Below are 45621 nucleotides of genomic sequence, written 5' to 3' on the forward strand. Positions count from 1 at the left end.
TCTTGAACTTACAACACCGGTGGCTCGCGCCTCCTTCGTCGTAAGTCGCCTCAGAATTCCGCTCGGGTTCCCCCGGTGGCTCCTTGGCGCCGCGCGCTCGCCTCTCGGCTCCCGCGCAGTCCAAAACCATAACACCCCTCTCCCCGATCTGGCAAACGGGTCGGGGTCAGGAGGGCAGATCACCCGCCACCAGGGCCTCGGCCCAGGGCAGGAAGGTGGTCAGGGTCTCGTCGTTGCGAGCAGCCAGCACGGGGTAGTCGGCCCGGGCCAGGTCTTCGCCGGGCACCAGCTGGGCCGGATCCTGCAGTAGCCAGCGCAGCGGACACCGCAACTCCGTGAGCACCAGCCAGGCCGCCGCCAGATCCCAGATCTTGGGGGTGGCCTCCAAAGCTGCAACGGTCTGGCCCATGGCCACACTCACCAGGTTCAGGCTGGCCACCCCAAACAGGCGGATCTTGCCGGGAAAGCGCCGGTTGGGCAGTTTCTGCAGCACGCCGATCGAACGGCTGCAGAGCGAGGCGCAGCCGGCCACCTGGGTCCGGGCCGAGGGGGGAGCCAGCCGTTTGTGGTTGCGCCAGGCCCCCCCGCCGCGAACCGCCACGATGCGCTGACGCAACGGCGGCACATCCAACACCGCCAGCACCGGCACGCCCGCCTCAAAGCGGGCGATCGAGATGGCCCAGTAGGGGATGCCGGCCGCGAAATTGGTGGTGCCATCGAGGGGATCCACCACCCAGAAGGCGGAACTGCGGGGCACCGACTGGCTGCCCTCCTCGCTCAGCACCCCCTCGCCAGGGAACAGCTCGGCCAGACCAGCCACCAGGGTGGCATCACTCCAGCGGTCACAGGCGGTGATCAGGCTGCCGTCGGGCTTGGCCTCTGAATCCAGCTGACCGAAATCCTGGCGCTGGCGCTCGGCCACCCGATCCAGCAGGGCTTCGAAGGCCGCCAGTTCAGTGGGAAAGGCAGGGGAGGAGACCGTCATCCGAGTTCCGCGACAAGGACGCGCTGCAGGATCTGGCCCGTATCGGCCCGGAACTGACGCAGGTTGATCCGCTCCAGCAGCACCAGGGCGGCCAGGGCAATGGCCACCTCGATCAGCAGGACAGCGGCAAAGGGCAGGAACACGCCATCCCCAGGCTGGATCCAACGGGCCAGATCAAGCAGGCCGCCCCCCAGCAACTTGCCCAGGGCCCGCGAGATGGCCTGGGCCAGGCCCCACACACCCACGAAGGTGCCGGCGGCCTCGGGCAAGGTGAGATCGAGCATCAGACACAGGGTGCTGTTGGTGCCGATCCCAGACGCGATGCCGAACAGCAGCATCACCAGCTGGAGGAGCGGCACCCGGGCCGTGAGGCCCACCAACACCAGCAGCAGCAGGCTGACCATGATCAGCTGGCAGCCGAGCCGGGCACTGGCGAACTTGCCGAGCCGGGGCACGATCCAGAACCCCGCCAGCAGCAACCCGGCCAGGGTGCCGATGCCCCAGGTGGCGCTGAGGGAGGCCGTGGCCGCGATCGGCATCCCGAACACGTCGGCCCCGTAGCTCTCCAGGATCGGATCCTGCAGGAACAGGGCCAGGGTGAACAGCAGCAGGAAGGCGAAGAACACGAGCACCTGCCGGCTGGAGGTGATCAGGCGCCAGGCCTGGGGCAGGGTGAGGGCGTCGTCCCGATCGGCGCTGCTGCTGCGGTCACCGGATGCGGCCGGCGCTTCCATGCCATGGGTGGCCACCACGCTGAGCAGGAACACCACCGCAGCCACCTTGGCCATGAAGCCGAGCAGCACCGGCTGCAGCAGGGCCGGATCGGTGACGCCATCGATGCCCTTGAGGCTGAGGGCAGTGGCGATCGCCCCCGCCACGATGCCGACCGTGAGCATGCACCAGATCAGACCAACGGCCCGGGGACGTTCCTGCTCATCGGTGAGGTCGATCACCAGGGCCAGGTAGGGGGTGCTGGCCAGGGAAATCGCCAGGCCATAGAGGGCAAACAGACCGCAGAGGGCCACAACTCCCGCGGCAATGGCGCTGGAGCTGCCGCTGGCCAAGGCCCCATGCAGCGAAAAGATCAACGGGATCGACGCCACCGCCAGAGCCGAGAACAGGGCGGATCCCAGGCGGATATAGGGGACGCGATGGCGCCCGGCGAAGGGATGGGCATCGGAGATCTGCCCGAACAGCACCCGGGATGGGGCCATGAACTGCTCAAAGGCCAGGGCCCCGCCCACCAGCAGGCCGGGGAACTGCAGCTCGCTGAGCATCACCCGGTTGAGCATGCCCGCGAAGATCACGGCCAGGCAACCCAGACAGCCCTGGAACAGGCCGAGGCGCAGCAGGCGGGGGAGGGGGAGAGTCAGCTGGCCACCTTCAGCTGGGAGTGGAGGTTAGGACGAAAGCGGAGCTTGTCAGCAACACGCGGCGGCTGGCTCAGCTGCCGGCAGGGGCCGGGGCGCGGCGGAGGGTGGCCTGGCATGCGGGCTGCAGGGGCTCGGGCGGCACGGGCACGTCGATGCCGGTGCTGGGCTTGACGGCACCGAGGTTGGGGGGCTTGCAGACGGCCACCGTGTCGAGGCCGGTGCGGCGACGCAGCTCGGCCAGGCTGCTGTTGTACTGGGCAAGGGCCTGGGAATAGCGCACCTCGGCGTTCGTGAGGTCACGCTGGGTGTCGACCACCTCCCGCTGGGTGCTCACGCCGGCCTGGAAGCGCAGACGGGCCAGGCGCAGGGATTCGCGGGTGGAGATCACCTCGCGGGAGGTGGTCTGGATGTCGCGGTTGTTCTTGCCCAGTTCGGCGAAGCTGCGTTCGACCTCGAAACGCACCGTGTCGCGCTGATCGGCGAAGCGGAAGGCATTCTCCTGGGCCCGCTGCTTGAACTGGCGCGACTCAGCCGCAGCCCGGCCGCCGTCAAATAGGCGCCAGCTGAGGTTGAGGCCCACGGCGTTGCTCACCTGATACTGGTATTCGCTCCAGCTGATGGTGTTGGAGCCGACACTGGAGCCACCGGCGAAGCGCTCGGCCGAGAAGTTGTTGAAGATGTTCAGGAAGGGCTGAACGGCTCCCAGGGCAGCGTTGGCCTGGCTGTTCGACACCGAGATGTCGAGGATGGCGTTGCTGAGCTCCTCGCGGAAGGCGTAGGCCGCGATGATGCTCTCCTGCAGCGACGGCGTCCAGACGCCCAGGGCCCGCAGGGGTTCCTTGGCGGTGGGGGTGATGTTCTGGGGCAGATTCAAGATCCGGGCCAGGTCGCGGCGGGCGACGGTCTGGTCCGCGATCGAGTTGGTCAGCAACTGCTGGTCGCGGGCCAGCTGGGTCTCGGCCTCGAGCACCTCCAGCTTGGTGGCCACCCCGGCCTGGAAGCGGGCCCGGGCGTCGCGCAAGCTCACCAGCGAGGCCCGCACCGACTCCTGGCCGATCCGCACCCGGTCATCGGCGAGCTGGAGCTGGAAGTAGGCCTGGGCCGCCAGCAGCCGCAGCTCCCGCAGACCGATCAGGTACTGGTTCTTGGCCTTTTCGAACTGATCGCGGGCTGCGGCGATCTGGGGAACCCGCTGGGGGTTGATCAGGGCCCAGTTGATGCCCAGGGTGGCCTGGGCGCCCCCGAGCTTGGTATACGAGAGTCCGTCTTGGGCAAAGGAGCCATCCGGCAGGGCGTTGTAAGACTCGGCCTGGAACAGGCCCGGAGCGTTCTGGGCGTTGAGGGTAACCGTGGGGTACCAGGCCGCAATCTGGGCTCGCAGGTTGGACTTGGCCTGCTCCACCTGGCTGGCGATGGCCTTGAGGTTGGGGTTGTTCACCTCCGCCAGGTTTTCGACCTCCCGCAGATCCAGGGGCCGCAGCTCGCGGATCATCACCTGCTGGACCGTGGTGGGCAGGGCCAGGGTGGCCGGAGCCGCCAGGCGCTGCAGGGCCGGATCCAGCTTCGTGGCGGCGGGAGTCAGCACCTTGGGGTTGGATTTGGGCCGGGAGCCCTTGACGCTCGGGGCCAGCGGCAGGATCTGCTGCTGGGGATCGAGGTTGGGGAAGGAATTGACGGGCGGGGGGGGAGCGGCGGGCGCCTGGACGGGACTTGCCGTGGTGCCACGGGTGGACTGGGCCACCTCGGCCTGAGCCGCCGCTGGACTCGCCTGGCCAGCAGCCGGGGCCACGACCTCGGCCCGCACGGGGGTGACCGACACGGGAGCAAGACAGGCCCCCGTGAGTGCAAGCCATGCCTTCCAGGAACGTCCCACCGCCTACTGACCCGGATTACTCGTTGGGCAGAGCTTAGTGAGTGGATCCCCAATCAGCCAGGCATCCGGCCACGACGTCATCTGCCCCATGCACCAACCGGATCGGCACCGGCAGCTGCGCCGCCACGGCCTCCAGGGTCTGGTCGTCGAGGAACACCGGCTCGCCCTGGCGCAGGGTGACCGCCGGCAGCAGCAGCTCCTCCCCCAGGTCGCGGCCGGCCAGACCCTCCAGCAGATCGGCCCCGGTGAGCAGGCCCGTCACCACCTGGTCCTGGCCCCAGTAGGGGCTTGGGAGCCCATACAGCAGCACCTCCAGACCCGCCACGGCATTGAGCCGATCGACGGCCGGCTGCAGGGCCTCGGCCACCAGCTTGCCCACGACCCAGCTCACCCGCCGCGGGGCGGGCAGAGAAGCCGGCAGCTCAGCGGTGGCCTCCTCCATCGCCTCCAGGAAGGCGCGGATACTGCCGACGCCATTGCCCTCCTGGGGCAGGTCCTCGTAGGCATCCCGCGGGGGCAGCGGCAGGCCCGCCATCAGATACCACTCATCGGAAAGCCAGGCGAAGCGGCTGCCGAACCGGTCGCGGAAGTGCTGCTGCAGTGGCTCCACCTGGGCGATCACGCGCCGGGCGCAGGCCCAGTCCACCGGCTCCAGGCCATCGCCCTCGGGGCGGAAGCGGGTGAGACCCACCGGCACCACCGCAGCCGAGAGCACGGCGGGCCAGTCGCCAGCGGCGAAGCCCGCCAGATCCAGCAGGGTGCGCTCCAGGGCCGGGCCGTCGTTGAGGCCGGGGCACACCACCACCTGGGCGTGGATCTGCAGCTGCCGCTCGGCGAACCAGGCGAGCTGCTCCATCAGGAGGGCCGCCCGCGGGTTCACCAGCAGGCGCGAGCGCAGCTCGGGATCCGTGGCGTGGACCGACACGAACAGGGGTGAGAGGCGCTGTTCCTCGATCCGCCGCCAGTCGGCGGCGGTGAGGTTGGTGAGGGTCAGGTAGGAGCCGTAGAGGAAGCTGAGGCGGTAGTCGTCATCCTTGAGGTAGAGGCTGCGGCGGTGGCCCGGCGGCTGCTGGTCGATGAAGCAGAAGGCGCAGGCGTTGTTGCACTGCTTGAGGCCGTCGAACAGGGCCTCGCTGAAGCCGAGCCCCAGGCCCTCGTCCGCGTCCTTCTCCAGCTCCACCACGTGGACGGTGCCATCAGGGTCCTGCACCTCCAGGGTGAGGTCCTCGGCCCCCACCAGGAACTGGAAGTCGATCAGGTCGCGCGGGCGAACCCCATTGACGCTCAGCAGCCTGTCGCCGGGCTGGAAGCCCAGCTCCTCGGCGATGGAACCCGGCTCCACCAGCTCCACCAGCGCCGGCTGGGGCAGGCGCTGGTGATCGCCCAGATCCGCCAGGGCGATGCCGGCCGAGGGTTCATTCCACACAGGCGGCCTGGCTCTGCTCGTTGGCCTCAGTCTGCGACGCCGCTGAACCGGCCGGCCCAGAGCAGCAGCGACAGGCCGAACAGCAGGCGATAGCCCACGAACCACCAGGTGCTGTGCTGCTGCAGGAAGCGCAGCAGCCAAGCGATGGCCAGCCACGACACCACCGCGGCCGTGACGATGCCCACCAGAAGGGGGATCGCCCCTCCGGCGACGGGCTTGGCCAGCGCCTCCTTCAGCTCGATCAGGCCGGCCAGGGTGATGGCGGGAATCCCCAGCAGGAACGAGAAACGGGCGGCATCGGCCCGGCGCCAGCCGTCAAACAGCGAGGCCGTGAGGGTGCTGCCGGAACGGGACACCCCAGGTACCACGGCCAGGGCCTGGGCCAGGCCCACCACCAGACCGTCCCGGACCCGCACCTCCGCCAGCAGGCGGCGACGGCGGCCCAGCCGCTCGGCCAGGGCCAGCAGCAGGGCCATCGCAATCGACACCCAGCCGATCACCGGCAGGCTGCGCAGCAGGGAGTGGTCGTAGTCGGGGATGTAGCGCTTGATCGCCAGGCCCGCCACCAGGATCGGCACGGTGCCCAGCAGGATCGCCAGGCCCAGGCGGGCCTCGGGCTCCTGCCAGTCGCCCTGGCGGCTCGCCCGCAGCATGCCGCCCCCCACGTCCGCCAGGTCGCGGCGGAAGTAGGCGAGCACCGCAACGATGCTGCCCAGCTGGATCACTGCCGTGACGGCGACGCCAGGATCGCCCCAGCCCAGCAGCAGGGGCACCACCTTGAGATGGGCGGTGCTGCTGATCGGCAGAAATTCGGTGAGGCCCTGCACCACCCCCAGGACAACGTAGCGCCAGGTGGCCTCCCACACCCCGATGTCCTGCGGCGAGGCGATCGGAAGCATGGGCGCGGGTTCAGGAGCTTGGCGCCGACCCTATGGCGGCGCCGCTTCCTTGACCAGCACGGGGAACACGCCCGGGCCATCCCGCCGGAACCAGGGTGTGGGCCGCCGGATCCACGGGGCCCCTGAACCGCATCGCCCCTGAACCGGTGCGTCCCTTAAGGTTGATCACCTTTCTTCACAACCAGGTGCTCGGGGTCCGGCCCAACCTTGCCACCAGAACGCCGGCCCAGTCGCTGCCTGCACCCCAGGTTCTGGCCCTGACGGCCGCTGAGCTAGGGCGCTGGCAACTGCAGCACCGTGACGGCCTGGCCACCGCGGCGGCCCTGCTGGTGGCCCTGCCCGTGTTTCTGCAGGCCCCCTGGGTGCGGATTCATCCCTTCAGCGCCGCCCTGGCCACCCTGCCGCTGCTGCTGCTGGGCCTGGCCCTTGAGCGCCTGGCGCAGCAGCGCCCCCGCAGCATCGGCTGGTCCGACGCGGGCCCGCTGCTGGTGGGGTTCAGCGGCAGCTGGCTGGGGGGCTGCCTGTTCTGGGGCTGGTTCCGCCTGCACCCCCTCTGGCACCTGCCGATCGAAGCGTTTGCCCTGCCCCTGGCCCTGGGGGGCCTGTGGACCAGGCGCTGGCGCATGGCCGCCAGCTTCTACCTGGCCTCGCTGCTGGGCACGGCCTGCACCGATGGCGTCATGGCCCTCACCGGGGTGATGGGCCACTGGATCGCTGTGCTCGAGGCGGCGCCGGCGGATGCCGCGCTGCGGCTGCAGCAGGCGGCCCAGGGAGTGCTCGAGCCCCTGCCCCTGGCCGTCGTGAGCCTGGCGGGCACGGCCTTGGCAGCCCTGTGCCGGCGCTACTGGTCCCACCCTGATCCAGCCTGGCGGCTCGCCGCCTCGGCCCTGGCCACCACCCTCGCGGTGGACGGCCTGTTTCTGGCCGCCGCCCTTTGGGCGCCGCACCTGAGCGGCCTGATCTGACGGGCTGCCCGAAGGGCCTGATCTGAAGAACTGCAAAAGCCTTCAGGGCCGGGGCCGGAGCCGAGGCGGCCCACCTGTAGGTTTGCAGCACAGACTGCCCCGCAGTCGCTCAGATCCCCGTTCAGACGGAGTTTTCGATGAAACGGCTGGTTTCCTGGCTCATGGGCGGCGTGCTGCTGGCCGGCCTGCTGCTCGGCCTGGTGATGCCTCCCAGCGCTCAGGCCGCCGAGCGCCGCAATGTGGCGGACCAGAAGCTCGCCGAGCGCGGCGACAAGGTGGACCTCAACAATTCGTCGGTGCGGCGCTTCAAGCAGTACCCCGGCTTCTATCCCACCCTGGCCGGCAAGATCGTGCTGGGTGGCCCCTACGAGAACGTCGACGACGTGCTCAAGCTCGACCTGACCGAGCGCCAGAAGGAACTGTTCGAGAAGTACAAGTCCAACTTCACGGTCACCGCCCCCTCGATCGCCCTCAATGAAGGCTTCGACCGGATCAACGACGGGCAATACCGCTGAGGGGCGATCAGATCCTGCGGTTCGTTGACCCCAATCCCGGTCCCCAAACCTCAGCTCTCGTATCCTTTGTTCAGTGGTGAACGCCGTCGGGCCCTCCCGGCGGCTTTTTTTTGGCTTCACGGCTGTTCCAGGCCGGCAGTGGTGAACGCGGAATGGGCGAGCTGGTGGACGTGGTGGTGGTGGGCGGCGGGGCCGCCGGCCTGATGGCCTGCCTGGAGCTGCCCGCGGGCCTGCGGGTGCTGCTGCTGAGCAAGGAGCGGGCCCCACGCTCCGCCAGCCGCTGGGCCCAGGGCGGCATCGCCGCCGTGACCCGCCCGGAGGACAGCTTCGCCAGCCACATCGCCGACACCCTCAAGGCCGGCGCTGACCTCTGCGATCGCGCCGCTGTGGAGCTGCTGGTGCGCCAGGCCCCAGCCTGCGTGGAGCGGCTGCTGCAGCTGGGCATGGACTTCGACCGCCAGGACGGGGGCCTCAGCACCACCCTGGAGGCGGCCCACAGCCACCGGCGCGTCCTGCACGCCCAGGACCGCACCGGCGGCGCCCTGGTGGATGCCCTGGAACGGGAGGTGCTGCGCCGCCCGGGGCTGGAGCGGCGCCTCGATGCGGTGGCCCTGCAGCTCTGGATGGAGGCAGGCCGCTGCTGCGGCCTGCAGGTGCTGGAGCAGGGACGCGTGCACTGGATCGGCGCCCGGGCGGTGGTGCTGGCCAGCGGCGGCGGTGGCCACCTGTTCGCCAACACCACCAATCCGGCCCAGGCCAGCGGCGACGGGGTGGCGATGGCCTGGCGCGCCGGCGCCGCCATCCGCGACCTGGAGTTCGTGCAGTTCCACCCCACGGCGCTGATGCTGCCGGGGGCCCCCCACTTCCTGATCTCCGAAGCGGTGCGCGGCGAGGGGGCGCGGCTGGTGGAGCCGGATGGGAGCAGCCCGGTGGCCCAGCTGGCCGGGGGTGATCTGGCTCCCCGGGACGCCGTGAGTCGGGCCCTGGTGCGGCGCATGCGCGAACTGCGTCTCAGCCATGTGGGCCTGGACCTGCGGCCGGTGGGCCGGGCGCGGCTGGAGCAGCAGTTCCCCACGATCCTGGGTCGCTGCCGCGAGCTGGGCCTGGAACCGCTGGAGGGGCCGATCCCCGTGGCGCCGGCAGCCCACTACTGGATGGGCGGCATCCGCACCGACCTGGCCGCGGCCACCAGCCTGAGCGGGCTCTACGCCGTGGGGGAGGTGGCCAGCACTGGCGTACACGGCGCCAACCGCCTGGCGAGCAACTCGCTGATGGAGTGCCTGGTGTTCGCCCGCCAGCTGCGGCAGATCGAACTGGGCGCACCGCCCAGGAGCGTCTCGCCGCAGCCCCGGACAGAGCCCGACGGCGCCAACCCAGCGGCGGTTCTGACCAGCTCCGATCCCGAGGAGCTGCAACGGCGCATCCAGCAGCTGCGCCAGCGCTGCTGGCAGGTGGCAGGGGTGGAGCGACATGCCGCTCCCCTCGCCGATGGACTGCAGCGGATCCGACGCGAGCGCTGCGCGATGGAGGCCACCCCGGCGCTGCAGCGCATCCTGGCCAGCCCCCCAGAGGTGGAACTGAGCCTCAACAAGGCCTCCCAGCGCTGGCTGAGTGCCGCCCAGGAGTTGAGCCAGCGCCTGGCCGTGGCGGAACTGCTGCTGGAGTCAGCCCTGTTCCGGCAGGAAAGCCGGGGCGGCCACTACCGCGTGGATGCCCCGGCGGCCCAACCGTTCTGGCAGCGCCACAGCCTGCAGCAGCGGGGGCGGCGGATCAGCACCGAGCCGATCGGGGCGGGCTGATCCACCGGAGCCGGTAAATCAGCGCCACCAGAGCGAGGTTCAGAAACCGCTGGGCCCCTTGTAGCCACTCAGGTCTGCCAGCTTCGCGAGCGGCTTGACGCCGGAATCCAGCTGACCGTTGATCTCCCAGGTGGGGAAGCCCTCGATCTTCTTGGCGTCGCAGAGGGCCTTCTGGCTGTTGCGACCGTCGGGGGCGCACTCGATCACCGTGAGCTTGGCGGTGGCCTGCTTGCCGAACAGCTCTTTCTGCTCATGGCAGTGGGGGCACCAGTAGGCCGTGTACATGCGGGCGCCACTGGCGCTGAGGTGCTCGGCCAGGGCCAGCTTGGCGGGGCTGCTCTCAGCCACAACGGCCGGAGGCACCCCCTGGCCGAGGGAGCCGTCCGGCCGGTTGGCCGAGGCGGCCCAGCCCAGGCTCACCACCCCCACCAGCAGGGCCGTGATCACGCCCCGGAACAGCAGCTGGCCCCGGTCCTCCCAGTCGCCACCCACCAGGCTGAGCACGAACAGCGACAGGCTCAGCAGGGCCGAGAGGATGCAGAAGGGGCAGCAGTCGCGGATGCCGAAGGCCATCACCCCCACCAGCACCGCGCTGAACACCGCCATGGCGGTGCTGAGCAGGAACAGCCCCCAGAGACTCGGCTGGGACAGCCGGGCCCGGACCTCCCCCTGCAGCACCAGCGGCACCACCGCCAGCAACAGGACGGCGCTGTAGGCCAGGAAGCCGAACAGGGAGAGGGGCTGGCCGAACAGGCTGCCCCAGGCGCTCGCCAGCACCTTCTCGCAGCCGTTGCAGCCGAAGAACGCCTCTTTCGGGCAGGTGAGAGCCCCGATCAGGCCCCATTTCTTGAGGGTGACCGAGCCGGTGTCGATGGCGCCGATCGTGGCCAGCACCGCAATCGCCACCCGCACCCACTTGCGGCCGGGATCGCTGCGGCGCCGGCTGCTGCCGAGGCGCTCGCTCAGGCGGGAGGAGGTCACGGGGCCATCTCGATCTGGGGCGATTGTGGCAGCAGTCCCGGCAGCTGCAGCCTCAGGGCCCGCACCCGCTGCCCATCCACCGGACTGGCCAGCTGGCCGCCGCGCTTGAGGGCGGACCCCACGATCAGGCCATCACAGCGGCTCGCCAGGGCGGCAGCCGTCTCCAGCGTGGCGCCGCTGCCCACCAGCACGGGGGCCCCTGGCACCACCTGGGCCGCGGCACTCCGGGCCTGCTCCAGATCGCCCAGGGCCGTGGGCTGACCCGTGCCGCTGCCCGACACGATCACGGCATCGGCGCCGCCGCGCTCCAGGGTGTCGCGCACGGCCTCCTGCAAGGACAGCGGCGCCAGGGGCGCCCCGTGCTTCACCAGCACATCCGCCAGGATCGCGATGCCGTCAGCCCCGCCGGATCCGGCGCCGCGGCCATCGGCCCCCAACAACCGCCGTCGTCGCAGCAGCTCGGCCGCCGGCCCCTCAATCAGTCCCTGGTCCGTGACCGTGGCGCCGGTGAGCACGTTCACCCGGATGAAGCGGGCGCCGCTGGCCGCGGCGATGCCCAGGGCCGCCAGGGCGTCGTTGCGCAGCACATTGATCCCCACGGGGCGCTCCTGGGCCATCGCCACCACGGCCGTGGCGATGCGGGCCATCGCCGCCACCGTTTCCGGCGGCACGGCGCTGGCGAAGAAGGGGACATCGCCGAAGTTCTCCACGATCAGGCCATCGGCGCCGCCTTCCAGATAGGCCAGGGCATCCGCCAGAGCCGCCCGTTCCACGGCAGGCAGGTCGCCGGCCCAGCGCGGCGAGCCCGGCAGCGGCCGCAGGTGCACCACCCCGATCAGGGGACAGGCCTGGGCGAACAGGCGCTGCCAGCGGGAAGAGTCAGCCATGGCGGCAGGGAACGGGGCCGAGGGACGTCTGGGTAGGGTGAAGGATTGGCCGGCGCGCGGTCAGCGGTCAACGGCAGGGATCGTGCCTCAACGACCCCTACCTAAACGATCCGTGCCTCAACGATCTGTACCCCAACGATCCGGGATCCAACCATCCGTGATCCAGAGATCCCGGCCACCGATCCCAGTCCCAGCCAGTCCGCAGCCGTATCAGACGCCATGAGCCAGAACGCCGGAGACGCCGCTCCCCGCAGCCCTGCTGCACCGGGCAAGACCGTGGCCTTCGCCCACCTGGGCTGCGAGAAGAACCGGGTGGACACCGAGCACATGCTCGGCCTCCTGGCCCAGGCGGGCTACGGCGTCAGCGCCGACGAAGCCGACGCCACGGTGGTGGTGGTCAACACCTGCAGCTTCATCCAGGAGGCACGCGAGGAGTCGGTGCGCACCCTGGTGGAGCTGGCGGAGCAGGGCAAGGAACTGATCATCGCCGGCTGCCTGGCCCAGCACTTCCAGGAGGAGCTGCTGGAGAGCCTCCCCGAGGCCCGGGCGATCGTGGGCACCGGCGACTACCAGCACATCGTGAGCGTGCTGGAGCGGGTGGAGGCCGGCGAGCGGGTGAACCAGGTGAGCGCCAACCCCACCTTCGTGGGCGATGAGCACCTGCCCCGCTACCGCACCACCAGCGAGGCCGTGGCCTACCTGAAGGTGGCCGAGGGCTGCGACTACCGCTGCGCCTTCTGCATCATTCCCCACCTGCGTGGCGACCAGCGCTCCCGCCCGATCGAATCCATCGTGGCCGAGGCGCAGCAGCTGGCGGCCCAGGGGGTGCAGGAGCTGGTGCTGATCAGCCAGATCACCACCAACTACGGCCTTGACCTCTACGGCAAGCCGAAGCTGGCGGAGCTGCTGCGGGCCCTGGGGGAGGTGGAGATCCCCTGGATCCGGGTGCACTACGCCTACCCCACGGGCCTCACCGCCGAGGTGCTGGCGGCCTACCGGGAGGTGCCCAACGTGCTGCCTTACCTGGATCTGCCGCTGCAGCACAGCCATCCCGAGGTGCTGCGGGCGATGAACCGTCCCTGGCAGGCCGAGGTGACCGGCGGTGTGCTGCGCCGCATCCGCGAGCAGCTGCCCGAGGCCGTGCTGCGCACCACCTTCATCGTGGGCTTCCCCGGCGAAACCGAGGAGCAGTTCCAGCACCTGCTGGATTTCGTGGCCGAGCAGCAGTTCGACCACGTGGGCGTGTTCACCTTCTCGCCCGAGGAAGGCACCCCCGCCGCCCAACTGCCCAACCAGGTGCCCGCCGAGGTGGCGGCAGAGCGCAAGGACCGGCTGATGGCGCTGCAGCAGCCCATCGCCGCGGCGCGCAACGCCAGCTGGGTGGGGCGGATCGTGGATGTGCTGATCGAGCAGGAGAACCCGAGCACCGGCGACATGCTCGGCCGCTGCGCTCGCTTCGCCCCCGAAGTGGATGGCGAGGTGCGGGTGCTGCCAGGCGAAGGGGGCCTGTGCGCCGCCCCGGGCACGATGGTGCCAGTACGCATCACCGCCGCCGACACCTACGACCTGGTGGGCGAGGTAGTGGGGGCCAAGGCCATGGTGGGCGAGGCCCTCGCCGCCCGGCAGGCAGGCGCTTGAGCCTGCCGAAGGCCCCCAGCCCGGCCCCCCGAGCCGACGAGGCCCCGAGCCGGTCCCCCGGGCGGCCCCCCATTGCTGCGCAGTCACCGCTCCTGGCCCTGCGCGCTGGGCTCGGAGGCCTGCGCCGCCGCCTCACCCGCCAGCAGCGCACCACCTTTCTGCTGGCCTCCGGACTGAGCACAGCGGGATCGTTTGCCGGCCTCACGGCCAAGGGCTGGCTGCTGATGCACGGCAGCTCCAACCCGCTGCTGCTGGCCCTGCACTTCGCCCTGCTCACCCTGCCCACCCTGGTGGTGAGCGGCCCTGCGGGCGTGCTGACCGACCGGCTCGGCAGCGAGCGGGTGCTGGTGCGGGCCCAGTGGGGCCTGTTCGCCGCCGCGGTGCTCGGCGCCATCGCCATCCCGATCAGCACGGGCGCCACCCAGGCGGCGCTGCTGCTGCTCAGCACCCTGGGCATCGGCACCGCCAGTGCCTATGAGCTCACGGCCCGCAACAAATACGTGGCCCTGCTGGTGGAAACCCCGGAGCAGCTGGGGCCTTACCTCACCAGCTTCTCGGTGATCTTCAACGTGGGCAAGCTGGTGGGGCCGCCGCTGGGGGGGCTGCTGCTGGCGGCCACCGGCCCCACCCTGGCCCTGGCCCTCGATGCCGCCACCTACCTGCTGCCGATCAGCACGCTGCTGTGGCTGATGGCCCCGCACAGCGAGCGGGAGCAGCGCAGCCAGCGGGGTGAGGCCGCCAGCCTCGCCACTGCCTGGCGCGAGTGCGGACCAGGCCTGCGCCACGTGCTGGTGTTCACGGCCGTGGCCTGCCTGGTGGGCTTCTTCCACCCGGGCCTGGCGCCGCTGATGGCCAGCCGCCTGCTGGGGCCGAGCCCCCAGGAGCTGGGGGTGTTCACCAGCGTGGTGGCGGCCGGCAGTATCTGTGGAGGCGTGCTGCTGCAGCGGCGGGCCAACCTGCTGGGCGAGCGGCCGGGCCTGCTGCTGGGCCTAGCCACCCTGGTCACCGGCGTGGCGCAGGTGGGCCTGGCCCTGCCCTGGAGCCCGCAGTGGGGGCTTGCGATGGCCTTCTTGATCGGAGCCGGCACCGCCTGTCTGCTGGCGGGCACCAATCTGCTGATCCAGGTGCACGCGCCCCAGAGACTGCGGGGCCGCATGGCAGGCCTGGGCCAGATCGCCTTCCTCGGCGGTGGGGGCCTCAGCGGCCTCATGGCGGCGGGGCTGACGCTGCAAGCGGGCTTCAGCGCCTGCTTTGCCCTGCTGGGCAGCCTGGGGGCGGCGCTGGGCGTCTGGCAGCTGCTGCAACGCCGCCGGCTGCGGCTGGAGGCCCGATTCACTGTCGGGTAACCGGCGAAGCCGAGGGCGCAGCCTTGGTGTGGGGGGCCGGAGCCCTCAGATCAGCTTGACGCCGCGCAGCACCAAGGAGATGGCGGCTGCGGTGGCCAGACCACCACCCACCAGAGCCAGATAGATCGCGGCACCCATGGGCAGCCATCCCAATACGTCGTGGTCATTACAGCAGAAAGGCCGCCCACTCCGTGGCAGTCGCCCTAGGCTGCTACGCACCACCAACCGGTCCGCTCCCCGCGGGGCCAGGCCGAAACTCTTCCGGTCCCCCCGGGACGTCACCCCGATCGGCATGCGCACCCTCTTCGTCTACCCGGAGTTCCCGAAGACCTTCTGGAGCTACGAGAAGATCCTCGAGCTGGTGAACCGCAAGGTGCTGCTTCCGCCGCTTGGTCTGGTGACCGTGGCGGCCCTGCTGCCCCAGAGCTGGGAGATGAAGCTGGTCGACCGCAACGTGCGGGAGGTCACCGAGGCCGAATGGGCTTGGGCCGAGCTGGTGGTCATCTCCGGGATGATCGTGCAGAAGGCCGACATGGCCGTGCAGATCGGCAAGGCCAAGGCCCGGGGCCTGCCCGTGGCCGTGGGCGGCCCCTTCGCCAGCTCCACCCCCGACGCCCCCGAGATTGCCCTAGCGGACTTCAAGATCCTGGACGAGGGCGAGATCACCCTGCCGCTGTTCATTGAGGCGGTGGAGCGGGGCGAGCGGGCGGGCCGTTTCAGCGCCAACGGCGAGAAGCCCGATGTGACCTCCACGCCGGTGCCGCGCTTCGACCTGCTGGAGCTCGACGCCTATGACTCGATGAGCGTGCAGTTCTCGCGGGGCTGCCCGTTCCAGTGCGAGTTCTGCGACATCATCGTGCTCTATGGCCGCAAGCCGCGCACAAAAACGCCAGAGCAACTGATCGCCGAGCTTCAGACCCTGTACGACCTGGGCTGGCGCCGATCCATCTTCCTGGTGGACGACAACTTCATCGGCAACAAGCGCAACGCCAAGCTGCTGCTGCCGGCCCTCAAGCAGTGGCAGATCGACCACGGCTATCCCTTCAGCTTCGCCACCGAGGCTTCGGTGGATCTGGCCTCCGACGAGGAGATGATGCTGATGATGGCTGAATCCCGCTTCGACTCGGTGTTCCTGGGCATCGAGACCCCGGATGAGGCCAGCCTCTCAATCGCGGGCAAACACCAGAACACCCGCAGTTCCCTGGAGGAGTCCGTCGATCGGATCACCTCCTATGGCATCCGGGTGATGGCCGGCTTCATCATCGGCTTCGACGGCGAGAAGACCGGCGCGGGCGATCGCATCGTGACCTTCGTGAGCCGCACCGGTATCCCCGCCGCGATGATGGGCATGCTGCAGGCGCTGCCCAACACCGGCCTGTGGCACCGCCTGGAGAAGGAGGGTCGCCTGATCCAGGAGAAGGCCGACGCCAAGGGCGTGAATCAGACCAACCTGCTCAACTTCGTGCCCACCCGGCCGATCCGCGACATCGCCAACGAGTACGTGGATGCCTTCTGCCGGCTGTATGAGCCGAATGCCTACATCGATCGCGTCACGCACTACTACACCAAGGTGGGCAAGCCCCGCTGGCAGAAGTACGTGCCCACCGTTGCTTTCGGCAAGGCCAGCCTGCCCTCCTGGACCGATGTGCGCGCCCTGCTGATCGTGATCGGGCGCCAGGGCATCGTGCGCGACACCCGCTGGCGTTTCTGGCGCTCGATCTTCAAGATCGCCCGCTGCAACCCCGCCAACCTGGAGCAGTTCCTGGTGACGCTCGCCCACAACGAGCACTTCCAGGAGTACAGGGGCGTGGTGACCCACGAGATCCAGCAGCAGCTGGCTGCCCTGCCCCCCGAACCGCCCACGGCCCCCGCAGCGGCCGACCGCGAGCTGCAGCCGGCCTGAGCAGGACGCGCCCGCTGGGTCAGTCCTGAATGTAGGGCTGGCCCTGCTCCAGGCAGAGTTCGGCCCGCTGCAGTTCGCGGCCCAGGTAGAGGGCGTGGTCGAGGCAGCTGATCGGGTGGGGGCCCTCCCCTTCCGTCAGGGCAATCCCCAGCTCCTTGGCCGAGCGGGCGCGGTAGATCGCCAGCGGCTGGCGTGGACCGGCTCCCCGGCAGCTGATCACTTCGCCGGTCTCGGGGTCGGTGGCCAGGCCGCGCTCGTCGATGCCGTTGCCGTAGTGCTCGGCGATCAGCTCGCCGGCGGAGTGGTCGAGCTTGATCAGGAAATAGCCGGCGGCATCGAGGGCGATGAAGCGCTGGGAGAGGTGCTCATCGAGCGCCCGGCGCTGGTCGATACCGAAGCTGGCGGGGGTGGTGGCCATGGCTCGATGCTACGCAGCGGGGCTGGGGGCATCTCCCAGGGGGAGCGGGGCGGCCGTGAAGGGCAGCTCGGCATTGATCGCCGCGATCTCCTCCAGCTCCTGGGCGTTCGCATCCGGCAACCAGCGGCGCACGATGGCCTCGAAGCGGGGATGCTGCCAGCGGTGCAGGCTGGCGTGGGGCCGGGCCACGAAGCCGCGACGACGCTTGTGGCTGCCGCCGGCACCCGGATCGAACTGCTGGATGCCGCGCTGGATCGCCCAGTCGATCGGGGCGTAGTAGCAGACCTCGAAGTGCAGGTTCTCGATCTCCTCGTCGCTACCCCAGTACCGCCCCCACAGCTCCTGGTCGGTGTGGACGCACAGCGACATCGCCACCGGATCGAGCGGATCGCCGCGGTGGGCGCTGAACAGCACCAGGTGGGGGCGCAGCTCGGCGGCGGCCTGGGCGAAGAACTCCTCGGTGAGGTACTTGCTGCCCCATGGCCCCCAGCGGGCGCAGTGCTGCTCGTAAAAGCTGTGCATGCGCAGCAACAGCGCCGGTGGAATCGCCTCGCCCACGATCGGCGTGACCGTGAGGCCAGCGGCAGCCACCGCCTTGCGCTCCCGCTTGATGTTGCGCCGCTGGTTGGCGTTGAAGCTGGCCAGGTAGTCGTCGAAATGGCGGTAGCCGTGGTTGCTCCACAGGCTCTGCTGGTGCAGCCAGGTGGCACAGCCGGCGGCCTCGGCCAGGGGCTGCCAGGTGGGATCCACGTAGAGGAAGTTGCAGCTGAGGATGCGGTGCTCGGCGCAGAGTCCGTCGATCAGCCGCAGCATCAGGGCCGTGAGCGCGCCCGGATCCTCGTCGGGGGCGATGTGGAAGCGGTAGCCCAGCACCGGGCTCACGGGGCTCATGCCCAGCAACTTGGGGTAGTAACGAAGCCCCAGCTGGCCAGCGAGCTGGGCAAACGACTGGTCGAAGACGAATTCGCCGTAGCTGTGGCCCTTGAGATACAGCGGCGCCACGGCGATCAGGCTCTCGCCCCGCCAGAGGCCCAGGTGCATGGGCTGCCAGCCCTGGCGCGGCGCGATGCTGCCGGAGCGCTCCAGGGCATTGAGCCAGCGCCAGGAGTAGAAGGGAAGCCCCGCTGCCGCCGTGAGGGCCTGCCATTGCGCCTCCGGAATCTCAGCCATCGACGCGTGCCAACGGGCCTGGAGTTCAGCCATGGGCAGGCGACGAACCGCCGGACGGCGGGGCAACGGAACCGGGCCGCAACGCTAACGAGCGGGACCCCGATCAGGCCGGTGGGAGGAGAACCCCAGGCCCTGCCACGGCTTCTGCTGCTGCCGGCACTGCTGCTGGCGACCGTGCCCCTGCTGGCGGCGCCACCGGCCCGGGCCGACCTGCTGGCCCCCCTGCTCGGCCTGCTGCGCCCCCAGGTGGAACGCCACCTGGCGGAGCGCTGCGAGGGCTGGCTCAGCGGTGGCGATCCCCAGCTCGCCGCCAGCCTGCGTCAGCCCTGTCGCCGGCTGGCGGGACCCGCCAGCCGCTGCCTGATCGAGGAGACCTCCCGCAGCGGCCGCAGCCTCGGCGTGGCCAGCGAACTGCTGGCGGGCCGCATCGGCAGTGACGGCGAAGTGGTGGTGAAGCGCTGTCTGGCCCGGCAGGTGGGGCTACCGCCGGACGCCCTGCTGGCGGTCCCCCTGCGGAATCTGGAGCGGCGCTTCAGTGGCCGCAGGCCGGAGATGCCAGGCCGAGCGGAGCTGAAGCCCGTGGATCCCGGAGTCTCCGGGGATTCCGAGCCTCAGCCCTGAGATCCCGCATCAGAACCACAGGATCCCCAGGGGCATCGGCCCTCAGTGCCGCCACCTCCCGTAGCGCAGCAGCAGTTCGCCATCGCCGAGGGGCCGCTGCTCCAGCAGCTCCCAGCCTCCAACCGGCAGGGCCACCCCCTCCGGCAGCCAGCTGTGGGGACCGCCCAGGAGCAGCGGGCAGAGGGTGAGCTGCAGCTGCTCAACCAGATCCAGGGCCAGCAGCGCACCGGCCAGCTCGGCGCCCCCCAGCAGCACCAGCCGGCCAAGGCCACTGGCGCCGAGGGCCGCTAGGGCCTCGGGCCAGGAGTTCAGGGGCCAGCTCTGGTCAAAACCGGCGGGCTCGGCCGGCGTCGCCTCGGGGGGCAGAGGCCACAGCAGGCCCCTCCGCAGGGGTTGGCCGAAGAAGGGCAGGGCCGGATCCAGCTGGCCGCTACGGCTCACGACAATGGCGATGGGCTGCGGGCTGCGCCCGGCACGGCGGCGCTGCTCCAGCAGCTCGGGCCGGCGGATCAGGCAGGTGTTGCCGTGCAGGCGCAGGGTCCGGGCGCCGATCAGGCAGCCATCGGCCCAGGCCAGGGCCTCCTCAAGCACGCGGCGATCACCTGCCCCTCCGAGCTGGGCGGGGCCACCTCCCGGGGGGGCCAGGCGGCCGTCGAGGCTCACGGCCAGCACCAGCCGGATCTGCGGCAGCCCTGGGGCTGGGTTGGAACCTGCAGGGTCGCGCGGGGAAACGGCCGCCGGCAAGGGCTCAGCCGGCCGCCAGGGCCTCGAGGGCCAGGGGCCGCATGCCCAGCTGGGGCGTCTCGGCGAACACCTCCGCCGCGTTGTTGGGGCTCTCCTGCAGACGCACCTTGTGCAGGGCGGCACCCGTGGCGGCGATCGGGCCCGTCAGCAGATCGGCGATATGCAGGGCGATGTTCTCGGCGGTGGGCACCGTCGTGGCGAAGTGGGCCACGTCCTTGTTGAGGAAGGTGTGGTCGAAGGGCTCCACCACCAGATCGTCCACCAGCTGCTGCAGGACCGCCAGATCGCAGGCCATGCCGGTGCGGGCATCGATTGGACCGCGCACCGTGACATCCAGCAGATAGTTGTGGCCATGGCCATGGGGCCGGGCGCACTTGCCGTAGATGGCGTCGTTCTGCTCGGGGCTGAGCTCGGGCCGGGCCAGGCGGTGGGCGGCGGCGAAGTGGGTGCGAATCGTCAGGAAGGCTTCCATGGCATCGCCGATCACGTCGGCCCAGAGCTTGTCGGTTTCGTAGAGGCGCAGACCCATCAGGGGGAGCTGCGGCGCCAGGCGCATCCAGATGGCGTGCACCAGGGCCTCGGTGGTGGGCAGCATCCCCTCCGGCCTGGAGAGGTCGAACTCCGGCCAGACCTCATTGAGGAAGCGGAAGTCGAGCTGGCCGGTCACCTCGGCGCGGATGGCGTGCTTCACCTCCGAGAGGTTGAGCACCATCCCATCGGCGTCGAGGCCGCCGCCCATGGCCACGATCAGCTCGTAGTTGTGGCCATGGCCGGGGGCAATGGCGCAGGGCCCGAAGCGGGCCGCGTTCTGCTCGTCGGTCAGCTCAGGCAGCCGGTAGAGGTGGCTGGCGCTGAAGGTGGCGCGGCGGGTGATGACGCAGGGCCGGCCGTGGCCATGCGGATGGGCGGCGGCGGGGGCCTCAGGCGCGGCGGGGGCCCCAGGGGGCGCCGCCATCACGGGCGGTGTCATGGCAGCGCAGGGCGTGAGGCAGCATCCTAGAAACGTCACCCACTGTCATGGCGGAGTCCGCCCCCGGCGCCGACCAGTCCGCGCAGGTTCTGCCCTCCACAGCGGCCGCCAAGGCGCCTGGCGACCTTGCTGGCGAGCTGCCTGGCCAAGCGTCCAGCGAGGGGCCCGGGGGCCTACCCACCGGCGTGCCCACGGAGCTGGCCCGGGGGCTGCGCAGGCGTCTGGAGGGGCTCAACCTCTATCTGGTGGGGATGATGGGAAGCGGCAAGAGTTCGGTGGGGCGCCCGCTGGCCGAGGCCCTCGGCTATCGCTTCCTCGACGCCGACACCAGCGTGGAGCAGGCGGCCGGCCGCTCGATTCCTGAACTGTTCGCCAGCGAGGGGGAGGAGGGCTTCCGGGACCTGGAGGCCGCCGTGCTCAACCAGATCGCGGCCTGGCATTCGCTGGTGGTGGCGACCGGCGGCGGCGTGGTGACCCGTTCGCAGAACTGGGGCCAGATGCGCCAAGGGGTGGTGATCTGGCTCGATGCCCCCGACCTGCTGCTGCTGGAGCGCCTGGCCGCCGATCCCACGCCGCGGCCGCTGATGCAGGCCGATGATCCGAGCACCCGCCTGGCAGACCTGCTGAAGGAGCGCCGGCCCCTCTATGCCCAGGCCGATCTCCACATCATCCAGGACGGCCGCCCGCCCGAACAGGTGGCCTGGCAGGTGCTGGAGGCCCTGCCCGGGATCCTCAAGCAGCGCCCGGCGGGGCCGCACGAGGCCGTGACGGTGCACAACGCCGATGGGGTGGCGACCCACTCAATCAACTGACGGGATCGCCGGTGGCGCCGGGAGGCTCCAGCCGGATCGCAAACCACTGGACCACCTCACCAGGAGTCAGCTCCAGCTCACAGGCGGTCTCCAGCAGCCGCTCGGCCCGGGCGCGGGAGTCGGGCAGGGCGGCCAGGTCGGAGGGCAGGGGATCGAGCCGATCCAGGTGGGCGGCGAGCCAGTCCAGGGTCTCGGCGGCGCTGAGCAGCTGCTGGGGGCGGGCCGGCTCCAGCAGGACGTAGTGGTCGAGCTCGCGGATCAGGGGAGCGGACATGCGGCTGACCTGGGGAGTTCCAGCCTGGCGGAGCGGGCGCTGCCCCTGGGGCGGCGCGCCAGGATCGCCCGAACCTCCGGCCCCTGCCAGACCTGCCGTGTCGATCCTGCTCTCGGCCCTGCGGCTCGTCGGGGCGGCAGTCCTGCACCTACGCCGGGCCGTAACGCTGTACCCGGGCCTGCCCATCGTGGTGTGCCTAGCGCTCGCGCTGGCCCCCACGGCCGCACCGGCCCTCGCGGCCGACGCGGCCTGGCTGGAAAGCCGCCTGGCCAGCTGGCCCGACTGGAGCCTGCCCGCCCCCCTGCCGCGCCCAGGCCACAGCGATCTGACCTATCCCGCCTGGTTTGCCGGCACCTGGCGGGCCCAAAGCCACGCCCTCTCGGGCCCGGAGCCGGACCTCAGCTACCTGGTGCGCTTCAGGACCGATCGACGCGGCGCGGTGGTGGGTGATCGGGCCTTCAACGCCGCCGCCATCGGCCAGGCCCTGCTGGGGGAGCAGCTGCAGGGGGTCCGCAACGATCCCCACAATCCCAACCGGCAGCTGGCCCAGCTCACGGGGGATCGCCAGCTGGAGTCCAGCGTGATCGGCCGGCGCAGCGCCGCGCCGGGGGCTGGGGGCCAAACCGGTGCGGGAGCCAGCCATGCAGCGGCGGCGGGATCAACGGCCCGGGAGCCAGCCGGCGTGTTCCTGGCCGATGAGCTCACCCTGCAGATACTGCACGGCCCCGGCGATCCGCGGGTCAGCCGGGTGGAGACCCTCAGCCGCTACCTCAGCCTGGGCCCAGGGCAGATCGAAGCCGAGCAGTGGCAGACGAGCTATGGCTCTCCAGCCGAGGGCCTGACGGCCTCCGCCCGCCATCCGTGGCACGGCAGGTTGGTGCTGGAGCGGCTGGCTGACGACTCAGCAGATGGGGCCCCAGATCCCTCGAGCGTCCTGCAGCCCGCTCAGGGACGCCCGACCTCGGCGCCGATGCGATCGCGCCAGGCGAACAGGGGCTCCAGCTGAGGATCGTCGGCAATGCCGGGGACGCCCCGGCCCGCCAGAGGGGCACCGGCGGCGGCCGGGAACCTGAGCAGCGACAGCTGGCCCGACACCGCCAGATCCGCCAGGGACAGCCGCTCGCCCACCAGGTAGGGCCCAGCCACCACCAGGGCCGTGAGTTGCTCCAGGTTGCGACGCAGCTGCTCCAGGCCGCCGTGGTCGATCACCTGGCCCACGCCGCTGAGCAGCGGGCCCGGCAGCGCCCCCACCAGGGAGCGCAGCGGGCCCGGCGTGGCTTCCGGCAACAGGGCGCCGCGCAGCACCGGATCGGCCGCCGCGGCCTGCACCAAGGCGAGCCGGGCCCCGGCGGCCAGGGCCGAGTCGGCCCAGTCTTCGAGCAGCAGCACCCGGGCCCGGGCGGCGGGATCGGCCGGCAGCAGCGGCGGCGAGGTCACCTTGCCCTCGAGGTGGAGCGCGATGGCGCTGGAGTCCGCGATCACCTCGGAGCCATCCACCAGCACCGGCACCTGGCGCTGGCCCGAGAGGCGGAACAGCTCCAGCTGGCCCAGCCCCGGGGTGACCTCGACCACGGCGTAGGCGAGCTGCTTGGCCGCCAGGATCAGCCGCACCTTCTCGCAGAAGGCGGAATGGCGGAACTGGTGGAGCTCCAGCATGGGGAACGGGCGGCGGATCGGCCGCCATGGCGACCTCTGGCGGCAGAGTAGCCAGCACAGACCAGCCGCCACGTCAGCCCAGCGCCATGAGGGACTTCTTCGTCAACGTCACCCGCTACCCCCGCTACCTGATCGCCTTCGGGCTCGGGGTGCTGAACTCCGTGGTGGAACCCCTGGCCCAGCGCCGCAGCAACCCGGTCACGGCGGTGTCGTTGATCGGTGCGCTGGTGAGCGGGCTGCTGAGCCTGGGCCTAATCCTGCGTGCCATGGTGAGCCCAGCACCGATCGCATAGGGATGGCACAGGGCAGGCGCGTCGAACGGGTGGCAGCGCTGATCCGGCGCGAGGTGAGCGAGCTGCTGGTGAGCGGCATCAAGGATGAGCGGGTCGGCCTCGGCATGGTGAGCGTCACCAACGTGGACGTGGCCGGCGATCTGCAGCACTGCAAGATCTTCGTGAGCGTCTACGGCAGCCCTGAGGACCAGCAACAGGTGCTGGCGGGCCTGCGGGCCGCCGCTGGGTATGTGAAAGGGGAACTGAGCCGGCGCCTCAAGATGCGCCGCACCCCGGAGGTGGTGTTCCAGCTGGATCGGGGCATCGAGAAGGGCACCTCGGTGCTGGGGCTGCTCAACCAGCTGGAGGAACGGCGCCGCGAGCGGGGCAAGATCCCCGCCGGCACGGACGAAGCGGGGAGCGAAGCGACTCCAGAGGCTGGCCCGGAAGGCAATCCCGAGGACAGCCCAGCGCCCATCAGCGGCGATGACGCCTGAACCGGGACAGCCGCGCCATGACCTCTGACCTGCGCCGCCAGGTGGCCCAGTTGCTCGTGGTGCGCGGCAGCGGCCACTGGAGTGATGGCCAGCGCCGCTACCCCCGCTGGGAGCTGCCCAACGCCGAGCTGCATCGGCTGCTGGATGCCGGCGTGGGCGGGGTGATCCTGCTGGGGGGCAGCGCCGCCGAGCTGCGGCTGCGCACGGACCAGCTGCGGCGCTGGGCGGATGGCCCCCTGCTGCTCTGCGCCGATGTGGAGGAGGGAGTGGGCCAGCGCTTCGAGGGGGCCAGCTGGCTGGTGCCCCCCCTGGCCGTGGGCCGACTGCATGGCCGCGATCCTCAGCGGGCAGCCGCCCTGGCCGAGCGCTACGGCCGCTGCACCGGCCGCCAGGCCCGGCTGCTGGGACTGAACTGGGTGCTGGGCCCGGTGTGTGATGTGAACAACAATCCCGCCAACCCCGTGATCAACGTGCGGGCCTGGGGGGAGGATCCGGCCACGGCGGGGGCCCTGGCGGCGGCATTCGTGCGGGGCTGCCAAGGCGCCGGCGTTCTGGCCTGCGCCAAGCACTTTCCCGGCCACGGCGACACCAGCACGGACTCCCACCTGGAGCTACCGCTGCTGCCCCACAGCCGCGCCCGATTGGAGGTGGTGGAGCTGCCCCCCTTCCGCGCCGCCATCGCCGCCGGCGTGGCCGCGGTGATGACCGCCCACCTGCAGCTGCCGGCCCTGGATCCCGAGCGGCCCGCCACCCTCTCGGCAGCGGTGCTCGAGGGGCTGCTGCGCCGGGATCTGGGCTTCAGCGGCCTGGTGGTGACCGACGCCCTGGTGATGGAGGCGATCGCTGGCCGCCACGGGCCCTCTGAGGCTGCGGTGCTGGCCTTTGCGGCCGGAGCCGACCTGATCCTGATGCCGGGCGACGCCAACGCCGCCATCGACGGCCTGGTGGCCGCCCTCGAAAGCGGCCGCCTGCCGATGGAGCGGCTGGAGCGGAGCCTGGGGCGACGCGCGGCGGCCCTGGCGCGGCTCGGCCCTGCCCCCCTGGAGCCAGTGGACGTGGCCCTTGACGGCCTGGTGTCAGCCGAGGAGCAGGCGTTGAGCCGAGAGCTGCTGGAGCTGAGCCTGGAGCTGGGCGGCACGCCCGACACGCTCCCGGCCGCCAAGGCCCTGATCTCCACCCCGGTGCCCCTGGCCCCTTCGCCAGCCCTCCCCGCCGGCCCTGGCATCAACCTGATCCGGCTGGACACGGCCCTGACCTGCCCATTCCTGCCCGCCATGGCACCGGCCCTGCTGCGGCCGACCGCCGCCGGTTACGGAGCCTGCCTGCTCGAGGGCCGCAGTCCCAGCCCCTGGAGCGGCGATCCCCAAGCCCCCTTGGCCCTGGAGCGGCTGCCGGCGGGGCCGGTGCTGCTGCAGCTGTTCGTGCGGGGCAATCCCTTCCGCGGCAGCGCCGGCGGCGACGAGCCCTGGCCCGCCGCCCTGGCCCAGCTGCTCGCGGCCGGACGGCTGGCGGGGCTGGCGGTCTACGGCAGCCCCTACCTGTGGGAGCAGCTGCGGCCGCTCGTGCCGGCGGGGATCCCGGCGGCCTTCAGCCCAGGCCAGATGCCCCAGGCCCAGGCTCTGCTGCTGGAGCGGCTGGGCCTGGCGGCCGTAGCCCTGGAGGGCGGCTTCACCGACTGAGGCCACTCAGAGGCAACGCTGACCCAATCAGCTGGAGCCGAGGGGCGCGGTGGAGGCAGGCCCACTGCCCCTAGCCTCGGGCCTGCCTCCCCGCCGCCGGCCACCCATGCTCAGCCTGTCGATGATCGTGCGCGACGAGGCGGAGCGGCTGGAAGCCTGCCTGCGCTCGGTGCAGGGCTTCGCCAACGAGCTGGTGGTGGTGGACACCGGCTCCAGCGACGACAGCGTCGGCATCGCCCAGCGCCTGGGGGCGACGGTGCACCGGATCCCCTGGCCGGGAGACTTCGCCCCGGCCCGGAACCAGGCCCTGGAGTTCGTCCACGGCGACTGGGTGCTGGTGCTCGACGCCGACGAGACGCTCCGCCCCCAGGCCATCGCGCCGCTGCGGGCCCTGATGGCCCAGCCCGACGTGCTGCTGATCAACCTGCTGCGCTTCGAACGGGGCGCGGCCCAGTCGCCCTACTCCAGCGTCAGCCGCCTGTTCCGACGCCACTCGGCCATCCGCTGGAGCCGGGCGTACCACGCCCTGGTGGACGACAGCGTGGCCGCGCTCCAGGCGGCGGAGCCCCACTGGCGTGTCGCCGACTGCCCTGAACCCGCCCTGATCCACGACGGCTACCGGCCCGAACTGCTGGCCGACGGCCGCAAGGCCGCCCAGCTGCGGCAGGCCATGGAGGCCGAGCTGGCCGAACGCCCCAACGACCCCTACGCCTGCGCCAAGCTCGGCAGCCTGGAGGTGAGCGAGGGCCGGCTGGCGGAGGGGCTGGAGCTGCTGCGCCGCGGCCTGGAGCACTGCCCGGAGGGCGCCCACCCCGAGCGTTATGAGCTGCTGCTACACCGGGCCATCGCCGAGGCCCCCAGCGATCCCCAGGCAGCCCGGCTGCTCTACCGCCAGGCGCTGGCCCTTCCGCTCTCGCCACGGCTCACCCTGGCGGCCCGCCTCAACCTGGCGGCCCTGCTGCTGCACCAGGGCGACCTGGCCGGCGCCGAGGAGCTCTGCCGCACCGCCACCGCCGTGGCCCCTGAGGTGGGCCTCGGTTGGTACAACCTGGGGCTGATCCGGCGCCGGGCCGGCGATCTGGCCGGTGCCCTGGAGGCCTATGGCGAGGCCCGGCGGCTCAGCCCTGAGCACGCCGAAACCCACCAGAACCTGGCGGTGGCGCTGCTGCTGGGGGGAGACATCGAGGGCTGCCGCGCCAGCTTCCGCCAGGCGATCGCGCTGCTGGCGGCCCAGGGCCGCGGCGCCGAGGCGGCCCAGCTGCAGGCCCAGGCCGGCGCGATGGTGAAGCTGGAGGCCTGAGCCGATGCCTGATCCAACCCCAGCCACCGCCCAGCACCTGGCCCAGCCCCTGCGGGGCCAGCGCATCGCCGTGACCCGGGCCGAACAGCAGCTGGGCCAGGCGCGCCGCCTGTTCGAAGAGGCCGGCGCCACGGTGCTGGATCTACCGGCCCTGGTGATCGGTCCCCCCGACAGCTGGGGCCCCCTCGACGACGCCCTGGCGGAGCTGGAGGACTTCCACTGGCTGATCGTCAGCAGCACCAACGGCGTGGAGGCGGTGGAGGCGCGGCTGCAGCAGCAGGGCCGCTGCCTGGCCGGCCGGCCGGCCGGGCTGAAGATCGCGGCGGTGGGCCGCAAGACGGCCGCCCGCCTGGAGGCCCTGGGCGCCCCCGCCGACTTCGTGCCGCCGGACTTCGTGGCCGACAGCCTGATCGAGCACTTCCCGGTGTCGGGCTGGGGGCAGCGGCTGCTGCTGCCGCGGGTGCAGAGCGGCGGCCGCACCCTGCTGGCCGAGGCCTTCGGTGAGGCCGGGGCGCGGGTCGTGGAGGTGCCGGCCTACGAGTCCCGCTGTCCGGAAGCCCTGCCGTCGGCCACCGCCGCGGCCCTGGCGGCTGGCACGGTGAGCGCGATCACCTTCAGCAGCGGCAAGACCGTGCGCCACACCGCCAAGCTGCTGGAGCGCCAGTTCGGCAACACCTGGGCCGAGCGGCTGGCGTCGCTGGCCCTGGTGTCGATCGGCCCCCAGACCAGCCGGGTCTGCCGCGAGCTGCTGGGCCGGGTGGACGCCGAGGCCCACCCCTACGACCTGGACGGCCTGGTGGCCGCCTGCGCAGCCGTGCTCAGTCCCTGAGCAGGGGACCTCAGACGTTGAGGGCTGGGAACCCAGGCAAGGACTCCAGGCAAGCGCCCCTCAGAGCGAGAGGGTGAAGCGCTGCTTTCCCTGGCGCAGCGACAGCAGACCGTTCTGGACATCGATGGCGGCTACGGTCCAGCCAGGGGGCAGCATCGGTGGAGTACCGGAGTCCGGGCAGAAACCGCGGGCGCCGAGGCAGACAGGTCCCGCCTGACCATCCAGCTCAACCATGGCCTTGGATTGGCCAGAGCTGCGAATCACACCGTTGAATCGAAGCCCGTTCGGCAGCGTGATCAGAACTTTGCCAGGCTGAACAATCGGCGCGAAGGGGTCCAGGCGGCCCTTGGCCAGGGGGCCTACCACCTGCTGGGGCGATGGCAGCGGCGTGAAGCCTGGGGTGATCGATGCTGAGGCCGGCAGGGGCTTCGCCGGAGCTGGCGGCGGGGGCGGGGCTGCGGGCACCGCGGAGACATCGGCGGCCGGGGGCGACCCACCACAGCCAGCCAGGAGCAACAGGGTCAAGGCGCCCAGCAGGCTCTGCGCCCGTCGTGGGACCAGCCGTGCCCCCGGCCCTTGCGGGACCGCGGTTGCGCGGCGCGGGGTTCCCCAGCCCGCGTGTGTCGCTGCCCTCGTCTCAGCCCTTGCCATAGCCGCTTTCCACCAGATCGCGGAACCGATCGAGGTTCGCCTGGAGTTCCTTGGTCACAATCCCCCCCAGGATGCTGGGATCCATCAGCGGGGCAAGTACCCCGGGCAGCTCGTAGCTCACCGTGAGCTTCACGGTGGTGGCGTCCGGGCCCTGGGGGTAGAAGCGCACGGCCCCCTTGGTGGGCAGCCCCCCCACCGATTCCCAGTGGAGCTGCTGGGCCTCCACCCGCTGGGTGATCCGGGCCTTCCAGTGGAAGCGGAAGCCCTGGGCCGCGAGGGTCCAGTCGGTGAGGTCGGGATCGTCGAGGGTCACCACCGACTCGATCCAGCGCATCCAGCGGGGCATGGCCTCCAGATCAGCCCAGACGGTCCAGACCCGATCGGCCGGGGCCTGGATCTCGGTGGTGACGCTGTGCTCGAGCCAACGGCCCATGGGAGGAGGTGCGGGGGGATCGAACGGAGGGGGCTAGATCAGCGGCGCGCAGATCGGCGCGAGAGCTCTGTGGGGGCGGGGGCAGTGGGCGTGGGGGCGGTGGGAGTGGGGGCGGTGGGAGTGGGGGCGTGGATCAGTGGGCAAGCACCGCCTGGCCGGCCAGGGTGACGGGACGATCCAGGATCGCTGCCGCGGCCAGGCGGCCGCTCATGGTCGCACCTTCCATCGAATCGATGTAGTCCTGCTTCGTATAGCTGCCGGCCAGGAAGAAGTTGGCCACCGGCGTGCGCTGATCCGGCCGGTAGGGCTCCATACCAGGCGCTTCGCGATACAGCGACTGGGCCAGCTTGACGACGTTGCTCCACACCAGCGTGAGGCCGGCGGCCGAGGGGAACAGGCGCCGCACCTGGGCATCGGTGGCGGCCACGATCTCCTCGGTCGTCTTGGGGATCCAGGGATCACCGGGGGTGAGCACGCACTGCAGCAGCGAACCCAGACCCGGCTTGCGGTAGTCAGCGGGGCTAGCCAGGGCCAGATCGGCGAAGCAACTGAAGTCGGCGTCGGCGGTATAGAGCAGGTTGTCGAGACCGGCAGGCTGGCTCAGATCGCGGCGAGCGGCCTGTGCTTCTGGGGAATCGCCCAGCTCGGTCACCCAGCCGTCATAGCGGAGCTGCACCGTGGCCACCGGCACCGCTTCGAGCTTGTAGAGGTTGTTGAACAGGCTGTGGCGGCGCCAGGCCTCGGGGATCATGCGCTGGATGCCGGGCACATCGCAGGCGGCCAGGTAGGCATCGGCCTGCACCTGGATCTCGCCCCCGGGGGTGCCCAGGGTGAGGCCGGTCACGCGGATGTCGCCGCCTGGCGCCTCTTCGTAGTGGACCTCGGTGACCCGATGGCGCAGGTGCAACTGGGCGCCCCGCTGCTGGATGAAGTCGAGGATCGGACCGGTGAGCCAGCGGTGTGGCGAGCCCTTGAGCAGGTTGAGCTTGGAGGCCTCGGTTTTCGCCGCAAACATCAGGAAGATGGTGAGCATGCAGCGGGCTGAGATGGCCTCGCAGTCGATGAAGCCCAGGGCATAGGCGATCGGATTCCACATCCGCTGGATGCTCTGCTGGCTGCCACCGTGCCCGAGGAACCACTGCTGGAAGCTGATGCGATCGAGGTCGCGGATCACCCGCATCGCGCCGTCGTAGTCGATCAGGCCGCGCACGATCGGACTGGTGCCCAGGGCCAGGGCGTTGCGCAGCTTGTCGATCCAGTCGAGCTGGGGGGTGGTGAAGAAGGCCTTGAGGCCGTTGAAGGGGGCTCCGAGAGCAAAGCGGAAATCGAGTTCGCGCAGATCACCGCCCGTGTTCACGAACAGGTGGGTGTGGGCCTTGGGCAGCAGGTTTTCAAAGGCCCCCACCTTGCGCAGCAGGGCGAACAGGTTGGCGTAGTTGAAGAAGAACACATGCAGCCCCATCTCGATGTGGTTGCCGTCCCCATCCACCCAGCTGCCAACCTTGCCGCCCATGAAGGGGCGTGCCTCGTAGAGATCCACCTGGTGGCCGGCCTCCACCAGATCCACCGCCGCCGCCAGACCGGCCAATCCCGCACCCACGATGGCGACGCGCACCCTGCTGCTCCCTGAGTGGGCACGACTCTATGGAGAGGCCTGCCGGCTGCGGGGGAAGGGGCGGGCGGGGAAACCGGCCCAGGGCCGGGGCAGGCTCCATAGAGTGGATCCAAACGGTGTCAGGCCAGCCATGACCAGCGAGACCGCGACGGCCACTGCGACCAACCCATCCGCAGCCACCACCGCACCGGCACCGGCGGTGGCCAACACCAGTCCACAGGCCACTTTCACGGCCCAGGGCGGCAAGGGCATCCTCGTGACCGAGCCGGCCATGAAGCAGCTGGCCCTGCTGATGGCCCAGCAGGGGGGCGGCAAGGTACTGCGGGTCGGCGTGCGCTCCGGCGGCTGCAGCGGCATGAGCTACACGATGGACTTCGTGGAGGCCAGCACGATCCGCGACGACGACGAGCAGTACGTCTACGAACCGGAAGGCGCCCCCAGCTTCACGGTGGTGAGCGATCCCAAGAGCCTCCTCTACATCTACGGGATGCAGCTCGACTTCTCCACCGCCCTGATCGGAGGCGGCTTCAACTTCAGCAACCCCAACGCCTCCCAGACCTGCGGCTGCGGCAGCTCCTTCGCCGTCTGAAGCCGGCGGGGCCCTCCAGCCTGCCGCCCGAATGGCAATCTGAGGGCACCGCACGTCCAACTGCAGCGCCATGACGGCCACCACGCCCGCCACGGGAGACGCCAGCTCCGACGCCAGCACGCCGTCGGCGGGGGCCTCCCTGTTTGAGCAGGCCATCGGCCGCTACCAGCAGGGCGCTCCCCTGGGCGAGGTGATCGACGACTTCCTGAGCATCACCCAGCAGGAGCCGAGGCTCTCGGCCGGCTGGACCTGCCTGGCCTGGCTGCAGCTGCTCGACAACCAGCCCCAGACAGCCCTGCGGGCGGCGCGCACCGCCGTGAAGCTCAACCCCCAGGACCCCCAGGCCCGCATCAACCTCAGCCTGGCGATGCTGGAGACCAATGCCAAGGGCGTGCGCGAGCACATCGATCTGGTCAAGCGGATCCGCCTGATGGCCCCCGAGCTGGCGGCCGAGCTGGATGAGTCGATCGCCGATGGCCTGGCCCGGCGGCCCGACTGGCAGGCCCTGGCGAAGGTCAAGGCCTGGCTGACGGCTTGAGCGCCCCCATCCTGCTGGTCAGCAACGGCCATGGGGAGGACCTCAGCGGTGCCCTGATCGGCAGGGAACTGCGCCGCCGGGGCCTAGAGGTGGAGGCCCTGCCGCTGGTGGGCCATGGCCGCGCCTATCTCCAGGCCGGGCTGCCCCTGCTGGGTCGCACCCGTGAATACAGCACCGGCGGTCTGGGTTACACCAGCGGCAGCGCCCGGCTGAAGGAGGTACTGGAGGGCCAGGCCGTCTACCTGGTGCGGCGCCTGCTGCTGCTGTTCCGTATCGCCCACCGCTACGCCCTGATCGTGGTGGTGGGCGACGTGATCCCGGTGGTGGCGGCCTGGCTGACGCGCCGGTCCGTGGTGACCTACCTGGTGGCCTATTCCAGCCACTACGAGGGGCGACTGCGGCTGCCCTGGCCCTGTGGTGCCTGCCTGCGCAGCCGCCGTTTCCGACGGGTTTTCAGCCGCGATGCCCTCACCGCCCGCGACCTGAGCCACCAACTGGGCCGGCCGGTGGAGTTTCTGGGCAATCCGTTTTTCGATGGGGCCCTGGCCCCAGCCGAGCCCCTGGACAGCCCCCCCTCGGCCAGCGGGCCTGGTGGGGAAGCGCCGCGCCAGCGCCTCGGCCTGCTGCCGGGCAGCCGGCTGCCGGAGGCCCTGCACAACCTGGAGTTGATGCTGCGCAGCCTGGAGCAGCTGGAGGCCCGTTGGCAGTCGCCCAGTCGCCTCGGCATCCATGCGGCCCTGGTGGGCAAGCTCAGTGGCGAGGCCCTGGCGCCCCTGGCCCAGCGGCTGGGCTGGCGACTGGAGCTGGGGGAGGAAGACCGGGGCTGGCTGCGGCGCGGCCCCCTGGCCGTGGGCCTGGAGTGGGGCCGCTTCGCCGCGGTGGTGCAGCAGTGCGACCTGCTGCTGGCGTCGGCCGGCACCGCCGCCGAGCAGGCCGTGGGGCTGGGCAAGCCGGTGCTGCAGTTAGCGGGCGCCGGGCCCCAGTTCACCGAGAACTTCGCCGAGGCCCAGCGCCGCCTGCTCGGGCCCTCCCTGAGTTGCGCCAGCGGCAGCCCCGGCAGCGAGCAGCAGCTGCGGGGCACCGCCCAGCTCGTGACGGAGCTGCTGGAGCGGCTGGAGCACGATCCGGGCTATCACGCCTCCCTGGTGACGAATGGCCGCGAGCGGATCGGCAGCCCCGGTGGCACCGCCAGGATGGCCGCCGACATCCGCACCGAACTGCTGGGTGCGGACCCGGCCACCCAGCCCCATGCCTGAGTCCAGTCCCAACACCGCGGCGGCCAACGCCGCCGCCCCCAGCGCCGCGACCAACCCTGGCCTGCAGCTGCGCCTCAAGGGCTGGCTCGACGGCCTGCTGGTGGCCGATGTGTTCCTGGTGATCGCTGGCGCCCTGTGGTTCGCCGTGGCGGTACTGCTTCAGGGCCAGGGAATCGGGGGGCCACTGGCCCTGTTCCAGAGCCTCTGGGAGCCCCTGTTCACCCCCGCCATCGGCCTGTTGATGGCGGCCGCGCTGGTCAGTGGGCTGCTGGGCTGGTGGCAGCGGCGAGGGCAGGGCTGAGCTCGGGGTAGCGGAAGGCAAAGCCCTGCTGCTGCAACCGGGCCGGCTGCACCCGCTGGCCCTCCAGCACCACCTGGGCGCCCTCCCCCAGCAGCAGCTGCAACACCGGCGCCGGCACCGGCAGCAGGCTGGGACGGCCGAGGGTGCGGCCCAGCTCAGCCGCAAAGGCCGCCATGGTGCAGGGGTTGGGGGCCACGGCGTTGAAGGTGCCGCTGTAGGCCGGATCCTCCAGGGCCGCGGCGATCAGGGCGCAGAGGTCCGTGCGGCTGATCCAGCTCATCCACTGGCGGCCGCTGCCGATCGGCCCACCGAAACCCGTGCGGAACACCGGCAGCATCTTGCCCAGGGCACCACCGCCTGGGGCGAGCACGATGCCGATGCGCAGGATCACCAGGCGGGTGAAGGCCGCCGCCTCGGCCGCCGCCGCCTCCCAGGCCTGGCAGAGCCGGCCAAGCACATCGCTGCCGGCTGGACTCGCCTCATCGAAGCGGCCCGTGAGGCTGGTGCCGTAGTAGCCGATGGCCGAGCCGTTCACGAGCACGGCCGGGGGCTGCGGCCTGGCCGCCAGGGCCGCCACCAGGGCGCGGGTGGTAGCGACGCGGCTGGATTCCAGCAGCCGCAGCTGGGCCGGAGTCCAGCGCTGCTCGGCGATCGGCTCGCCGGCCAGGTTCACCACGGCCTCGGCGGCCTGCAGGGCCTCCCTCAGCTCCGGGCGCTGCCAACTGGCTGGATCGGCGGGGTCGGCCTGCAGGCGCTCCAGCCGCGGATCGGTCACGGCGGGCAGGGGCCGGGGCTGGCGGCTCACCAGGCTGAGCTGGTGGCCCCGCTCCAGCAGCAGCGGCACCAGTTCAGCGCCCACGAAGCCGCTGCAGCCCACCAGCAGAATGCGCACGCCGAGACCGCACGAAGGTTGGCCGCAGGCTAGGAACCAACACAGGCCCCCAGCGCATGGGGCGGCCGAACCGGCCCGAGAGCACGAGGGCCAGACCAGACCCAGCGCCAGGGGCTCTAGCCTGGCCCCACCGCCCCCTTTCCCATGGCCGAGACGCCGACAGCGACGCCGAGCCCAGCGCCGACTTGCGCCCCCCTCAAGAAGGGCAGCCTGGTGAAGGTGAACCGGACCGCCTACGCCGGGAGCCTCGAGGCCGGCGCCAGCGATCCCGTCGCACCCGACTATCTGTTCGAAGGGCCCGCCGAAATCCTGGCCGTGAAGGGTGACTACGCCCAGCTGCGCTTCCGTCGCCCCGTGCCTGACATCTGGCTGCGGCTCGACCAGTTGTTGGCCTGCTGAGCCCGTCGCCCACGGAGGATCGCCACTCGACTCGCGCCCTGGCCTCAGAGTTCCAGCCGCCGGCGCTCCTCATGCAGCCGGGAACGACGACGCTTGGCCTCCCGCAGCATCTCGCGCCCGTCGTGGAGGTAGCTGTCCACGTAGCCCATCGTGTAGCGCTCCAGCTCGGCCAGGGCGTCCTGGACCTGACTGAGGCAGTGGTAGAGGCTCAGCCCAAAACCCTGGGCCGAAACCGGACAGGCCCGGGAGCGGTAGAGGCCCACCACCTTCTCCAGCCGGGCCTGGCTCTGCTCGAGGTAGGCGCAGAACACCTGCATCAGCTGATCGTCGTAGGGATCGGCCGACAGGGCCCGCAACTGGGCCGGGAAGGGGTTGATCACCTGGCCCAGCAGGCGATCAATCGGGGCGTAGACCAGCTGCAGCCACTGGCCAAGTTCGCTGTCCTGGTCGGCGGCACGGCGACGGCTGCGACCGGGGACCGCCACAGCCGGGGCCCCGGCCGCTGTGGTCCGCAGCTGGTCGTGGCGCCGCCGCCGATCCACATCGCGAAGCACCTCCCAGGCCGCATTGAGCTCCAGGATCGTGTGGTGATCACCGCCGGTGTCGGGGTGGTGCTGCTTCACCAGGGCGCGGTAGGCGGCCTTGATCTCGGCGGTCGAGGCCAGGGGCGGCACCCCGAGCACCTGGTAGGGATCAGGGGCAGCCTGGGGCATGCGGGAGCGCGGGTCAGCCCCCATCATCCGAGATCAGCCCATCGGGTCAGAACCGGAACGTGGTCTGGACGAGATAGCCGAAGCTGCTGAGGGTGCCGCGGTCGTTGGTGCCCGGGCCGTAGTTGAGCGTGTACTGGCCCTGGGGCCGGTTGAACCAGAAGACGGCCGGGGTCACGGCGATGTTGTCGGTCACCTGGAGCTTGTAGTACAGCTCAAAGGCGAGGCTCTGGTCCTTGGGCTCGTGGAAGTTGCCCACAGGCTTGCCACCGCCGCTGCTGCGACAGGCCGGCGGATTCCAGGAGACGCAGGGGGTGTCGCCATCGGTGTTGGTGGCATAGGTCGGCTGCCCGAAGGCCAGGCCAAGGGCATTGCCCTTGGCGAAGGCGTCCTTCCACACCAGCCCCACCGACCAGGATTGGCTGGCGGCCTTGAAGCCCCGTTCCCCGGCGGGCACGAGGGTGTTGCGGTCGGAGTAGGTGATTCGGTTCAGTCCCCAGCCGGCACTGATGGAGGGCAGCCAGCCACTGCGGAACGGCTGCCAGTATCCCGAGAGCGCAAAGGAGTCGGTGGTGCCGCTGTCGATTCCAGCCGTCGGCTGGATCTCCACCGCCACCGGGCTGCCGAGGTAGCTCACATTGCTGCCGCTGCGGGTGTAGGCAGCGCTGAGGTTCCAGTTCCTGCCGGTATAGGCCAGCTGCAAGGTGCCGCTGCCGGCGGAGCCGTCGGTGGCGATCCCCCCCTGGGAGGGATTGCCGCGATTCCCCTGGGCCGCCACATAGGCGCCACCAAAACTCCAGCCGGTGCTGCGGCCGGCCTGGCGCCACCAGAGGCCGGCACCGGCCCCCAGGTTGAGGTTGTAGGCACCGGGGGCGCCGGCGTACTGGAAGATCTGCAGGATGCGATCGGCCGTGTAGAGGCTGGGCCACACCGGCAGCAGATCATCCTGGCGAGCCCTGGCACCCACCACCGCGGTGAGGGCACTGCCGATGGGGAACTGGTAATAGAGGCGATTGATCACCACCCCATCCACACAGATGGCACCGGTGCCGCTGCCACAGCTCTCCTGGAAACCAGCCGCCAGGGCCGTGACCGGCGTGGGCTCGGCACCGAAGCCAGAGGTGGCGAAGTTGCCGGCCCGCAGCTGGGTGCGCAGCAGATCCTTGCCGGTGAAGCTGGTGTCGAAGTTGAGACGGACGTCGTAGTTGAAGGTGAGCGCTTCAGGCAGCGGAGTGAAGTAGGGAGCCGTGGCCGGATTGGTGTAATAGGGGCTTCGGGTGGTGTTGCCGCCGTAGTCGAGCCCACCGAGCACCATGCGGGCCTCACCGCGCAGCTTGGTGGTGGTGGAGAACTGGGTCGCCTCCAGCTCACCCACCTTGGCCTCCAGGCCATCCACGCGGCCTTTCAGCACGGCGAGTTCCTTCTCGAACTCCTTCATCAGGCGCTTCAGCTCGTCGGTCACCTCGGTGATCCGATCGAGGCAGGCGTTCAGGAGGGCGGCCGCTTCATAGCGGGTGAGAGCCTGCCGGCCCTTGAAGGTGCCGTTGGGGTAGCCGGCTACGCAGCCGTAGCGCTCGATCAGGTTGCTCAGCGCCTGGTAGGCCCAGTCGGTCGGCTGCACGTCCGAGAACTGGGTGATCGAGGTCACCTGCTCGAGACCAGCAGCGGGCTGCGACGGGTGGGTGTACTCCGGGAGAGCCCCAGGGTCCAGCGGGGAGGACCACACCCGTTCGGGCCGAACCAGATCGGCGGCCTGGCTGGCCAGGGGGGGCATCAGGCCGCCCATTGCCACACAACCCAGAACACACCGCAGCTTGGACATCACGGGCCACAGATGATGACTCCCCTCAGCGGGGTGGACGGATCGTACAAGCAATAAAAAAGCCGCGGCAATTGCCGCGGCCAGAAGATGAGGTGAACGAGGAATGCGAGGAGACAGAGACTGAGCCGCGCGAGGAAGAACTCCAGGCTCTGGGGCAGGAACCCGGACGCAAGGCCCTCAGGCTCCCTATCAGACCAGTGCGATCAGAACTTGAAGGTAGTCTTAACGAGGCCGCCGAAGTTGTTAACAGCAGCACCATTCTCACCAGCGGCAACACGGGCAGCGTTGCCAAACGCACCCAGCGGATTGCTGAGATAGAAGATGGCGGGAGTCACGCTGATGTTGTCAGTGACCTGGAACTTATACCACCACTCCCAGGCGTAACCTGCGTCTTGGGGGGTTCTGTCGCAGAAGTCGCCACAGCTGGTGATGAAAGTGGGCTGACCCACGGCCATACCCAGAGCGTTGCCCTTGACAAAGGCATCCTGCCACTGCAGGCCGACATACCAGGACTGGCTTGCCACGCCGTCGAAGTTGGCGGCCGCATTGTCCTCGTTGTAGGAGTTAATGCCCCAGCCAGCGCTGATCGAAGGAACCCAGCCGTTGGTCTTGGGCTGCCAGTAGGCACTCAAGCCGACGGAGTTAACGGTATCGAACAGGTTGCCGACACCACTGCCACCTAGGACAGCCAGCGGGGTACCGGAAGCAGGGCCGACACCATTGCTGTAGTTATAGACAGCGGCGATACCCCAGTTGCTAGCGGCATAACCCACCTGAGCAGTACCGGTCTGAGCGGCACAGTCGGTGCCGATGCCACCGCAGTTGTCGAAGTTGTCGTTGGGGCTGCCGTTCTGGGCGTTACCAGAAACGTAGTTGAGGCTGAGGTTCCAGCCGTTCTTCTGGTACCAAAGACCAGCACCAGCACCCAGGTTCAGGTTGTAGGCGCCAGGGGCACCGGCGTAGGTGAAGATGTCGAGGACGGTGTCAGCAGGGTACACACTTGGCCACATGGCCAGCATGTCGTCCTGACGAACCTTGCCGCCCACGGTGGCGGTAAATCCGTTGCCGATGGGGAACTGGTAGAAGAGGCGGTTGATCTCAACCGAGTCTGCACCGGAAGCACCCTGGAAGGCCACTTCCAGCTGGTTGAGGCCGAGGGCAGCATCGTTGGTGCCCGTGGTATAGCCGCCACCGAAGCCGGAGTTGGCGAAGTTGCCGGCCCGCAGGGTTGTGCGCAGCAGGTCTTTGCCGGTGAAGCTGGTGTCGAAGTTCAGGCGAACGTCGTAGTTGAAGGTGGTAGCACCCTCGCTGGCGCGGTAGGCATCACGCAGACCCTCGACACTGCCGCCGAAGCTGTTGGCGCCCAACACAAAGGTGGCGACACCCTTCAGCTTGGTGGTGGTGGAGAACTGGGTGGCTTCCAGCTCACCCACCTTGGCCTCCAGGCCATCCACCCGGCCCTTCAGCACGGCGAGTTCCTTCTCGAACTCCTTCATCAGGCGCTTCAGCTCGTCGGTCACCTCGGTGATCCGATCGAGACAGGCGTTCAGCAGGGCGGCCGCTTCATAGCGGGTCATCGCCTGGCGGCCCTTGAAGGTGCCGTTGGGGTAGCCGGCCACGCAGCCGTAGCGCTCGATCAGGTTGCTCAGCGCCTGGTAGGCCCAGTCGGTCGGCTGAACGTCCGAGAACTGGGTGATCGAGGTCACCTGCTCGTCGCTGGTGGCGTACTGGTTGACGCCGGCAAGGTTCAGGTCAGCGGCGGATGCAGCCACAGGAGCCATCAGGCCCAGGGCAGCAGGCGCCAGAAGAAGCTTCTGGAACAGTTTCATGGTCCTCACACCAATAGAGGAAGGGCGCAATGCGCCAGGCCCACAGTGTCTGACGAGGTCAAGGGAGCCACCAGATCGGGTGTGCCAGAACACACGTCGGCTGGGGGGCCGATGGTCCGCGTTTCAGACTGCCGGCTGACTGCCAGATCCCCCCTGACCAGCCCGTTCGAACGCCGCCCCTGGCTCTGGTGGCTTGCCCTGACAGGGCTCTGGGTCTTGAGCACCGCCGCCGACCGGCTCTGGCTGGCCCTGGATCAGCGCCTTCCCGCCTGGGACCAGGCCGATTACCTCAACAGCGCCGTGGACCATGGCCGGGCCCTGGGGCTGTTGGCCGGCGGTGGCTGGCCTGGCTGGGATGGCCTGCTGGACCTCTCACCCAAGATCCCTCCTCTGGCCTCGCTGGTGAACGGCACGGTGATGGCGATCAGCGGCCAGGCCCCGGACCAGGCCAGCTGGGCCCTGGCCCTCTGGCACGGTCTGCTGCTGCTGGTGGTGGCCTGCTGGGGGCGGCAGCTCCAGGGGCGCAGCTTCGGGCTGCTGGCCGCGGCATTGCTGGCCGTCGCCCCGGCCCTGGCCAGCCTGCGGGTGGACTACACCCTGGACTTGCCGGTGAGTGCCGCCTCCGTGCTGGCGCTGTGGCTGTTGGGTCGCTGGCAGGCACCGCGCGGGGGAGGCTGGTGCCAGGCACTCGCCGCGGCGCTGGCGGTGACCGCCGCCATCCTGGTGAAGCAGAGCGCCCTGCTGGTGCTGGTGCCGCCCTGCCTCTGGGCCGCGGGGCGGGGGCTGGGGCAGCGGGGCCGCAGGCTGCAGGTGCTGGCGGCCCTGGCGCTGGTGCTGGCCCTGGTGCTGCCCTGGCTCCACCACAACTGGATCACCACCCTGGGGGGCACCGAGAGGGCCGTCGTGGAATCGGGGGCCGCTGAGGGCGATCCCACTGGCCTGGGCCTGGCCAGCCTGCTCTGGTACCCGCGACTCTGGGGCTCCCAGCTGGGGCCGCTCAGCGTGGCGGTGGGCCTGGGGGGGCTGGCCCTGGCGGCCTGGCGGTGTCACCACAGGCTGCCGTCGCTGCTCCGTCAGCCGCTGCGCGCGCTACCTCCAGGCTGGCCCTGGTTGCTGGGCTGCGGCCTGAGCGGCTGGCTGTTCACCAGCCTGAGTCCCAACAAGGATCCGCGCTACATCGCGCCGGTGCTCCCCCTGCTGGTCCTCATCCTGGCCTGGGGCTGGCGGGAGCTGGCGATCTGGCTGCAGCCGCGCCTGGGCCGCCCCGCCTCCGCGGGCCTGCTGGGCCTGGGGCTGCTCGGGGCGACCGGCTTCACGGCCCAGCAGCAGGCCCAGGCCATCCAGCGGAGTGCGGGATCGCCGGCGGCGGAGGTGATGGCAAGCCTGCGGCAGCGGCTGGGACAGCGTCCCGGCACCGTGATGCTGGTGGCCAACAGCGCGGATCTGAACGAGCACACCCTCACCAGCTTCGGCCGTCTGGAGGGGGCCTCGGTGCTGGCCCGCCGGCTGGGGCAACGGCCCCAGGATCACGAACCGGTCCTGGCCCAGAGCCAGTGGCTCCTCCTGGCCACCGGGGATCAGGGCACGCGCCGCGCCGCGGCTCGGCAGCTCAGCCGGCGGGTCCGCAGCGACGGCCGCTTCCAGCTGGTGCAGCGCTGGCCCTGGAGCCAGGGACGCCAGGTGGAACTGTGGCAGCGGCGCCCCCAGGCGGGATCAGCCCAGACCTTCGACGCGCCATTCATCGCCCTGTCCCGCGGCCTGGAGCGGGGCGTGGTGGGCCTGCCGCCCCTGTTCGCTGCGATCGGCCCCCAGCACCAGCTCGATCCCCACTTCCTCTACCAGGGCCGGGTCGATCAATGGGCCCGCCGCAGGCTCAGCCAGCGCCCCGACGACCGCGACGCCCTCTGGAGCCTGGCCCTGCTGGAGGTGCTGCGCAACCGGCCCACCAGCGCCGCCCAGTGGTTCAGCCGGTTGGAGCGGGCCGAGCCCAGCAATCCCTGGCCCGGGGCCTACCGCAGTGTGGTCCTGCTGGCCGACTGGCGAGCCTGTGCGGCAGGACGCGGACTCGAGACACCAACCACCCAGCCGAGCGCAGCGGCGATCCGCCAGGCCCTCGGCGACCTGAGTCGAGGCCTCTGCGGCCAGCCCCAGGCCCTGGGGCAGTTGCGTCAGAGCCTGCCGGCAGCCATTGCGGCGGTGAAGTCCCAGATCCGCTGAGGCGACGTTCCGCCTCAGCCCTCCGACTCCGGGCGCCTGGCCGGGAAGGCGAAGGAGCGGGCGTGCAGGAACAACCCCACCGCCATCAGCACCTCAATCGCTTCCTGGTCGTTGCGGATGCGCTCCCCGAGGGTGATCCAGGAGAGATCCCAGTAGGTGTAGAAGAGCGCCACGACCAGGAAGTAGAGGCTGTACCAGCGGGAAGGCAGCGCATCGATGCCGGGCCAAAGACGCCAGCCGAACCAGCCAAAGAACAGGCCTGTGGCAATGAACGAGAGGTGCAGGTAGTTCTGCAGCACCGGCAGGTTGTGCAGATTCGTCTCCTTCTGGGCGTTGATCTCCCGGATCGCCTCCAGCCCTTGATGGGTGAGCCGCTCCGCCCAACTGATCTCCTCGCCGGCCACGTAGAAACAGAACAGCGCCAGCAGCAGCCAGGCGATCCAGCTCAGTCGGCCCACCTGCCGCCGCCGCCGCCACAGCACCAGCAGCGAACACAGGCAGGCCCCGGCATAGCCGAGGAACTGCACCCACTCCGCCGGGCCGTCCTCGCCCTTGCGCCAGAGCTCGAACACCCCGAAGGGCAGGAAATACACCACGCCGTAGAGCAGCAGGATGTAGAGCAGGGGCGCCAGATCCACCGCTGGCCGCAACTCCCCCCAGGGGGTGCGGATGATCCGCTGCGGATGCTCGGCGGCGGCGGCGGCCTGAGCAGGGTGGGGGACAGCGGAGTGGGGCACAGGCCTGGCCCGAAGCAGGGCTGACCCTAGCGGGCACGGCCAGAGCCGCCCAAGCCCCCATAGATTTCCGGCCACGCCCCGTCGGTGCCGCCATGTCCGCAGCCCCCCAGCGCCTCTCTCCGGAGCGGCGAGTACTGCTGGCGGCGGCGCTGTTCGCCCTGGTGGGCCTGCTGCTGCAGTGGTGGCGCCTGCAGGTGCTCACGGCCTCCTACGACCAGGGAATCTTCCTGCAGGTGCTCTGGAACGGCCTGCGGGGCCACCCCTTCGAGAGCACCCTCTCCTCCCAGCTCTCGACCAACGTGGTGCATGGCGGCCAGTGGCCCGCCCTCGGCTACCACCGCCTCGGCCAGCACTTCACGCCAGTGCTGGCCCTGTGGATCCCGCTGGTGGGTCTGCTGGGGATCTGGGCCCTTCCCGTGGTGCAGGTGGGTCTGATGACCGGCGCGGGCCTGGTGTTGCACCTGCTGGCCCGGCAGCGGCTGGAACCGGGCCTGGCGGCGATGCTCACGATCGCCTTCTACGGGGCCAACGCGGTGCTGGGGCCCACCTGGGGCAACTTCACCGACCTGTGCCAGCTGCCGATCTGCGTGTTTGCGCTGCTGCTGGCCCTCGAACACCGCCGGCCCTGGCTCATCGCCCTGGCGGCCCTGCCGATCCCGCTGATCCGCGAGGACACCGGCGTGCTGCTGGTGGGCATCGGCCTGTGGCTGGCGATCCGCCAGCGGGAGCGCTGGCCAGTGGCCCTGGCCCTGGCCCTCTACGGCGGGGCCTGGGTCGTGATCGTGACCAATGTGCTGATGCCGCTGTTCAGCGACGACAATTCCCGCCGCTTCATGGTGGAGAACTTCGGCCAGTACATCCCCGGCCAGGAGCAGGCCACCAGCCTGGAAGTGCTGCGCCAGGCCCTGGGCCAACCGCTCACCCTGCTGCGCGAGCTGGTGAGTCCGCCGGGACAGACCCTGCGCTACCTGCTGGGCCAGGGGCTGCCGCTGATGCTGGTGCCGCTGGTGGCCCTGGACAGCTGGCTGCTGATGGGAGTGCCGATGCTGGGGCTGCTGCTGGCCCAGGGCAGCAACAACCCGCTCTCGATCAACATTCGCTACACGCTGCTGGTGGTGCCTGGGCTGTTCGCGGGCACGGTGCTCTGGTGGGAACGGCATGGCCAGGCCTTCCAGTCGCGCCGGCTACGGGCCGTATGGGCGGGCTGCATCGCCCTGTCACTGCTGTTCACCGTGGGGGGCAACCCAAACCGCAGCCTCTCCTTTCTGATCCCTGACAGCGTTCAGCCCTGGGTCTACAGCTCACCGCTGGCCCAATGGCACCACGGCCAGCAGGCCCACCAGGCCCTGCAGCTGATTCCGGCGGGAGCGAGTGTGGCGGCCAACACGCCATTGGTGCCCCACCTGGCCAGGCGCGAAGTGCTGGTGCGCTTCCCCGATGGCGTGACCTATCTGGATCGGGCTGGCCAGGAGCGCCAGGTGGAGTGGATCGCCGTTGATCTGGATTGGTTCCGGCGCTACGGAGTGGCCTTTCGCCGCGACCAACGGGCCCTGGAGCGAAGCCAGGAACAACTGCGCGAGCTGGCCGGCCGCTATGGCGTGCAGACCGTCCGAGACGGGGTGGCCGTGCTGCAGCGCGACCGCGCTGACAACCCGGCCGCCCGCCGGGCACTGACTCCCTGGCTGGAGCCCTAGAGAACTGTCCAGCAACACGCTCCAGCTAAAACGATCCAGACAAATCAGTCCAGGCAAAAAAGTCCTGGCAAAACGATGCCCCTGGAACCAACCTTGCGGAGGGTCCCAGGGGCTCTCGCCGGGTCCGCTTTGCCGCGGAACCGAATGATCAGGAATCAGGCGCCGAAATCAGCCGGCGTTCTCCGCGATCAGCAGACCCTGCATGGAACAACTGTGACTCACGGGCACCTCCTCCTTGGTTTGGATGGTTGACAGCCGGCGATGCATCCGGAACAGGGAAACTGCAGGCGAGCTGCACCGACCCTGCCCACATCACTGCTGACGGGACTTCGCCATCGTAGGGGACTTTGCGGCCGAGCGACGCTCGAACAGCCAGACATCATCCCGCTGAAACCGGATTGACCAGGCCGGATCCGCCCGCAGTTGGCGCAGCAGCCTCCGGATCAACTTGGGTGAGGCTTTCCAGCTGGCGCGACGGGCATCCACCAGCACCTGATCCGCGCCGGAGAGGTTGGCGGCCGACCGGGAACTGAGCAGATCAATGGCTGGACGCCGGGCCAGATGGGCAGCCAGGGCATTGGTGGCCACCACGGAGGCCCCCGGGTGCACCAGCGCGATCGCCTGTCGGATCGCCGGGGCGTTATCCAGGGAGTCCTGAAACGGGCCCAGGAAGAACGACAGGCGCGAGAGTGACACAAAGGCGATGAGCGTCCAGCCCACCACCACCGGCAACAGGCGGGGCCTCAGCCAGGCGGGATAACCAGCGCGCCCTGCGGGACCGGCGGGAGCCAAGGTGGACTGGACCTGGGCCACCAGCAGCGGCACCAGAAACAGCGAATAGTGATGCACCAGATCCTTCAGGCTCGCCTGGGAGGCCAGCAGATTGAGCAGCAACAGTGGCGCGAACGGCAGCAGGCCCGCCAACAACCCCAAGCGCCGGTTGTGCAAGAGCAGATAGAGAACCGGCGCCAGCAGCAGCAGCCCATAGGCCAGGTTGGCCCCTGACAAGAGCTGGCCGACCAGGGAGCCCAGTGCCTGCATCACAAAGCCTGCCCCGCCACCGGAGCCTGCTTCCCTCTCCAGGCCAAACTTGCCCAGGTGACGGCTGAGGGAGGCGGCCTCACCACCGAAGGCGGGAATCAGCCATCCACCGATCAGAAGCAACCAGCTGGCGGCCAACCCGCAGAGCACCAAACCGAGCCAGCGGCGCCCCTGCAGCAACAGCCAACCACCAAAGCCCAGCACCAACAGAGCCAGGGAGACTTTGCAGGTGAGGGCCAACAGCAGGCAGCCGACCACCTGCCAATCGGCGCTGCGACGACGCTCCTCGATCAACACGATCGCCTGCATCACCAGCGGAAAAGCCAGTGTCTCGGGGTGAAAATCGAAGATGGCCGTGTTGAACACGACCGGGTAGAGCACCAACACCCACAGGCTGGTGCGGATCGCAGCCGGCCCCAGGTGGCGCCGCTGGGCGAGGCGCTGCAGGGGGAAGACCGCGGAGGCCAGGGCCGCCGACTGGAGAGCCAACAGGGTGTAGACCGATGGCAGCAGCCGATCAATCCATCCCAACGGGTAGAGCACGAGGGCGCCGTGATCTCCCAGGATGTGAAATCCCAGAAAACTGCTGAAGGGCGGCAGGCCCTGGCCAATCAGATAGACGGCCTGATCAAAGATGCCCAGATCCCAGGCGGAGGTCTGAAACCAGGTGTGACGGAGCACCACGGCCCCGAAATAGAGGGCAAAGGCAGACCAGAAGAACAGCCAGACGGACGGATCAAGCCGGCCCGACGCGGGGCCCGCAGCGGCTCTCCCCATGCCGGGCAAGAACCTTGGCATCGGCAGGCGCCCCAACAGCGATACAGCCTAAGCCGGCCACAAAAAAGCGCCCCCTAGGGGGCGCTGGAGACATGAACTGGATCGCCGCATCGAGCAATCCAGCGCGTGACCAGGATCAGAGAGCGTTGCCGCGGGGCAGAACCTCTTCAGGGAAGACGAAGTTTTCGTGAGGCTGGTCAGCCGGCGCCATCCAGGCGCGCAGACCTTCATTCAGCAGAATGTTCTTGGTGTAGAAGGTCTCGAACTCGGGATCCTCAGCGGCGCGGA

At 70.2% G+C, this 45621-nt stretch carries 44 protein-coding genes and 1 pseudogene; 21 read left to right on the plus strand and 24 right to left on the minus strand.

Features of this window, described 5'->3' with window-relative positions:
• Positions 1-166: 166 nt before the first annotated feature.
• The 5 genes from CJZ98_RS10970 to CJZ98_RS10990 all read right to left on the minus strand — a co-directional run bounded on the left by CJZ98_RS10970 (position 167) and on the right by CJZ98_RS10990 (position 6556).
• Positions 167-985, minus strand: a complete 819-nt coding sequence (locus tag CJZ98_RS10970) for an inositol monophosphatase family protein (protein ID WP_094591176.1) — start codon at positions 983-985, stop codon at positions 167-169.
• Entirely contained in the window at positions 982-2292 is a 1311-nt protein-coding gene (locus tag CJZ98_RS10975) for a BCD family MFS transporter (RefSeq protein WP_315855804.1), read from the minus strand. Before CJZ98_RS10975 ends, CJZ98_RS10970 begins: the two co-directional genes overlap by 4 nt.
• A gap of 136 nt (positions 2293-2428) precedes the next feature.
• Positions 2429-4177, minus strand: a complete 1749-nt coding sequence (locus CJZ98_RS10980; protein WP_232756402.1) for a TolC family protein — start codon at positions 4175-4177, stop codon at positions 2429-2431.
• Positions 4178-4265: 88 nt separating this feature from the next.
• Positions 4266-5657 carry a TIGR03279 family radical SAM protein gene (locus tag CJZ98_RS10985; RefSeq protein ID WP_094591177.1) on the minus strand — a complete coding sequence of 464 codons (1392 nt, stop codon included), beginning with the start codon at positions 5655-5657 and terminating at the stop codon, positions 4266-4268.
• A gap of 26 nt (positions 5658-5683) precedes the next feature.
• A complete protein-coding gene (locus tag CJZ98_RS10990; RefSeq protein ID WP_094591178.1) occupies positions 5684-6556 on the minus strand; it encodes an undecaprenyl-diphosphate phosphatase in 873 nt (290 codons plus the stop codon).
• A 161-nt stretch (positions 6557-6717) separates the two neighbouring features.
• Here CJZ98_RS10990 and CJZ98_RS10995 point away from each other — a divergent pair, with 161 nt between their 5' ends.
• The 3 genes from CJZ98_RS10995 (at position 6718) to nadB (ending at position 9835) form a co-directional block, all read left to right on the plus strand.
• Entirely contained in the window at positions 6718-7521 is an 804-nt protein-coding gene (locus tag CJZ98_RS10995; protein WP_232756403.1) for a DUF3120 domain-containing protein, read from the plus strand.
• Between the two features lie 137 nt (positions 7522-7658).
• Complete coding sequence (psbU, locus tag CJZ98_RS11000; protein ID WP_094591179.1) at positions 7659-8036, plus strand: photosystem II complex extrinsic protein PsbU; 378 nt, start codon at positions 7659-7661, stop codon at positions 8034-8036.
• A 152-nt stretch (positions 8037-8188) separates the two neighbouring features.
• On the plus strand, positions 8189-9835 hold the full coding sequence (gene nadB, locus CJZ98_RS11005; RefSeq protein ID WP_094591180.1) for an L-aspartate oxidase: 1647 nt from the start codon (positions 8189-8191) through the stop codon (positions 9833-9835).
• Between the two features lie 39 nt (positions 9836-9874).
• Here the strand turns inward: nadB and CJZ98_RS11010 are convergent, their stop codons facing one another.
• Together CJZ98_RS11010 and CJZ98_RS11015 are read right to left on the minus strand one after the other, a co-directional pair.
• On the minus strand, positions 9875-10816 hold the full coding sequence (locus tag CJZ98_RS11010) for a vitamin K epoxide reductase family protein (RefSeq protein WP_094591181.1): 942 nt from the start codon (positions 10814-10816) through the stop codon (positions 9875-9877).
• Positions 10813-11703: a BtpA/SgcQ family protein gene (locus CJZ98_RS11015; protein WP_094591182.1), complete on the minus strand. Its 891-nt coding sequence runs from the start codon at positions 11701-11703 to the stop codon at positions 10813-10815. The genes CJZ98_RS11010 and CJZ98_RS11015 overlap by 4 nt, the downstream gene beginning before the upstream one ends.
• 219 nt (positions 11704-11922) lie before the next feature.
• On the opposite strand from CJZ98_RS11015, the gene rimO reads away from it, so the two are divergent.
• Together rimO and CJZ98_RS11025 are read left to right on the plus strand one after the other, a co-directional pair.
• Positions 11923-13341: a 30S ribosomal protein S12 methylthiotransferase RimO gene (rimO, locus tag CJZ98_RS11020; RefSeq protein ID WP_094591183.1), complete on the plus strand. Its 1419-nt coding sequence runs from the start codon at positions 11923-11925 to the stop codon at positions 13339-13341.
• Positions 13342-13460: 119 nt separating this feature from the next.
• The gene (locus tag CJZ98_RS11025; protein ID WP_390625521.1) at positions 13461-14687 is read left to right on the plus strand and encodes an MFS transporter; all 1227 of its coding nucleotides are present in this window, start codon (positions 13461-13463) and stop codon (positions 14685-14687) included.
• 45 nt (positions 14688-14732) lie between these two features.
• Here the strand turns inward: CJZ98_RS11025 and petL are convergent, their stop codons facing one another.
• Complete coding sequence (gene petL, locus CJZ98_RS11030; RefSeq protein WP_094591184.1) at positions 14733-14825, minus strand: cytochrome b6-f complex subunit PetL; 93 nt, start codon at positions 14823-14825, stop codon at positions 14733-14735.
• 154 nt (positions 14826-14979) lie between these two features.
• Here petL and CJZ98_RS11035 point away from each other — a divergent pair, with 154 nt between their 5' ends.
• Positions 14980-16590, plus strand: coding sequence for a B12-binding domain-containing radical SAM protein (locus CJZ98_RS11035; protein WP_094591185.1), 1611 nt, complete (start codon positions 14980-14982; stop codon positions 16588-16590).
• Positions 16591-16609: 19 nt separating this feature from the next.
• Here CJZ98_RS11035 and CJZ98_RS11040 read toward each other — a convergent pair whose 3' ends face one another.
• The gene (locus CJZ98_RS11040; RefSeq protein WP_094591186.1) at positions 16610-17008 is read right to left on the minus strand and encodes a DUF4346 domain-containing protein; all 399 of its coding nucleotides are present in this window, start codon (positions 17006-17008) and stop codon (positions 16610-16612) included.
• A gap of 9 nt (positions 17009-17017) precedes the next feature.
• On the minus strand, positions 17018-18211 hold the full coding sequence (locus tag CJZ98_RS11045; protein ID WP_094591187.1) for a GNAT family N-acetyltransferase: 1194 nt from the start codon (positions 18209-18211) through the stop codon (positions 17018-17020).
• 78 nt (positions 18212-18289) lie between these two features.
• On the opposite strand from CJZ98_RS11045, the gene CJZ98_RS11050 reads away from it, so the two are divergent.
• A complete protein-coding gene (locus CJZ98_RS11050; protein ID WP_198537706.1) occupies positions 18290-18799 on the plus strand; it encodes a hypothetical protein in 510 nt (169 codons plus the stop codon).
• Positions 18800-18841: 42 nt separating this feature from the next.
• Here CJZ98_RS11050 and CJZ98_RS11055 read toward each other — a convergent pair whose 3' ends face one another.
• Positions 18842-19543, minus strand: coding sequence for a RibD family protein (locus tag CJZ98_RS11055; RefSeq protein ID WP_232756404.1), 702 nt, complete (start codon positions 19541-19543; stop codon positions 18842-18844).
• A 4-nt stretch (positions 19544-19547) separates the two neighbouring features.
• Positions 19548-20498 carry a 6-carboxytetrahydropterin synthase gene (locus CJZ98_RS11060; protein ID WP_232756410.1) on the minus strand — a complete coding sequence of 317 codons (951 nt, stop codon included), beginning with the start codon at positions 20496-20498 and terminating at the stop codon, positions 19548-19550.
• Between the two features lie 200 nt (positions 20499-20698).
• On the opposite strand from CJZ98_RS11060, the gene CJZ98_RS11065 reads away from it, so the two are divergent.
• Positions 20699-21325: a shikimate kinase gene (locus CJZ98_RS11065; protein WP_255082494.1), complete on the plus strand. Its 627-nt coding sequence runs from the start codon at positions 20699-20701 to the stop codon at positions 21323-21325.
• Here CJZ98_RS11065 and CJZ98_RS11070 read toward each other — a convergent pair.
• Positions 21318-21599 (minus strand): chlororespiratory reduction protein 7, encoded by a 282-nt coding sequence (locus CJZ98_RS11070; protein WP_094591189.1) that lies wholly within the window; start codon positions 21597-21599, stop codon positions 21318-21320. The genes CJZ98_RS11065 and CJZ98_RS11070 overlap by 8 nt on opposite strands.
• Positions 21600-21777: 178 nt before the next feature.
• Between CJZ98_RS11070 and CJZ98_RS11075 the strand changes: the two genes are divergently transcribed.
• Positions 21778-22605, plus strand: a complete 828-nt coding sequence (locus CJZ98_RS11075; protein ID WP_390625523.1) for a DUF6816 family protein — start codon at positions 21778-21780, stop codon at positions 22603-22605.
• On the opposite strand, the gene CJZ98_RS11080 is transcribed toward CJZ98_RS11075, so the two are convergent.
• The gene (locus CJZ98_RS11080) at positions 22545-23255 is read right to left on the minus strand and encodes a glutathione S-transferase family protein (RefSeq protein WP_094591190.1); all 711 of its coding nucleotides are present in this window, start codon (positions 23253-23255) and stop codon (positions 22545-22547) included. The genes CJZ98_RS11075 and CJZ98_RS11080 overlap by 61 nt on opposite strands.
• A gap of 86 nt (positions 23256-23341) precedes the next feature.
• Between CJZ98_RS11080 and CJZ98_RS11085 the strand changes: the two genes are divergently transcribed.
• From CJZ98_RS11085 to CJZ98_RS11105, 5 genes are all read left to right on the plus strand, one after another.
• The gene (locus CJZ98_RS11085) at positions 23342-23548 is read left to right on the plus strand and encodes a DUF751 family protein (RefSeq protein ID WP_094591191.1); all 207 of its coding nucleotides are present in this window, start codon (positions 23342-23344) and stop codon (positions 23546-23548) included.
• Positions 23549-23550: 2 nt separating this feature from the next.
• Complete coding sequence (rbfA, locus tag CJZ98_RS11090; RefSeq protein WP_094591192.1) at positions 23551-24024, plus strand: 30S ribosome-binding factor RbfA; 474 nt, start codon at positions 23551-23553, stop codon at positions 24022-24024.
• A 17-nt stretch (positions 24025-24041) separates the two neighbouring features.
• The gene (locus tag CJZ98_RS11095; RefSeq protein WP_094591193.1) at positions 24042-25703 is read left to right on the plus strand and encodes a glycoside hydrolase family 3 N-terminal domain-containing protein; all 1662 of its coding nucleotides are present in this window, start codon (positions 24042-24044) and stop codon (positions 25701-25703) included.
• Between the two features lie 106 nt (positions 25704-25809).
• Positions 25810-27003, plus strand: a complete 1194-nt coding sequence (locus tag CJZ98_RS11100) for a glycosyltransferase (protein WP_094591194.1) — start codon at positions 25810-25812, stop codon at positions 27001-27003.
• A 4-nt stretch (positions 27004-27007) separates the two neighbouring features.
• Positions 27008-27832 (plus strand): uroporphyrinogen-III synthase, encoded by an 825-nt coding sequence (locus tag CJZ98_RS11105; protein ID WP_094591195.1) that lies wholly within the window; start codon positions 27008-27010, stop codon positions 27830-27832.
• A gap of 60 nt (positions 27833-27892) precedes the next feature.
• On the opposite strand, the gene CJZ98_RS18820 is transcribed toward CJZ98_RS11105, so the two are convergent.
• The 3 genes from CJZ98_RS18820 to zds form a co-directional block, all read right to left on the minus strand.
• On the minus strand, positions 27893-28198 hold the full coding sequence (locus tag CJZ98_RS18820) for a hypothetical protein (RefSeq protein ID WP_198537710.1): 306 nt from the start codon (positions 28196-28198) through the stop codon (positions 27893-27895).
• Between the two features lie 271 nt (positions 28199-28469).
• Positions 28470-28916, minus strand: a complete 447-nt coding sequence (locus CJZ98_RS11115; RefSeq protein ID WP_094591197.1) for an SRPBCC family protein — start codon at positions 28914-28916, stop codon at positions 28470-28472.
• Between the two features lie 133 nt (positions 28917-29049).
• Positions 29050-30531 (minus strand): 9,9'-di-cis-zeta-carotene desaturase, encoded by a 1482-nt coding sequence (zds, locus tag CJZ98_RS11120; protein WP_094591198.1) that lies wholly within the window; start codon positions 30529-30531, stop codon positions 29050-29052.
• A gap of 130 nt (positions 30532-30661) precedes the next feature.
• Here zds and CJZ98_RS11125 point away from each other — a divergent pair, with 130 nt between their 5' ends.
• From CJZ98_RS11125 to CJZ98_RS11140, 4 genes are all read left to right on the plus strand, one after another.
• On the plus strand, positions 30662-31120 hold the full coding sequence (locus tag CJZ98_RS11125) for a HesB/IscA family protein (protein ID WP_094591199.1): 459 nt from the start codon (positions 30662-30664) through the stop codon (positions 31118-31120).
• 70 nt (positions 31121-31190) lie between these two features.
• Entirely contained in the window at positions 31191-31658 is a 468-nt protein-coding gene (locus CJZ98_RS11130; protein ID WP_232756406.1) for a tetratricopeptide repeat protein, read from the plus strand.
• Positions 31655-32914 carry a lipid-A-disaccharide synthase-related protein gene (locus CJZ98_RS11135; RefSeq protein WP_094591200.1) on the plus strand — a complete coding sequence of 420 codons (1260 nt, stop codon included), beginning with the start codon at positions 31655-31657 and terminating at the stop codon, positions 32912-32914. Before CJZ98_RS11130 ends, CJZ98_RS11135 begins: the two co-directional genes overlap by 4 nt.
• Positions 32907-33215, plus strand: coding sequence for a hypothetical protein (locus CJZ98_RS11140; protein ID WP_232756407.1), 309 nt, complete (start codon positions 32907-32909; stop codon positions 33213-33215). The genes CJZ98_RS11135 and CJZ98_RS11140 overlap by 8 nt, the downstream gene beginning before the upstream one ends.
• Here CJZ98_RS11140 and CJZ98_RS11145 read toward each other — a convergent pair.
• Positions 33172-34107, minus strand: a complete 936-nt coding sequence (locus CJZ98_RS11145) for a TIGR01777 family oxidoreductase (protein ID WP_094591201.1) — start codon at positions 34105-34107, stop codon at positions 33172-33174. The genes CJZ98_RS11140 and CJZ98_RS11145 overlap by 44 nt on opposite strands.
• A gap of 144 nt (positions 34108-34251) precedes the next feature.
• On the opposite strand from CJZ98_RS11145, the gene ndhO reads away from it, so the two are divergent.
• Entirely contained in the window at positions 34252-34506 is a 255-nt protein-coding gene (ndhO, locus tag CJZ98_RS11150; RefSeq protein WP_094591202.1) for an NAD(P)H-quinone oxidoreductase subunit O, read from the plus strand.
• A 44-nt stretch (positions 34507-34550) separates the two neighbouring features.
• Here ndhO and CJZ98_RS11155 read toward each other — a convergent pair whose 3' ends face one another.
• The 3 genes from CJZ98_RS11155 to CJZ98_RS11165 all read right to left on the minus strand — a co-directional run bounded on the left by CJZ98_RS11155 (position 34551) and on the right by CJZ98_RS11165 (position 38867).
• On the minus strand, positions 34551-35219 hold the full coding sequence (locus CJZ98_RS11155; protein ID WP_094591203.1) for a J domain-containing protein: 669 nt from the start codon (positions 35217-35219) through the stop codon (positions 34551-34553).
• A gap of 46 nt (positions 35220-35265) precedes the next feature.
• Positions 35266-36990 carry an iron uptake porin gene (locus CJZ98_RS11160; RefSeq protein ID WP_232756408.1) on the minus strand — a complete coding sequence of 575 codons (1725 nt, stop codon included), beginning with the start codon at positions 36988-36990 and terminating at the stop codon, positions 35266-35268.
• A gap of 251 nt (positions 36991-37241) precedes the next feature.
• Positions 37242-38867 carry an iron uptake porin gene (locus tag CJZ98_RS11165; protein ID WP_094591205.1) on the minus strand — a complete coding sequence of 542 codons (1626 nt, stop codon included), beginning with the start codon at positions 38865-38867 and terminating at the stop codon, positions 37242-37244.
• 216 nt (positions 38868-39083) lie between these two features.
• On the opposite strand from CJZ98_RS11165, the gene CJZ98_RS11170 reads away from it, so the two are divergent.
• Entirely contained in the window at positions 39084-41084 is a 2001-nt protein-coding gene (locus tag CJZ98_RS11170; protein ID WP_232756409.1) for a glycosyltransferase family 39 protein, read from the plus strand.
• 14 nt (positions 41085-41098) lie between these two features.
• Here the strand turns inward: CJZ98_RS11170 and CJZ98_RS11175 are convergent, their stop codons facing one another.
• On the minus strand, positions 41099-41821 hold the full coding sequence (locus CJZ98_RS11175) for a pectate lyase (protein ID WP_094591207.1): 723 nt from the start codon (positions 41819-41821) through the stop codon (positions 41099-41101).
• A 92-nt stretch (positions 41822-41913) separates the two neighbouring features.
• Between CJZ98_RS11175 and CJZ98_RS11180 the strand changes: the two genes are divergently transcribed.
• Positions 41914-43515: a DUF2079 domain-containing protein gene (locus CJZ98_RS11180; protein WP_094591208.1), complete on the plus strand. Its 1602-nt coding sequence runs from the start codon at positions 41914-41916 to the stop codon at positions 43513-43515.
• Between the two features lie 312 nt (positions 43516-43827).
• Here the strand turns inward: CJZ98_RS11180 and CJZ98_RS11185 are convergent, their stop codons facing one another.
• Positions 43828-45354: a DUF2079 domain-containing protein gene (locus CJZ98_RS11185; protein WP_094591209.1), complete on the minus strand. Its 1527-nt coding sequence runs from the start codon at positions 45352-45354 to the stop codon at positions 43828-43830.
• A 115-nt stretch (positions 45355-45469) separates the two neighbouring features.
• Positions 45470-45621 (minus strand): annotated as a pseudogene (locus CJZ98_RS11190) (photosystem II D2 protein (photosystem q(a) protein)); the annotation flags it as partial.

This window comes from Vulcanococcus limneticus LL, assembly GCF_002252705.1.
Classification (GTDB): domain Bacteria; phylum Cyanobacteriota; class Cyanobacteriia; order PCC-6307; family Cyanobiaceae; genus Vulcanococcus; species Vulcanococcus limneticus.

Excerpts from the sequence above, each read along its gene's own strand:
- CJZ98_RS10970 (WP_094591176.1), bottom strand. The coding sequence starts at position 985 with ATGACGGTCTCCTCCCCTGCCTTTCCCACTGAACTGGCGGCCTTCGAA.
- CJZ98_RS10990 (WP_094591178.1), bottom strand. The coding sequence starts at position 6,556 with ATGCTTCCGATCGCCTCGCCGCAGGACATCGGGGTGTGGGAGGCCACC.
- psbU (WP_094591179.1), top strand. The coding sequence starts at position 7,659 with ATGAAACGGCTGGTTTCCTGGCTCATGGGCGGCGTGCTGCTGGCCGGC.
- nadB (WP_094591180.1), top strand. The coding sequence starts at position 8,189 with ATGGGCGAGCTGGTGGACGTGGTGGTGGTGGGCGGCGGGGCCGCCGGC.
- CJZ98_RS11015 (WP_094591182.1), bottom strand. The coding sequence starts at position 11,703 with ATGGCTGACTCTTCCCGCTGGCAGCGCCTGTTCGCCCAGGCCTGTCCC.
- rimO (WP_094591183.1), top strand. The coding sequence starts at position 11,923 with ATGAGCCAGAACGCCGGAGACGCCGCTCCCCGCAGCCCTGCTGCACCG.
- petL (WP_094591184.1), bottom strand. The coding sequence starts at position 14,825 with ATGGGTGCCGCGATCTATCTGGCTCTGGTGGGTGGTGGTCTGGCCACC.
- CJZ98_RS11035 (WP_094591185.1), top strand. The coding sequence starts at position 14,980 with ATGCGCACCCTCTTCGTCTACCCGGAGTTCCCGAAGACCTTCTGGAGC.
- CJZ98_RS11040 (WP_094591186.1), bottom strand. The coding sequence starts at position 17,008 with ATGGCCACCACCCCCGCCAGCTTCGGTATCGACCAGCGCCGGGCGCTC.
- CJZ98_RS11045 (WP_094591187.1), bottom strand. The coding sequence starts at position 18,211 with ATGGCTGAACTCCAGGCCCGTTGGCACGCGTCGATGGCTGAGATTCCG.
- CJZ98_RS11060 (WP_232756410.1), bottom strand. The coding sequence starts at position 20,498 with ATGGCGGCGCCCCCTGGGGCCCCCGCCGCGCCTGAGGCCCCCGCCGCC.
- CJZ98_RS11070 (WP_094591189.1), bottom strand. The coding sequence starts at position 21,599 with ATGTCCGCTCCCCTGATCCGCGAGCTCGACCACTACGTCCTGCTGGAG.
- CJZ98_RS11080 (WP_094591190.1), bottom strand. The coding sequence starts at position 23,255 with ATGCTGGAGCTCCACCAGTTCCGCCATTCCGCCTTCTGCGAGAAGGTG.
- CJZ98_RS11085 (WP_094591191.1), top strand. The coding sequence starts at position 23,342 with ATGAGGGACTTCTTCGTCAACGTCACCCGCTACCCCCGCTACCTGATC.
- rbfA (WP_094591192.1), top strand. The coding sequence starts at position 23,551 with ATGGCACAGGGCAGGCGCGTCGAACGGGTGGCAGCGCTGATCCGGCGC.
- CJZ98_RS11095 (WP_094591193.1), top strand. The coding sequence starts at position 24,042 with ATGACCTCTGACCTGCGCCGCCAGGTGGCCCAGTTGCTCGTGGTGCGC.
- CJZ98_RS11100 (WP_094591194.1), top strand. The coding sequence starts at position 25,810 with ATGCTCAGCCTGTCGATGATCGTGCGCGACGAGGCGGAGCGGCTGGAA.
- CJZ98_RS11105 (WP_094591195.1), top strand. The coding sequence starts at position 27,008 with ATGCCTGATCCAACCCCAGCCACCGCCCAGCACCTGGCCCAGCCCCTG.
- CJZ98_RS11115 (WP_094591197.1), bottom strand. The coding sequence starts at position 28,916 with ATGGGCCGTTGGCTCGAGCACAGCGTCACCACCGAGATCCAGGCCCCG.
- CJZ98_RS11125 (WP_094591199.1), top strand. The coding sequence starts at position 30,662 with ATGACCAGCGAGACCGCGACGGCCACTGCGACCAACCCATCCGCAGCC.
- CJZ98_RS11130 (WP_232756406.1), top strand. The coding sequence starts at position 31,191 with ATGACGGCCACCACGCCCGCCACGGGAGACGCCAGCTCCGACGCCAGC.
- CJZ98_RS11140 (WP_232756407.1), top strand. The coding sequence starts at position 32,907 with ATGCCTGAGTCCAGTCCCAACACCGCGGCGGCCAACGCCGCCGCCCCC.
- ndhO (WP_094591202.1), top strand. The coding sequence starts at position 34,252 with ATGGCCGAGACGCCGACAGCGACGCCGAGCCCAGCGCCGACTTGCGCC.
- CJZ98_RS11155 (WP_094591203.1), bottom strand. The coding sequence starts at position 35,219 with ATGCCCCAGGCTGCCCCTGATCCCTACCAGGTGCTCGGGGTGCCGCCC.
- CJZ98_RS11160 (WP_232756408.1), bottom strand. The coding sequence starts at position 36,990 with ATGCCCCCCCTGGCCAGCCAGGCCGCCGATCTGGTTCGGCCCGAACGG.
- CJZ98_RS11165 (WP_094591205.1), bottom strand. The coding sequence starts at position 38,867 with ATGAAACTGTTCCAGAAGCTTCTTCTGGCGCCTGCTGCCCTGGGCCTG.
- CJZ98_RS11180 (WP_094591208.1), top strand. The coding sequence starts at position 41,914 with ATGTCCGCAGCCCCCCAGCGCCTCTCTCCGGAGCGGCGAGTACTGCTG.
- CJZ98_RS11185 (WP_094591209.1), bottom strand. The coding sequence starts at position 45,354 with ATGCCAAGGTTCTTGCCCGGCATGGGGAGAGCCGCTGCGGGCCCCGCG.